Raw genomic sequence first — 42,825 nt, 5'->3', positions numbered from 1 at the left:
CAGGTGACATCCGTGGCTTGGCCCGTGGGCATGGCCGCCGAGGCGCATGATATTTTGTGTCTGCCGCGCAACCCGACCGTCACCGAGGCGCGCCGCGCAGGCGCCGCGTTGACCAAGGCTCGCGCGGGCAAGCCGTTGTTGCTGTGTGCTGATACCACCAAACGGGTGGCCGAATTGGGCTTTGGTCTGGCCATGCGCGATTACGAATTTTCGGATCACAAGACGGCGGACAAAGATGCGGCAACAGATGTCATTGTCATGTGTGCCGATGTGGACGCCGCTGTCGCGGCAGCCGCCCCCTTGATGGCTGTGGCCGAAGGCGCGTTTATGACGCGCGATCTGATTAATGAGCCGGCCAACGTGTTGACCACCACTGAATTTGCCGACCGACTGGTTGAAATGAAATCCTTGGGCCTTGAGGTCGAAGTACTGGACGAGGACGCGTTGGAAAAGCTGGGCATGCGCACATTGCTATGTGTCGGCCAAGGGTCGGACAGCCCGTCAAAAGTGGTCGTCATGCACTGGAATGGTGGCGAAAAAGATGCGGCCCCTCTGGCGCTCGTGGGCAAAGGCGTTGTCTTTGACACCGGCGGCATCAGCCTGAAACCTGGCGCTGGCATGGAAGACATGACCATGGATATGGGCGGCGCAGGCGTTGTCGCAGGCACCATGCGTGCCTTGGCGCTGCGCAAAGCAAAGGCCAATGTGGTCGGTCTTGTGGGGCTTGTTGAAAACATGCCGTCTGGCAATGCGGTGCGCCCCGGCGATGTGATCCGGTCGATGAAAGGTGACACGGTCGAGGTCATCAACACCGATGCTGAGGGGCGTTTGGTGTTGTGTGATGTCATGTGGTACGCGCAAGAGCGGTTTAAACCCGCCGGCATGATCGATTTAGCGACCTTGACGGGCGCGATTATCATTGGCTTGGGCCATGAAAATGCCGGCGTGTTTTCCAATGACGATGCGTTATGCAAATCTTTCCTCAAGGCGGCCGAGGTTGAAGGCGAGGGCGCGTGGCGCATGCCTTTGGGTCAAGCCTATGATGATCTGTTGAAGTCGCGCATTGCGGATATGAAAAACATAGGTGGTCGCGCGGCTGGGTCCGTGACGGCGGCGCAATTCCTCAAGCGGTTTGTCAAGGACGAGACGCCATGGATTCACCTTGATATTGCGGGTGTTGCCTTGACCAAATCGCCCACAGCGTTGGCACCTGCGGGGGCGACTGGCTGGGGGGTCGCGGCGTTGAACCGCCTTGTGGCGGACAACTTCGAGGCCGAATAACATGGGTGCCGCCTATTTCTATCACCTGACGCGCCGCCCTTTGGAAGAAACGCTGACCATGCTGCTGGGCAAGTCCTTGCAGGCCGGGTGGCGTGTGGCGGTGCGCGGTGTTGATGAAGGGCGGCTGGCCTGGCTGGATGAACGGTTGTGGACAGGCGAAAGCGATGCGTTTTTGCCCCACGGCGTGGCCGGTGGCGCGCATGACGCGGATCAGCCGGTGCTTTTGACCACGGGGGCGGCAGGCAACGGCGCGTCTTGTGTCATGAGCATCGATGGCGCACAGGTCAGTGCCGAAGAGGTCGCGGCACTGGACCGCGTATGCGTGTTGTTCGACGGTGATGACCCCGAAGCGCTGGACGTGGCGCGCGGGCAATGGAAGGCGCTGAAAGACGCCGGGGCAGCGGCGCAATACTGGTCCGAAGAAAGCGGCAAGTGGGAGAAAAAAGCAGAAACGCCAGCTGCTTAACGGCTTAAGCGCATCTTGCCATCTGCGATTTCAATCCGACCCCAATTTTGCAAATATCCCATACCAAGCAGGGACTGCCATAGCTCTCCGTCATTGACGACAGCGCGCACATTGGTGTCTGTGTGCGGCCCAATGCTGACCGTATCAAGGCGCACAGGGGCTGTGCGCACTTCTCCGTTTGCGGTAGCGGCGCGGCCCAGAAACACAAGGTCTTCGGGGGCAAGCCCGGCGGTTTTGGCGTCATTTGCATTCAGTACGATTTCACTGGCGCCAGTATCAACGATGAATTCGATTGGTGCCCCGTTGATGTCGAGGGTGAGGTAATAATGCCCATCCCGACTGCGCGGGATTTCGATTGTGCCGTCCCCGTCAAAGCGGGTTTGACTGGGGTTCAGGTCATCCTGAAGATCGTCCCACAGGCCGACCACTGCGATGGCGCCGATAAAAATCAGCGCCCAGATCGCGGCCATTTGCAGGGTCTGTGACAGTTTGAGCTTGGACGACAACAAAAACGCGCCCCCCAGCACAAGGGCAAGGGCGCCGAGATAGGCCAATTGGGCAATGTTGTCGCTGCTCATGGTGCGATTATAGGGCGCGTGTGGGTCATGTCAGCCGGAAAGCGATACAAAATCGTTTAAACCGTCTAGCACAAATTGCACGGACAGGGCCGCCAATAACATGCCAAGCAAGCGGGTCACGACTGTGATGCCAGTTTTGCCCAAAGCGCGTTCGAGCAGTCCCGAAGCAAGAAACAGAGCAAGGCAAACACCCAGCACAAGTGCCGTGATCGCCAGCACCAATGCCAGCCCTTCGACCCCCGGTTTTTGCCCGGTGAGCAGAATGACCGACGCGATGGCGCCGGGCCCTGAAATCAGTGGAATGGCCAGCGGAAAGACAGATGGGTCATCATAGTCGTCTTCGTCCGCCTGATCTTCGCGTCGTTTGGTGCGCCGTTCAAACAGCATATCAAGGGCTGTCAGGAACAACAGGATGCCGCCAGCGATCCGAAAGGCGGGCATGCCAATGCCGATAAAGCCAAGAATGGATTCGCCGAACAGGGCAAAGGCGATCAGGATGGTCATGCCGATAGCACAGGCGCGAAGTGCAATGTTGCGGCGTTGGCGTTCTGGCACCCCTTGTGTCAGCGCCACAAACAACGGTGCGAGGCCAATGGGGTCGATCACCACAAACATGGTGACAAAGGCTGTGATGAGAAATGCGGTGTCGATCATGAATTTGAACCCGTTGGGGCGCTGCCCCAAACCCCGAGGTATTTAAAACCCAAAGAAAGTTATGAGGTTTGGGCGGTTTCTAGTTTTTCAAGGTCTTTCATCCAGAGTGTTTCAGCGCGTTCAAGTGCAACCATAACTTCGGCGTATTTCTTTTGCCAGACTTCCATTTCACCGATCTTGGCATCCTCGTAAAGGTCCGGATCCGCGAGTTTTTTTGCCAGTTTATCCCGCATATCGTTCAACTTTTCCACGCGCGCTTCGGATTTGCGGGCTTCGGATTTGAGCGTCAGGATAGCGTCGCGTGACAGCTTTTTGGGTTTCGGCTTTTCCTGCACGGGCTTGGTCGGTTTGCCATCGGCCAGCAGCATTTTGCGGTACGCTTCGAGGTCTTCTTCGTAAGGTTTAACGGTGCCATTTGACACCAGCCAAAGCCGGTCCGCGACCAGTTCAAGCAAGTGCATATCGTGGCTGACAAGGATTACGGCGCCCGTATAGGCCGTGAGCGCTTCGACCAGCGCTTCGCGGGATTCAATGTCGAGGTGGTTGGTTGGCTCATCGAGGATCAGCATGTGTGGCGCATCAAGTGTGGCGAGCAGCAACGACAGGCGCGCTTTTTGACCACCTGAGAGTTTGCCCACCACTGTTTCGGCCTGATCCGCCATCAGCCCAAATCCCGACAGGCGCGCGCGCCAACGTGCAGGACCTTCTGTGGGCCGTTCACGGCGTAAGTGGTCTAGCGGGGTTTCGTCGATGAACAATTCGTCCACTTGGTGTTGCGCGAAATAGCCGATGCGCAGCTTGCTGGATTTGGTGAACTTACCGGACATCGCGGGCAGGCGGTCGGATAAGAACTTCGACAGCGTAGATTTACCCTGACCGTTCTTGCCCAGCAGCGCGATGCGGTCGTCTTGGTCGATGCGCAGGTTCAGTTTGGACAGAACAGTTGTGTCGCCGTAGCCCGTACTTGCCCCATCAAGGTGGATGATGGGGGGTGAGAGTTCTTCGGGATTGGGGAAGTCAAAGCGCTTTAAACCAGCCTCTTGCGGGGTGGTGATTGGCGTCATCTTTGACAGCGCTTTCAGGCGGGATTGGGCTTGGCGCGCTTTGTCGGCTTTATAGCGGAACCGATCCACATAAGATTGCAAGTGGGCACGACGGGCGTCTTGTTTTTTCGCCATGGCCGCTGCGTTAGCCAGCCGTTCGGCGCGTTGCCGCGCGAATTGATCGTAGGGGCCGGAATAATAGGTCAGCTTACGGTCTTCGAGGTGCAAAATTGCGCCAACAGCGCGGTTCAACAGACCACGGTCGTGGCTGATGATCACAACTGTATGTGGGTATTTTGCCAGATAACTTTCCAACCACAACGCACCTTCAAGATCGAGGTAGTTGGTCGGTTCATCAAGCAGCAACAGATCAGGTTGTGAAAACAACACAGCCGCAAGGGCGACGCGCATGCGCCAGCCTCCCGAAAAATCGGAACAAGGTTGAAGTTGTTCGGCGTCGTCAAATCCAAGACCCTTCAGGATCGTGGCGGCGCGGGCTTCGGCGCTCCAGGCGTCGATGTCGGCAAGACGGGTTTGAATTTCGGCAATGCGAATGGGGTCTTGGCTTTGGTCGGCCAAAAGCGCGGCGCGTTCAGTATCAGCGGCCAATACAGTATCAAGCAAAGATGTGGCCGAGGCTGGGACTTCTTGGGCCACTCCGCCGATGCGCGCGCCTGATGGTAGGGAAATGTTGCCACCTTCCAGTGACAATTCGCCCCGGATTAGGCGGAATAGGGTGGTTTTGCCCGTGCCATTGCGCCCGACAAGGCCAACTTTGTGGCCCTCGGGGATGACAGCACTGGTGGCCTCGAACAGGGGGCGACCGGCGACGGAATAGGATATATCGTTGATGCGTAACATGGCGGGACGACTGAAGCAGTCGCCGGGGCGAGTCAATGCGATGTAGGTGACTTATTGCTTGGCGTGGGCCATCACGGGTGCCACCTGGGAATTTGCCGACAATTTCGTGCAATTTTGCAGGGGAATTTTGGCAAAGCATGACGCGGGCGTAAAACAGGCATCAATTTAACCACATGCAAAAATCCACTTTTCCAACCTTTCGTCCCGTGTTAGGCGGCGCTCAATTCAATGCGGCGATCCCGCCGTGCAAACAGGAGTGATCCCATGGCGCTTGAGCGTACCTTTTCCATCATCAAACCCGATGCCACCCGCCGCAACTTGACCGGTGCCATCAACGCAAAATTCGAAGAAGCAGGCCTGCGCATCGTTGCGCAAAAACGCATTCAGCTGACCAAAGAGCAAGCCGGCGTGTTCTATGCCGTGCACTCTGAGCGTCCGTTCTATGACGAACTGTGCGAATTCATGGCGTCTGCCCCGATCGTCGCGCAGGTTTTGGAAGGCGAAGGCGCCGTTGCCAAAAATCGCGAAGTCATGGGCGCAACAAACCCGGCCGACGCGGCCGCTGGCACTATCCGTGCGGAATTTGCTGAATCCATGGGCGAAAATTCGGTCCACGGTTCAGACGCACCTGAAACGGCTGCGGTTGAAATCGCGTACTTCTTCTCTGGTCTTGAGCTGGTTGGTTAAGCCACCTTTTCAAACCCGGTAGTTTAGCGGCGCTTCCTTTGATGGGAGCGCCGTTTTTTACATAAAGAAAGTCAGGTAATGCTTTGCTTTAAAGTATTACTTTTTCTTTTCGATCACGCCGATGTCGTTCAATGCGCGCTCGAATGCAGAGCGGTCACTGTCAAAGCTCTCGGCCTTGATGGCGTCAAAACGAACGCGCAAGGCTTTCTTTTCTTCGCCTTTGCAATCGTTCCACGGACGGCCCTGCAATCCCATGACAAGAACATAATACCCGATAAAGTGGGGCTTGATGCCTGCGCGCAGCAGGCGGGCGTAGGCCTCGTCAGGGCCAAGGGTATGCAATGTCTCGGCGTCAGGAATGCCTGCTTGTGCACAGGCGGCATCCATCATCGGACCAAGATTGCGGATTGAGGAAACAGGGGTGCCCATGTCGCATGGTCTAGCGCGCCGAACGGGGGCTGTCATCCTCGAACACAGTTCAATTTAGATGCTTGCGTAGTCCGTGAACTGTGGCTGTGGTTTGGGTTGTTTTGGCGGTTGAGGCGCTTGGCTTGGGGTGGTGGGTTTACTAGGCATAACGTTCACCTTCCATTGTTGCTGCTGCGATCGCCGATGTTCCGGCGTAGCATCATCTCAGCACGCGTTTGTGCCAAGGGCAGGTCCAAAATATGGCAATTATGTGTCACGGCCTATGCAATATTGCGTGATTTGGCGGTACGGGCGGCCTGGCGCACATAAAATGGGCGGAAAATTAGGATGATTTACCGCGTCTGGCCAACCTTGGGGTTCCAGCGCGATTCCTGCAAAAGGCGCTATATCTGTGCCCGGCAGCGTCGGAATATGTGCACCGGCATAGACTTGTAAACCGGGTTCTGTGCTGTTGATCCGCAAGGCCAATCCGTCGCTGCCATGCAGGGTCGCCAGCCGTGTTGGGACGTTGCTTGCAGCGGTTTTGATACAGAAATTGTGATCGACAGACGGATCAAGTTGCTTGGGATGCCCGTGGTCGAACGGCGTATTGGCCACGGGCGCGGTTTGCCCTGTGGGAATGTTGTCGCCGTTCACCGGCAGGTAATGCGTCGCTGGGATTTGTAAACGGTGATCGCGCGTATCGCCAAGGCGCCAATAGGGATGGTGGGCGATGTTGATCGGCGTAGGGGCATCCGTGACAGCTGTGATGGATAGGGTCAGCGTCGCACCTTCGACCTTATAATGCACATTTATGGCGCGCGTCCCGGGCAAGCCACCGGTTTCGTGTGGCAGAAGGGCACACAGATGTACTTCGTTACTGGTTTGGTGCACGACCTGCCACATCTGTTGGTCCAGCCCATTAGGTCCGCTGTGTAGCGCGGTGATACTGTTTTCATTGCAAGGCATGTGGTGAATTACATCGTTAAGCGGCACACGTCCGCCAGCCACGCGGTTTGCGACAGGGCCGACAATTGCACCGGGATAGACGTCGCGCCATGTGGGGTGCCGCGTGGGGTCGGCGTGTAAAGTAAGTGACGCAGACCCTTGATAAGACAAGGTTTCCAACCGTGCGCCATGAGGCGACACTGTGGCGCGCAAGTCATTTGAAACAAGGGTGATTTGGTCTGTCATTGCGCAATGATGACAGGCACCGGCGCAATGCACCAGCCTTTGTGCTTGACGCTGCCCACGGCAGTCGCATTCATACAAAAAACCCGAAGGAGTGCCACGGATGATCGACGCCCACGTTTCGACCCATGATGCCGCAGCCGACACACGCAACGATCACATATTGATCTATCTCGACGGCAAGATTGTCCTGCGTGATCAAGCAGTTGTGTCTGTGTATGACAGTGGTTTCATGCTTGGAGACGGGATCTGGGAAGGATTGCGGCTTTATGATGGCCACATCTCATTTTTTGATGATCATTTGGACCGATTGTTCGAGGCCTCGGCCTATACCGAGATCGATATTGGCATGGACAGGGCCGCGCTGAAACAGGCGGTTTGGGACACGTTGCGCGCCAACGAGATGACGACAGATGTGCATATCCGGCTGATGGTGACGCGCGGGCGCAAGACCAAGCCGTTTCAACATCCCCATCTTAGTATGTTTGGATCGACGGTGGTGATTATTGCCGAACATTCCAAACCAGATAACAGCGTGATCACCCGCGGCATTCGTCTGCACACGGTGCCGCATCATCGCGGGATGCCCTTGACGCAGGATGCCAAGTTAAATTCGCATTCCAAGTTGAACTGTATCATTGCGTTAAACCACGCGATCCGCGCCGGTGCGGACGAGGCCTTGATGCTGGACCCGTTTGGTTTTGTGAACACCACCAACGCTTGCAACTTTTTCATCGTCAAAAAGGGCGCGGTTTGGACTTCGACCGGGGATTATTGCATGAACGGGATCACGCGCCAGAAAGTGATCGACCTGTGCCGTGCATCTGACATCCCGGTTTTTGAACGCAACTATTCACTGGTCGACACCTACAGCGCGGACGAGGCGTTTTTAACGGGCACATTCGGCGCGCAAACCCCGGTGTTTGAGATCGACGGGCGCGATATTGGCGGCCGAGTGGCAGGCCCCGTGTTTACGCAATTGCGCGCGGCCTACAAACGTTTGATCGACGCGGATCGCGGCTAGCCCAAACGCTCTAGCAGCTTGTCCACGCCTTTTTCGAGGGCAGCAAGCTTTTTGCGCCGCGTGATGCTGGCGGTATTTGGCTTGGCCGGGTCATCGGCGCCCAGTTGGCCGCTGTCCTTGGCACTGTTGATGGTGGTTTGCAGCAACCCCATGACGGAATGGGCCTTTTTCACATCCGTTTTGACCTGATCGATAAAAATGCGCGCAAGGCCCGTCACTTTTTTGTTCACACCCGCGTCCTGAGATTGAGAAGCGCGTTTCAAGTCAGTTTGCATTGCTTTGAAGTCTTGGATCAGGCTTTTGCGTAAAGCTTCGATGCGGGCGTCGCGGTCGGCATCGGCGGTTTCATTTTTCTGCGCTTTTGTTTGTTCGTCACTTGGATCGTCTTGTGCGTCTGATGCAGATTTAGGGGTTTGTTCAGGCGTCTGAACCGCCGCCGCCTTTTTGGTTTTTTCGTCTGCTGCGTCTGCCGTGTCATCGGCGTCGTCTGCGGGTTCTTCTTCGCCCTTAAGCATGATGCGAATGGGCGCGCCGCGTTCGGCAAAGTGCTTTTTTGCCATCTTTAGCAGGGGGCCCGGAACGGAATCGGGGTCGTCGACGTCGAGCACCATCACCTTGCCAGACATTGACGCAATGCCCTTGGCGCCTTTTGCGCCGCCGGCTTCTTTCTTGGCGGTGCGCCACAGAACATCGCAGTTTTTCTTGCGATCGGTGTGAAATACAAGCGCGTCCTTGCCCAATACCATCGCAAAGTTAACGTCTTTTTTACGGACTTCGGCAATCTGTTTCGAAAGCTCTTCGCCTTGTTGCTTAAGCTCGGTTGGGGTGGGTTTTTTGGCCATGGGCTGTTCCTTTGCGGCTTATTCGGCGGCGGCGCGACCTGCGCCCATGTAAAGTTTTTGAATATCAACAAATGCACCGTCGCTAAGCTGCGCGTGCACCGCAGCCCATGCATCGGGGTTGCTTGAAATCGTGTCATACCAACCGCGTGGGCAGGTGAATTGTTCCAACACCTCTTCGCGGGTGGACTGCATCCAACATAAGGCAAGCGTGTCATCAACCACAGCCACAAGGCGCAATTCGATCCCCGGCCCAATCGGGGAAGATGGCAGTTTGCGCAGCAGATCAAGCTTCATCATCTCAAGCACAACGTCATCAAGGTCGTGCGCGGCACACAGCAATTTTTCACGGACGGCAGGCCATCCAAAGGTCAGACGCACGGACAACGTATCGCCCACATCGCGTGCTGCTTTAGGGGCTTTGGGGCCGTAGCTTTGGGCGAACAAGTCGCGCACCACGTCTTCGATCTCGAGATATCGCGGCATGTCTGGCCCAGGCATTGCCGCGATCCATTGGCCATTTCCTGCGTCCAGATAGTTGAATTCAGGTTGTAAACGAAAGCTGTGTTCGCAAGCGCCACAGGTCGTGTCCTGAAAACGATCATCAAGAATGGCCTCGCGGAAATCGGGGCGGCGATCTGCGTTGACGCTGCCAACGGCTTTGACCGTTACGTCGGCCTCGCATTTGGGGCATTTTACGGTGATGGGGTGAAAAAGGGACATGTGCGGCGATCCTTATTCCGGCCCGTCAAGGGCTTCTAGCCATGCGGCGGCGGGGTGTGTGGGTTTAAGTTTGCCCGAATGGTACGCGGCATAAAGTTCAGAAAACCATTCACCGGGTGCGCGGAACTGATAGCCCGTCATCCCTTTGGACCGGGCGGCAAGCTGGTAGCTGGTCCATGATCCGTCATAGCTTTCTTGATAGACGATGCCCCCAATCGCAATGCGTTGTGCGCCGGAATTGCTGGACCACGGGTTACGAGATGTGCGCACCTGCGCAAGCCACGCAGAAAACGCGACCCGGCGGCCTTCCCAGTCTTCGGGACTTGCGCCGCCTTGCGGTTGCGGTACGCCGGGCGCGACTTCGCCGGGAGTCGTCCCGGTGGGCAGTTTTCGGTTCATCGCCTGTTGGATATAGCGCTTGTCATAATTGAAATGACCCGCAAGAACCGTGGCGATTGGGTCGACATTTGCTCCGTATTCGGTCCACCCTCCATAGTCGGGGCTGCTTTGATTGCGCCGCATGAACCCGTGTTGGTCGTCAACGGCATGGCCCACTTCGTGCAATGTGTTCCAACTGAAAAAGCTGACCGGGTCGTCATTGGCGGGCTGAAAATCAGGGGCCAATTGCCCCACTTGCCCTTCGACACCGAACCCATAAGCGCTGGACAACGCAGCGTCACCTTCGCGCATCACGACATCCTTGTCAGAGCCGTTGTAGTATGACCCACCGCCACTTTCGATGACGGTAAAGACGCGCATGCTGTCATTTTCGATCGTGGCGACATCGGGCAGGTCTGACATGATTTCGTAAAACCGCCGGATGTCCGGGCCGTCTTGGGTGCCGGCTGCGATGGGGTTGGCAGGATTTCCTGCGGCATCGATCCCTTGAAAGTTTTGCAATGTGCAGCCGAAACGGGCTTCGAAGGCGACGGACAGCACGGCGCGTTGTGCGTCGGGTTCCAATGCGTCAATCATGGCGTCAAGTTCGGCTTCGCCACCGGGACCATTCAGGATTGCGGTGACTTCGGCCGGGGTTGGCGGGACATTCGCGCGCATATTGGCCAACATGAGCGCGCTGGCGCCCAATGTTTCGACCTCTTTCAGCAGGGCAACGGCGGGGATCGGATCCAATGCTTCGGACAGGCGCGTTGCTTCGGCCAGTTTGCGCCGGATGGCGTCGATATTGGTTTGGATCGCGTAGGCGTGGTCGTGCTCTTCGAGCGTGACAAGGCGCGGTTCAACCTCGGGTTTGGCGCGCAGAATGACATACTCGCCGTGCGCATCAAGTTTTGGTCCAACATCACGCATACGCGCCACCAGCACTGTCAAATCGTTAGAACAGCCGGGCAGGGCGGCCAGATTAACAGCCCGAGAAGAGATCACGCCGATTTCGGTCGTGGCGTCGTTCAGCACCGTATCCAGATAGGCCGACTGCGGATGGCTGCGGTGCGTCGCGATGGATTGACGCGCGTCTTCCAGCGCGGCTTCGAGCAGTTGGTTCTGGCTGATAAGATTACCGGCGGCCGCAATTAAATCAAGGGCTTGGCGTAAGGCATTCGTTCGATCGGCGGGGCTGGCACTGCTGTCTTTAGCAGTGGTCAGCGCCGTTTCGGCGTCGGTGAATTCCTGCGTGGCAATATCGGAGTTGTTGCGTCCGGTGAGTGCCGTCAGGGCTGTTTGTGTCGCTTCAATCTGCTGCGCCGTTGGTCCATCCGCATCAGATGCATTTTCACCCAAAGCGCCGGTAATGTCGGCACGGGTCTGTGCAAAATCGGCTTCGGCAAGCGCCTCATCCGCACCGGCAGAGACGTTTTCCATCATTGTTTTGGCCCGTGCCGGATCATCAGCGGCTGCGATGGCTTCGGCGGCGTTATACTTGTCGCGCAACATGCCCAGAACGGTTTCGATGGCAGCGCGTTGAGGGTGGGTTTCGGCAGCTGTTAGCTGTTGTTGCGCATGCGCTTGGGCCGGGCCATAGGCCGTGTGGGCATCGGCCAGCGGCAACACGGCGTTGGCTTCCGTTGTTAGGGCGTTCATATGTTGAGTTGCGATGGCATATTGCGGTTCGGCCCCTAGGGCGACCGCGGCAGTATAGCGGGTTTCAAAGGCAGTTAGTTTTTCTTGGATGCCGGGGGACCGTTTGGCTGTCAAAGCATCCAAAGCGGCACGTGCATTGGACTGTGCCGTGTTGTAAGGCCCGGCCAAAGTCAGCGCGTCAATTCCACCTTGGATCGACCAATATAATTGGTTCGTGATGCTCCACGCGGCGCCATAAGCGCCACTTGCAAGACAGGCTTGATGATCTGCGATCAGACCGTTTGTTTCGGCCAGCGCATTTGCGACGGCTGGTTGACCGCCTTGAATTTGACCAATCCGTGCAGTCACCCAAACGGGGTAATTTGCATCGATTTTCATCGCATGTAGTCTGTCCTGCGTGGTTGCAGCGGCGACTTCTGTCCCTTCGTTGCCTTTGCTGTCTGCGGCACTGAAATCTTCGTTTGTGATATCGGTGGCAATGTCGGTTAAAAGACCAGTCAACCGCGTCATGCGCGCCACCAAAAGCGTTTGAACATTGGCGTTGCTGGTGTTGATCAAGGCAATAGCGCCATTGATGTTTGCAATATCGGGTTGAATATTGGCGGCATACAGGCCTGCGTTGATCTCTGCCTGACGGCCACGGGCTGTGGCCTCTTGCAGCTTGGCCTCGGCGGTGACGAAATCAAAGCTGGGCGCTTTGGCAAGGGTATCGGCCTCGGTCAGCAGCGTTTTGCAGGCATCGATTGCCGGCTGGATACAGTTGTCAACATTCAGCGGGGGCAGGGTGGTGTCCACCAGCGCGCGGGCCGTGGCATAATGGGTGGCAAAACCCGCCTGAGCCAGAATTTTTGGCTGCAACACCTGCAAAGCCGCAATGCCTTCATCAAGCTTGGCCCGTAAGATCGTGGCGTCGGGGGCGGTTTTGGTCGCTTCGATTTTTGCCGCATCTACCGGTACATCCGCAGCGGTCAGGTCGGCGGCGAACGTGTTGGTGGTATCAAGGCCCGCGACAGTCGCGCGCATCGTGACATAAACGGCCAACGCTGCTGGAAAATCACTTGCAGCACCGTCTAGTGCGCCGGTGTCATGTTGCGCATCAAGTGCGGTTTGGGCGTCGGATGCTGCTTTTGCCTCGTTGGCGCGGGCGGTGGCTTCGACGAGGCTGGCCTCAGCGCCGGTGATGTTCTTGGCAACGGCTTGCGTCGCAGCGAGGGTCATCAATGTTTCGGCCTGCGCGATGGCATCGGCGGTGTCTGGCAAAGCGGCGATGGTCGTGATCAATGTGCGCGCCGTGGCGCGGTTGCCGTCATAGACCACATAGGCATCTGCGATCACCTTTTGCGCGACCCACGCACCGGCCTGTGTGCGTTGCAGCAGTTGCACTGCGGTGGGGTATTTGGTTGCGGCGGCTTCGGTGACGGCTTGTGCGCGGTCTGCTTTGCGCGCCTGAAAGAACTCTTCGATGGCAACGCGTCCGGCATGGGGATCAAGGATCGCCAATTGCGCGTCGAATGCAGTCAGCGCGGTGGTGTAATCTGCCGCTGCGGTCAGAATATTAAAGATCGTGGCAAATTCTGAGGTGAGATGCTGCATCTTGGCTGCAGATCCCGCATAATCGTTGGTGTTGGTGTAATCGGCGGCGGTGAATTCAGCAGTGAACCGATTGATCGTGGCTTGCAACGCTGCGCGGTCCGTTGCCGGGGCGGGATTGATTTGGCCAATGTACCATGTGACGTCGCCGTGCCGGTTCAAATAGCGGGTGCGGCGTTCATTCAGTGCGCGGCGGCGTTCATGCAGGGCCGGAATTTGGTCAAGCTTGGCCACGCCATCGCTATATTTCGCCGCAGTTGCATCTGCTTGGGCGCTTGTAAATAGCGTATCAATGGCGGTTTTTAGATCATCAATGGCCGGATCTGTCGTGAGGACCGCTGGATCGGGGTTGTTGACCAACGTGGTCCGTTGCCCAAGCACCGCGTTAAAATGCGCAAGGTCATGGGCTTTGTCTTCGACGGCTGCGCATTCCGCAGCCAAGGGCGAAATAAGGGCAAATGCGGCGGCATAATCGGCGCTGCTTGCGGATGCCTCGGCCGAGGTTGCCTTGGCTTTGATCGTCACAATAAGGGAGGCGATGGTTGGATCACCCGATTGTGCGTGACGTTCAAGCGCGGTGATAGCCCGCGCATAACCGGCTTTGGCGGCGTCATATTTGTCTTGGTCGGCGTTAACTCCGGGTGCCGCCGTGCTGGGATCGCCCGCCGGCGCAGCGGGCTGAGTGGCAAGATAAGACTGATAGCTGGCGGCCATTTTTGCACGCACAGCCTCTAGCACTTTGGTGGCATCTGCCCAGCGTTGATCGGTTTCGGCAGTGACCATGACGGCATAGGCCTGTTCCATCTTGGCAATGTCCGGCCAATTTGCACCCTTCAATGTCGCCATCCGGTCTTCGAACTCTGAGCGCGCAGCGGCCAACGCATCCCAGATGTCGCGATTACGTTGCAGAATGGCGCTTTGTTCACTTACAACATCGCGCAACTGATCCAGTTTCGTCGAAAGGTTATCTAGGTCGGTTTGCTCGGCTGCATCGATGATACCGTCTTGCAAAGCTTCGGCACGCAGAACGTCGTATTGCGCGGTGATTTTTACAATTGTGGCTTGCGCCAACTTGATGTCTGCAATTCTCGGGTTCACGACGGTATTCCTTTCGTGTGCTCAACAAACACGAGCAAGACCTTCATTTTCGCACATCATGAAAGCTGGATGGGCGGTTTTAAACGACTTCAAAAATAGTCCGGCAGCGGGTAATCATCGGTGTAATATGGCAAAGCGTAGCCGAGACCTTTATACTTTGCAAAGCGGGGAAATCCTTACCTTTGGCCCCTTGACCCGCATTTGAAGGCCGCGCCATAGTTGAATTCTTTAATGTTAAGGCGTTTCATGTTTCGTTTTTCGTGTTGCATCCTGCCCGTTTTGGCCGCCTTGGCGCAACCCGCCCACGCCTGCACGAGACCTGTCTTAACTGCAGGTACGCCTGATGCCCCACAACAAACGAGGTCCACAATGTCAGCAGGCGCCACAGATCCGGCCCTTCAATTGCAAGGGAATTGGTCCTTGACGAAGGTGGCTAATGTCGCAGCCCCTAAGGGGGCAAGCATGATGTTCTTGGCCGACAGGGTTGAGATGTCTGTGGGATGTAACACGATTTCTGCCGTGCCTATTTTAGGGCCGGGTTTCGTGCGCTTTCGCGACGTCATCGCAACCAAAATGACCTGCGCACCTGACATCCAAGTGCTTGAAACGCAGGTGATGGATGCACTGTCACGGGTTGTCACAATGCAAGTCGGCACAGGCGACATTCTAAGTTTTTATGATGGGGTTAACGACCTGCAACTCGGTGCCGTCCGAGTTCAATGAGCTAATGCACCATCCCTCATGTGATCAAGGGTGGTTTGGTACGTATGGGTGCAGATTAGGCTCAAGTGTTCTTAAGTAATTCAATATGTTACTTGTTTATGTTAATGTCGTTGTCAAATTTGCATCGCTGTCTCTTTCGTAGGCCAAAATCCTCATGAGTGGCCGTTTGAGGGCGAAAAGTTCACGCTCTCAAGTCTACCTTTAAAACCTGGTTTCGCTTTTGCATTAATGCCCCATTCACTCATGAAGACTACAAGTATGCCTATCTTTTAGATAAGGCGGGTGAGTGGGCTTGATCGACCAATGGCACATTTTGAAAATTTGTAATTGTTCTAACGCTCACAGGCGTCATTATTGGATGGCCATTTGTTGATGTGCAATGACGCGCGGCACCACCTCAAATCATTGATCACCTGATGGATAGGACGTTGGTAAATCTTGTCGAGGCTCACACATATAAAGTCGTCATTGTGGATGACTCGATGTCGATGCGTCGCTGGCTGAGCAGTGTCATTTCACAGGATTCCAGACTTGAAATCGTTGGCGCAGCAGGCACCGCAGAAGAAGCACGGAGCGTTATCAACCAAACGAACCCGGATGTCCTGACACTCGACATTGAAATGCCAGGAATCAACGGTCTTGAATTTTTGGCGCATTTGATGCGTTTGCGTCCGATGCCCGTTGTAATGCTCGCGGGTGCGATCGAAGGCAAAAGTATCGGTGCCGAACGGGCGAGGTCACTTGGTGCGGCGGCATGTATGGCAAAACCTAGTTTTCCAACCGGGCCCATTATGCACGATTTGTGCCAAACATTGGTCGATGCGGCCACGGGACGATTGCCTGCCGCGCCCACATCAATTGAGAAAAGATCAGGGGTATCTGACAAATTGATTATGGTGGGCGCTTCCACCGGCGGAGTTCCGGCAATCGAGACTTTTCTCGAACAACTGCCAAAGGACTCACCGCCTGTCGTGATAGCGCAGCACATGCCGCACGGCTTTCTAAGAACATTCGTTAACAGAATGGATCAATCATGCGTCCACCAAGTGGGCTTTGCACGGGATGATATGCGACTTGAGATAGGAACCGTTAATATTTCACCATCGCAAGACATGCAGACCAGTGTTTTTTGGCGCAATGGGTCATGGCACATTAAACACGTCAAACGCCGCAATGGTCATTTGTACTGTCCATCTGTTGATGTGTTATTCACGTCCGGCGTTCCGTGGGCACCACAAATAGGTGCCGCAATTTTGACGGGTCTCGGTGATGACGGTGCGCGCGGCATGTTGGCCCTGCGGCGTAATGGTGCGTGTACAATCGGGCAATCAAAAGAAAGTTGTGTCGTATATGGCATGCCAGGGGCTGCGTTTTCGCTAAATGCCGTTCAGGTCGAAGCGCCGATCGACGAAATCGCATCGATATTATTAGCTAGATTGAATGTAAAAGACCTAAGTGGGGTCAAAACATGAAGCAGATACACATCACCCAAGGGGAATACGCAACCGGCGATGATCGCAGTACAGTCATCTCAACGTTGCTTGGTTCTTGCGTGTCTTGTTGCTTGTGGGATTTATCTGCCGGCGTTGGTGGAATGAACCATATTCTTCACGCTCGGGCGCAGGCCGATAACCCACTTCAAAACGGCTCCGGCATCAATACAATGGAAGTTTTGATCAACGCGCTGTTAAAGCTCGGGGCAAGGCGCAGTAATTTGAAAGCCAAGGCTTTCGGTGGGGCTCAGATGGTCTCTGGTTTGTCGGATATCGGCGAGCAGAATACTGCGTTCATAACGAACTTTCTGGCCCAAGAAAGCATTCCGTTGATCACTCAATCTTTTGGTGGACATCAAGCCCGTAATCTCAAGTTTTGGCCGACAAGTGGCCGAGTGATGCAGAAACTGACAGACGTAGATGTTCGCTGGATGGAAATCGAACCGTCGGCGCAGTCTGGACACGAAGTGGGGCTGTCTTGATGTGTCTGGTGCGGCAGCGAAGAATCTCGGAATTAAAAAAGGTCGACTGTCCCGGAACACGCCGAAAACGCATCGCTGTCCTTGACCAATAAAGCGCGTGTTTCTGCAAGTTTTAGCTTTTGAAGTGCCGTCGCCCGTGTTGGTACATTGCAAGCAAGAGCATCAGACAATTGAGCCAGATCCCAGAGAGACTGTTGCACACTATCAATTTTCTGCAGACGCGTTATCGCTCCATTTGAAGGAAAGGTTGCGATACCTTCTGTCACGTCCGACACCGTTTTTGCCACTTGTGCAACCTCCTCCGCGAGCTTTCGCAAGTGGTGCGCCATTTTTCCCAGGATTTCAGCGTCATCAAGGTCGGTTTCTAAATCGAGGTGCATTACAAAGGTCCTACAACGGTTTCAATGCATTTACGCAAATCTTGCGTTTCAAAGGGTTTCTTTAAATAGTTGTTCATCCCCAGCTTTCGCCCATAATCGATGATCTGTTGTTCTGCCCGTCCTGTAATGAGGATGAAGCCAATTCCTTTTGTTTTCGCGCCTCCTCGCAAATTGTGTAGCAATTTCAATCCATCCATATTTGGCATGTTGTAGTCAGAAATCACCAGATGCACAGGCGCTTTCGCAAGCAATTGTAGAGCACTCGCACCATCCTCTGCCATCGATACATGGCGAATTCCAAAACCATCGAGTGTTTGGCTGATAATGCCACGACTGGTCGACATATCATCGACCACCATTATACGGATTTGATCACGAAGTGCCATTCTGTCCTCTAATTTTTGTAGACGGGATCCCAGTTGCGGCGACACATTTTTCGTAGGCCGTTGGCCCGATTGATTTAAATCCACATTTCCCCGGTAGAGCGATCCTTTCTGAGTGCCCTAGAAAAAAAACACCTCGTTTAGCCAACGACGCGTTAAAACGCGGCCAGAGTTTTTCCTGAGTTTCTACATCAAAGTAGATCACTACATTTCGGCAAAAAATCGCATCAAACTGATGTCGCATTGGCCATGTAGCCAATAGGTTTAATTCGCGAAAAGTTACATATTTCCGAAGCTCATCGGATACTATTGAATGGTTGGGTTTTTCTTTGAAAAACCGCCTCCTATCTTTATCCGGAATGCCAGACAATAATCGCGAACCGTAAGCTCCCTCCGTTGCAAAGGAGATAACTTTTGGGTCAATATCAGTGGCTAGAATTCTGAAATCCGTCTGGGTCAGGTTTGGTTCGACCTGGAGTAACCGCATCGCAATCGAGTATGGTTCTTGACCATTTGAACAACCGGCTGACCAAATTCGGATGCGTTCTTTGGCTTGTATGCGCTGCTTTAACTCCGGCGCCAGCGCTTTTACAAGTAAATCGAAATGATGTGGCTCTCGGTGAAAGTGTGACACGTTCGTTGTCAAAGCCGAGACCAAAAAACGGCGTTCATCAATGCCTTGAGGTGTGTCCAGCATACGAGAATAAGCGTCGAAGTCAGGCAAATTGAGCGCGCGTAACCTATGGCGTAACCTTGACTGAACCATCATCATTTTTTCGGGTATTATTTTTAAGCCAAATTCACGATATGCCACCGCTGCGATGATGTTAAATTCCGGCATGCTCAACGTAACCTGTGCTTCTTCGCCGCGCATCAGGCTGCGTCACTTTGAACAAAGGTAACGACGTTAGACAGATCGAGCACGCGTATCATTCGCTCCTCGATCAAAGTAAGCGATTTGATGATGGCGCGCGCGCCGTGTGTGACCGCATCTGGAGGCGCTTGCAAATCGCTTTTGTTGATCGCAACAATATCAGAAACCGCGTCCACTAAGAGCCCGATCATTGCGTCACCTTGTTTAACTACAATGATGACATTGCGGTCAGTGTGTGCCCGTGAAGGAAACCCCAAACGTTCCGCCAAATCCATGACAGGAAGGACTGTACCACGTAGGTTTACGACGCCTCGCATGAAACTAGGCGCGTGTGGTATCGGCGTGGCCTTGGTCCATCCGCGAATTTCACGGACGCAGTTAATGTCGAGCGAATATTCTTGATCAGTCAGCTTGAAGGTCAAGAGTTCAATTGGATCTAAGTCAAGTATCGGGTCTTGGGACATTTTAGGCTTCCAATTTAAATGGGGCTGTTGATTGAGCTTCCACAGCGCTAGCAATGATATCTGAGGGGTCCAAGATGAGGGCGATTTGACCATGACCGAGGATTGTCGCAGCAGCGATACCAGGAGCTCGGTAGAACGTATCATCAAGGCCTTTGATCACCACTTGGCGCTGGTCTTGAATTTCATCCACGACTAATGCGCCAAGTTGTCCGTCTTCTTGTGAGATTAGCAAAGCGACGGAATCGAGGTAGCATTTCTTTTGCTCCCGGTACCCCAATTGTTGCCCAAGATCGTAAAGTGGAACGAATTCTCCGCGCATATGCACCACATCTAAACCCGGCTGAACGCTGGCCAAGTTGTAGACCGTGATTGTTAGTGTTTCAGCCACCGTATTGAGCGGAATTACGAGTGTCTCACCGGCCACCTCCACAACCATGCCGTCCAAGACTGCCAAGGTTAAAGGAAGGGAAATTGAAAAAGTTGTTCCAATTCCGGGCTTTGAGGTGATGGAAATGCGTCCTCCCAACGAATGGATGGAAGTGCGCACGACATCCATACCCACACCGCGCCCTGATAAATCAGACACTTCGCTGGCGGTAGAAAACCCAGGAAGGAATAATAGGTTGTCGATTTCGTTATCTGACAATGTGGAATCCGCACTGATCAGGCCTTTATCAAGGGCTATTTGTAAAACGCGGGGTCGGTCTATGCCGCCGCCATCGTCCGATACCTCAATGACCACGCGACCAGACCGATGTGCCGCAGATAAACGCACAATGCCTTCACCGTTTTTCCCTGCGTCCAATCGATCGCCCGTTCTTTCCAACCCATGGTCAACTGCGTTGCGGATCATGTGGGTGAGTGGGTCGGCCAATCGTTCAATTACTGTTTTGTCGACTTCGGTGTTTTCCCCTTCCGTGACCAGACGTACGTCTTTGTTAACGGCCGCAGAGGATTCACGTACAATGCGCGACATTCTTTGGAACAGGGATTTGACCGGTTGTGCACGGATCATCATCACGCCGTCTTGAATGTCGCGAGTGAGGCGCTGAAACTCTTCGAGCCCGTTCATTGCGTCGGAATGGGGAGACAAACCAGAGCCTTGTAAACTTTGAGCAAGCATTGCTTGATTGATCACCAATTCGCCAACAAGGTTTACCAACCGTTCGATGCGATCCAGATCGACGCGGACAACCGCCTTCGGAACAACTGGCGTAACTTTACCATTCGGTGATTGAGGTGCCTGCTTGAGTTGCGGTGACAAAGTTTGAGGCGTTGTTGACGGGCTCTGAAATGGCGGGGGAGCGTCAAGTACAGGCATTTCAAATGCTGGTAGTGAATCATCCTCAATCGAGAGATCGTCCCTACCTGATTTTGTAATTGTGAACGTGCACAGGCCTTCAACAAATTCGAACATCGAAGAGATTTCCGCCTCGTCGACTTGAGCGTAAAGTTCGATGTTCCAAGCCAAATAGGCCGTTTCAGGTGCCAGTCTGTCAAGCTCGGGAAGTTTGGATGTGTCGCATGTGATGACGCACTCGCCAAGCCCGGCCAAAGCCCCAAGAATTGGGTAAACGTCGTTCCCATTCTCAAACATCTCTGCATTTGGCGCAAAATAAATTTGAAATACAGGGTCTTGTGCGAGGTCACTAACGTCCTCTTCATCAAAATCAAGAGTAAGGCCAAGCGGCTTAAATTCGATCTCTGGGCGGTTTCCTTCGTCATCGTTTGTGCCGACATACTTATCAAGTTCGGCAATTAACTCGTCACCTTTTAGCTGCGGCACCTCTGTTTCGTCACGATAGCCGTGGACGAGGTCAGACACCTGATCGGTTGCACGAAAGAACAATTTGATCAATGTCGGATCAATCTCTAACGAGCCGCTGCGGACCGTATCCAAAGTACTTTCATATCGATGAGCAAACCGAACAAGGGATTCAAGTCCGAATGCACCCGCACCACCTTTAATCGAATGCACTGCGCGAAAGACCACGTGAATGGTCTCTTCGTCGAATGTGCCGTCGTCCATTTGTTGCAGACCATCCTGCATTGCTTCCAAAAGTTCTTCGCATTCCAAAAAAAAGGAAGCGCGAATTTCGGCCATGGGATCAGGTGTCGACATTTTCGTGTCCTAACCTGTGACCATCTGAAGGGCTTTGACCAGTTTCATTGGGTCAAAAGGTTTAACAATCCAGCCAGTCGCACCAGCTGCGCGCGCCCGCATTTTCAGTTCTGGCGCAGCTTCGGTTGTGAGGACCAAGATTGGGGTCGATCGATGTTCACTGCGGTCGCGCACGGCATCAATGAACCCAAATCCATCCATGCGCGGCATGTTAATATCAGTGATGATCACGTCCGGTTCGATCTGCGACAGGACCTCGGCGCCGTGGATCCCATCATCCGCTGTATGTACCGTGAAACCAACCGGTTCTAACGCGAAACGGATCATATCCCGCATCGTGCGGCTGTCATCAACGGCGAGCACCTGAAGGTTCATATCATGCCCCCCGATACGGCTTCGGGCGTTAGGCCCATCTTGGCAAGCTGATCCGAGGCGCGATCACTTATTGCAACAAATTCGAATGTTCCGCCGTCTCGGCGAAGTGTTCGTGACGCTGAGAGCAAAAGTTGAAGGCCAAGAGCCCCCAGATGCGTCACACCGCCTGCGTCAATACGAACCGATCTTTCAGAGCAGGCCCGCGTCAGATCAGTCGACAGCGTCTTGAGTGCGGCGCCGTCGAGCCGGGCTTGCAATGTGATGATGTCGTTCATTGGCGCGTCAATTGTTTTGCGCGGGATGAGTTTAACACAACATGACCCTCCGTTCTTCGGAAACGGTTTAGCGTACGGTCTGTTAAGACTGCGTTACCGCCACAAATTCTGGGTCAGAACTTTTTCTTCCTGTTTTGGACGTAAAAAACCCACGCCGCAAAGCAGCGTGGTTAAATTCAAAAACCATCTATGTGGATCAGCCGCGGCGGCGACCGCCTGTGCGCCCGCCGCGTCCGCGCCGTTCTTCGCCCGCTTTTGCAGGGGGGCGGTTGAATTTGATCCAATTGCCGCCGCCTTCATCATTGTTTGTCAGGAAGTTGGCGGCCCGGATAGCCTCCATTTCCTTGCCTGCGCGGGGCAGGATGGACCCAAGCCCAAACATTTCGACAAACGCCTCGTCTGTCATGCCTTCGGGCACCATGATGCCGGCTGCGGCCACGGCCGCGCGCTTTTCAGCGATTTTGGTGGCGCCTACAGGTAGCGCAATGGGGTTCATAATCGCCGATGTCATGCCGGCCCCCATCGCCATTGGCAAAAACGCGTTGTTGATGCCGTGCCGGTTGGGCAATCCAAACGAGATATTTGAGGCACCGCACGTCGTGTTCACGCCCAGTTCTTCGCGCAAACGGCGCACAAGGGTGAAGACCTGCAAACCTGCAGTCCCCATTGCGCCAATCGGCATAACCAGCGGATCGACCACGATGTCGTGCGCCGGAATGCCGAAATCGGCGGCGCGCTCAACGATCTTTTTCGCAACGGCAAAGCGCACATCAGGGTCTTCGGAAATACCCGTATCATCGTTTGAAATCGCCACAACCGGCACGTTGTATTTCTTGACCAAGGGCAAAACCAGTTCGAGGCGTTCTTCTTCGCCTGTGACTGAATTCAACAAAGGTCTCCCTTCGGCCGCAGCCAACCCGTTTTCCAAAGCGCCTGGAACAGAACTGTCGATACACAATGGGGCATCGACAATCGCCTGAACGCGCTCGACCAATTCTTTCATCAAGGTCGGTTCAACAAAGTTGTTGTCCGCATAACGCGGGTCTTCGGCCATTTTGCCGGAAAAGACAGCGCCGGAATTGATATCAAGAATATCGGCACCCGCCGCGACTTGGGCGCGCGCATCTGCCTCGACGCGGGAAAAATCGCCGCGCTCGAGTTCTTCGTTCAGGATCTTGCGCCCGGTGGGGTTAATGCGCTCGCCAATGACGCAGAACGGCTGGTCGAAGCCTATGATGGCGGTCTTGGTTTTGGATTCGACAATGGTGCGTACCATGGCAGGTAAGGTCCTTTTAAGCAGAAACAGGAACGGCAGAGGAACCGCCGTTTTGAATGGCCCAATGGGCGTTGGTCTTGATACCGCCCAAGGGAAAGAAATGCACTTGGGCAATGTTGAAGTCGGGATGGGCGGCCTTGTGTGCCGCAAGATCCGAAATCACATCGGTGGGTTCAAATGGCATCAGCAACTTGGTCACGTCCTTGGCGCGGCGTTGGAGTACGCGTAGGGATGGGCCGACGCCACAGGCAATCGCAAATTTGATCATGGTCTGAAGCTTTGCCGGCCCCGCGATACCGATGTGGATGGGCAGATCGATCCCGGCGTCTTTCAATGCATCAGCCCATGCAATGACGGGGGCCGCTTCAAACGCGAATTGTGTGGCGATTGCCATGCGGGCATCGGTGCGCGTTGAAAAACCTTGTTTCCAACGGAGCGCGTCTTCGACGTTCTTGTCTCCTCCATCGGGATCGATGTCTTTGTTGCCCTCAGGGTGGCCTGCGACGTGCAGATTTTTGAAACCCGCTTTGTCGAATGCCCCTGTTTCGAGCAATTGCATAGAGGAGTGAAAATCACCATGAGGCTGATCGACGCCGCCGGCCAGTAACAGGGCCTGATCTACGTTGGCTTCGCCTTGGTAACGGGCAATCCAATCATTGAGCGTCGCTGTGTCCTTGATTATGCGCGCCGGGAAGTGGGGCATCACAGGGAAACCTTCGGCATTGAGACGTTTGGCTGTGGCCACCATGTCCTCGATCGGGGTGCCTTCGATGTGAGCGATATAGACGCGAGTCCCAGCAGGAAGGATAGCGCGGAAATCTGCGACCTTTTCGGCGGTGCGTGGCATGATCTCGATGGAAAATCCTGCAAGAAAGGACTCAACCTCGGCTGACAGCTTGCCGGGAACCGGGCCGTCGTCTTTTTTGAAGTTCAGCAGTGCCATGGGATAAACTCCTGAGGGGGGGGCGTTGGGCTGATCATTGTTTGAAACCGGCCCAAGCATTTTCGTGGGCATTCGGCCTAGACCTTACTGTAGGCCTTCGGCCCGACTATCGTTGTGAGCTTTCAGCCCAACTATTACTGTGCGCCTTCGGCCCAACCTTCATTTTCGATCAGCGCCTTGATGCGGGCCGTATCGTATTCGGTTTCCAAACGCAGGGCTTCGGCCTCGGCCACAGCACCTTGTTCGCCATCAACCGGGTAGGGGGCAGCCTTGCGCCATTCGGCCAAATAGGCATCCGCATCCTTGGCGTTGACCTTCATGGCGGCGCGGTCGATGGCTTGTTCAAAGCGCTCGGCCAATTGCCGTTTGGCACCACGTCGCCCTTTGCCCACAATCACTTGGGCCGGGATGTCGCGCCAGTAGACGATTGTCACGTCAGGCATGTGATTCCTCCATTGCTGTTGATCCCTGATAGGGCACCGCAGACGCGCGCCGCGGTTTGTTTTCGACAAATGCGGCGGCTCTTGCGACTTACAACTATTACGTGCGTCCTGAGCGCAACAATCTGCGAAAAACGTTTCGCACGCTCTTCGCGCAAAAGCGCAATGGGGTAAATTGAAAAGAAATCATAATAACAATGAAATAGGACGGTCATAAACTATGGTTGTACGGCTGAATTCCAAAAAGATCGCTTATATGGCTGTCCCGAAGGCCGCATGTTCGTCAATAAAGGCCGCATTGGCGGTAATTGATCCGACGCAAGACACGACTGATCCAATGACGTTAGAACAAAAACAAGTACACAATATTTATCCGACGCAACGGTTTCGAATGCATCGCTGGGATCAAGTTCTGGATTATTTCCGCTTTACGGTTGTGCGCGATCCGCTGAAGCGGTTGCTTGGGGTCTATACCAACCGGGTTGTTGGGCTACGCAAACTGCACAATTGCCGCAAGATCAAACGAGGGCGGGTGAACCTGACGGCTGATCCCGACCCGGACTATTTTTCAAAACCTGTGTGGCTACATTGCGGTGTCATCCTCGGTCAAACACCAAGCCTTGCAGACGGCCGTCTTTACCGGCGCTGATCTTGGGCGCTTTAGCCGGGTGTATCGCACGTCGGACATTTCCAAGCTACGGGATGACCTAAGTGCACATGTCGACGCGCCCGTGACGATTCCACATTTTAATTCCAGTGACGCTCCTTTGACGTTGGATGACCTCGCGCCAGAAACCCACCGCATGCTGGCCGCACGGCTCGAAGAAGAATACCGCCATCTTGAGGGCTATTTCTCAAATCCTTTCATCACAAAACACGTCTCTATGTCCGCTTGATCACGCCAAGCCACTTGCGCCACACCGCGCGGCAACCTATCGTCGAGGTAACTCGATATGAAAGGCGCGAAAGATGGCGCCAAAGCGTCCCCAAGGTGCGGGCGCAACACATGAACGGGGCCCTGCACAGGGGTCTCAGCCCGTACCGCGTGCCCCTGGATCGCCCGAGCTTTATGCCGCGCTCGATCTGGGCACGAACAGTTGTCGTATGTTGATTGCCGAGCCGCGGGGCGCGGGCTTTCATGTTGTCGATAGCTTTTCTAAATCTGTGCAATTGGGGCTGGGGCTGGAACGCTCGGGCAAGCTATCGCGCGGGTCAATGACACGCACGGTGCAGGCGCTGCGCATTTGTCAGCAGAAGCTTAAGCGTCACAAAGTGCGCCGTATGCGCCTGGTTGCGACAGAGGCTTGCAGGCGGGCCGACAATGCCGTTGATTTCATCGACCGGGTTCACCGCGAAACAGGCCTGCGTCTGGATATCATCGAACCCGAAGAAGAAGCGCGTTTGGCCGTGATTTCCTGTGCCCCGCTGGTCAGCCCTAAGACGGAAAACCTGTTGGTGGTCGACATTGGTGGCGGGTCCACCGAACTGGTGTGGATTGATCTGGCAAAGGTCGCGAAAAAGGATCGACCACAAGCCATCATGCGTCTGCATTCCGGTTTTGTGCGCGCCATCAGCGATGTACCCGAAGCACGGGTGGTTGACTGGATTAGCGTGCCGCTTGGGGTTGCGACGTTGCGCGAACAATTCAATGACGTCGAAGATGACGCCGCGCGTTTCGCCCTAATGAGCTGGTTTTTTGAAGAGAACTTAGCAGATTTTTCACCCTATCATGCCACTGAACCGACTGAACGGTTTCAGATCGTTGGGACCTCAGGCACGGTGACAACCGTCGCGGCGTCGCATCTGGGGCTTAAGCGATATGATCGCACAAAGGTTGATGGGCTGCGCATGTCATCACAGCAGATCGACGCGGTGATCCGATCGTATTTAAGCATGGGGCCGGGGGGACGCCGTGCCGACCCTCGCATCGGATCGGACCGACATACGTTGATCATGTCCGGTGCTGCGATCTTACAAGCGCTCATGCGGTGCTGGCCGACGGACCGCTTGTCTGTGGCAGATCGTGGACTGCGCGAGGGCTTACTTTATGCACAGATGAGCGCAGATGGCGTGCTGGATGAACAATCGGTGCGCGCAAAGGGGGCGGTGTCTTCTCCGCGTCGCGGGTGAACTGTTCTGACCGAAGACAATGCTTGGGTCTAAGTCTGCCGCAATGATGATACACGCGCGGTGCACTTGAAGCGCGCGCGCAGGCACGTTATCGAGTGCGACTTGAACAAGAGGTGAGTAACGTGGCCAAGACCCCCACAGGTAAAAACACATCCGGACGCGGGCAACGTGACCTGAAGGTTAAGGTCAAAACCGCACGCGGTCGTACGTTGTCGTCAACGCGCTGGTTGCAACGACAGTTGAACGATCCCTATGTGAAACGGGCCCAATCCGAAGGTTATCGCGGGCGGGCGGCGTTCAAAATCTTAGAACTGGATGATAAATTCCGGTTTCTTGTACCGGGTGCACGGATCGTTGATCTGGGGGCTGCTCCGGGAGGATGGTGTCAGGTTGCGGTCAAGCGGTGCAATGTGCTGAACGAACGTTCGGGTAAGGCTGTGGGCACTATTTTGGGTGTGGACTTGCAAGAAATGGAACCCATTGCGGGCTGCGAATTGCACCAAATCGATTTTATGGAAGACGACGCTGACGTACGGGTCAAAGAACTGCTGGGCGGCAAGGCTGACGTGGTGATGTCGGACATGGCTGCGTCAAGTTCAGGGCACAAGCAAACCGACCACCTGCGCATCATCGCATTGTGCGAAGCGGCGGCTTATTTCGCTTTTGACGTGCTCGAAGATGGTGGAACCTTTGTTGCCAAGACATTGGCTGGCGGGGCTGAAGGGTCTTTGCAAAAGCTGCTGAAACAACGGTTTACCAAGGTCGCGAACGTCAAACCACCTGCATCACGCGCAGACAGTTCAGAAAAGTTCGTTGTTGCGACTGGGTTTCGTGCCGACATCGATTGAACGGTCAAACGATTTGATCGCGGCACGTTGAATCGCCTTTAGTTGCTGAGACGAGACAGGTGGGGGGCAAGATTTGCGCCGCGCTTCGGCCACGTCACCGGCGATCTGATTTTGGCGCAATATTTCGAAAACACGCGCGTGTTTGGGATTGTTTGGATTATGTAAAGGCATATGAGCAAATAACGTCGTACTGTTTAACAAATAAAGAAAAGCCGGTGGCAGCGGCGGTGTTACTGTTGTGAGTGCCTACTTTTCAATAAAAAAGCAAGAAGGTTAATACGATTGCGTATGGTCGCCGATGGCAGAACAACGCTTAGTCTCGTGCGCCTCGTGCTGACTTCAAAGCCCTAGGTTCTGTAGACGGAAACGCCTTGATTGTTTAGGGAACGCACGGCTTGGACAACAAACCAGTCAAGATCTGATGGAACGATTTGCGCGGGTTTCACCACAGCCTGATCTTGTCTGAGCGCCACAAGGTTTTGTTGGCGGATCAGTTCGAACAATCGCATATGGCGCGTAATATCTGAACAAAATCGTGACATGGCGACGACCACTGACACATGTTTTGGGCAAGTGTTGGAACGCGGCGCGGCGAATTTGGGGCAGGGGGTTAGATTGAAAGCCGCGCCGCGTGAGTACCGCGTTCGCGGTAGGGCGTGGTGTCGTAATGCGCGCGGTAGCATTTGGAAAAATGCGATGGGCTGGCAAAACCGCACGCCAAGGCCACGTTGATCACGCTCATATCCGTCTGCATCAATAGGTTACGCGCCTTTTGAAGCCGCAGTTCCATATAATATCGCTTGGGCGAGCGGTTCAGATAGCGGCGGAATAGCCGTTCCAACTGACGTGTGGACATGGCGACGTCTTTGGCCAAAATCGAAGGGCTGATTGGTTCTTCGATGTTTTGTTCCATGATCTGAATGACTTGGCTTAACTTTGGGTGACGCACGCCGATGCGGGTCGGAACCGACAGACGCTGCGTATCCTGATCCGTGCGGATGGAGGAATAGATCAACTGATCTGCAACCGAGTTTGCCAATTGTTCACCGTGGTGGTTCGCAATCAGCTTTAGCATCAAATCAATCGAAGACGTGCCCCCGGCCGTTGTCAGCCGCTTTTCATCAATCACAAAGACGGACTTGGTTAATTCGACCTCGGGGAAGTCTTCGGTGAAACTGTCCTGATTTTCCCAATGGATGGTGGCGCGTTTGCCGTCCAGCAACCCTGCTTTGGCAAGCGAATAGGCGGCCGTGCACAACCCCGCGACGCTTGGGCCTTTGCGTGCTTCGCGGCGCAGCCAGCTTAACAGGCGTTTTGTGGTTGCGGCCTGTACGTTGATTCCGCCACACAACATGATGATGTCATCGCGGCCAACTTCGTCCAGATCGCCGTCCAGCTTGAATCCCGTACCGGCCGAGCAATGGGCCACGTCACCGCCCTCGCCAATAATACGCCAACTGTACAGTTCGCGTTCTGCCATGCGATTGGCAATGCGCAGGCTTTCTAACGCAGCCGAGAAACACAAAAGCGTAAAGTTATCGAGTAAAACAAAGACAAACTGCCTTGGTTTTTCAACCGTTGAATGGGTCGGTGTAGCGTGGCGCGTGGTGGACATCGCGACGATCCTAAACAGGCAAAACCGCACCCAAGCACGGCTTGCATTTTCATGCGTGACAAGCACCTTGAGCATGGGGCAAAACCCACGTCAAGAGGGTGCATTTCGGATATGGTCACTTGGCATCGACTTTTGTATAGAATGAAGCCATGGCGATGGCGCCAACATAAATTTTTGCGGAGAAAAACGATGAGCAATTGGACAAAATCTGACTGGCGCGCAAAGCCCCGGATACAGATGCCCGATTATACTGACGCTGCGGCCCTGAACGCAGTTGAGGCACAGCTATCTGAGTATCCGCCCTTGGTTTTTGCAGGCGAAGCACGCACGTTGAAAAAGCACTTGGCCGATGCCTCGCGCGGGGATGCGTTTTTGCTGCAAGGTGGCGATTGCGCCGAGGCCTTTGATCAATTCAGCGCTGACGGCATTCGTGACACGTTCAAGGTGATGCTGCAAATGGCGATGGTGCTGACGTACGGCGCCAAAGTGCCTGTGGTTAAATTGGGCCGCATGGCTGGCCAGTTTGCCAAGCCGCGTTCGGCGCCAACAGAAACCATCGATGGCGTCGAGTTGCCCAGTTTCCGTGGTGACATCATTAACGAACTGGCCTTCACCCCCGAAGCGCGCATTCCTGATCCGAAAAAGATGTTGCAAGCCTACACGCAGGCTGCGGCCACGCTGAACTTGTTGCGCGCTTTTTCAACGGGTGGCTTTGCCGACATGAACCGAGTGCATTCCTGGACTCTGGGATTTGCAGAAGGCAGCGAAGCGCAGAAATACGTCGAGATCGCCAATCGCATCCAAGACAGCATTGATTTCATGGCCGCGGCGGGCATCAACCATGACACCACCCACGAATTCACAACCGTCGAATTCTACACCAGCCACGAATCGTTGTTGCTTGAGTACGAAGAGGCGCTGACGCGTCTTGATACCACTTCCGGCAAATGGCTGGCGGGGTCCGGTCACATGATCTGGATCGGGGATCGCACACGTCAACCTGACGGCGCGCATGTAAACTTTGCCAGCGGCGTTCAAAACCCGATTGGTCTGAAGTGTGGGCCATCGATGACGTCTGATGACCTTAAGGCCCTGATGGCCACGTTGAACCCCGAAAACGAAGCGGGCCGTTTGACGTTGATCGCGCGCTTTGGCGCCGGGTCCGTAGGCGAACATCTGCCGCGCTTGATCAACACAGTGCGCGAAGAAGGTGCGAACGTCACTTGGGTCTGCGATCCGATGCACGGCAACACCATCAAATCCACGTCGGGTTACAAAACGCGTCCGTTTGAATCGGTGCTGCGTGAGGTGCGTGAATTCTTTGGCGTACACAATGCCGAAGGCACTGTTCCCGGCGGCGTCCATTTTGAGATGACAGGCCAAGATGTGACTGAATGCACCGGCGGCGTGCGCGCGGTTACAGATGAAAACTTGTCTGATCGTTACCACACTGCGTGCGATCCACGCCTGAATGCCAGCCAATCTTTGGAACTGGCCTTCCTTGTGGCGGAAGAATTGTCCGAATTGCGCACGCAGCGCGCGGGTCTTCGCGCCGCGAGCTGATAAGGCTGTTATGAAAAAAAGCGCGCGTTCCGGAGACGGGACGCGCGCTTTTGTATTTATGATCGCTTAAACGCGTCAGTCTTCGGATTTGACCACGCGCAAATATGGCACATCAGCGCGTGGAGTGTGTGCTTCAAAGACCTTGGCAGGTTCCGCAACCCCATCTGCCCGGTTCGCTTTTTGGGCATCATAAGTTGTCGGCGTAGGTTTCGGAGCGGCCGGAACCGTAGATGGCGCGGTAATCGACCGGATCTTGGCACCGACGACATCAAAACGACGCGGCGTGTGGCCCACTTCGCCACGCGCGACAAGACACCCTAAAATCCGGCTGACATCGCCCAAGTCACTTTTCAGCGGCAACAGCAGCAGGCGCGCATCCATATGCGGCTTGGTGATGGTGGTTTCTGCCGTTAGGCGGACGTCGCATGTGGCAGGGCGCTGGCAAACGTCTTCCAATAGGTCGTTGATTTGACGGCGACAGGGCGGAGTAATCAGCGACGTCAGTGGCATACCGCGCACTTCCATCCCCATAAGATCGCTTAGGTGGCTGCCCGCGATACGAATGCGCGCCATGCCCGGAGCGATGCGTTCTAGAATAAAAGTGTTTTCAAGCGCGTTCTCAATTCCGCGCGGATCGATTTCGGATCGCTTTGGCATCAAGCGCGTACCGCGCAAGCTTTCCCAATAGGCCTCGACCTGGGCAATTGCTGAATATCCAACTTCTGCGCGAAATTCTGTCATGTTGATGATACTCTGGGGGCTACCGGTTGATTTGTCCATCATAGGTATCTCTCGTTCACTCTTCATTAAACAATTTGTCGATGTGGTGCGACTTCAGGACCTAATATGGGGCAATTTGTTCCTGTTTGGGCGCGAAATCGTAACAGTTGGTTAACCAATAGCCATTTGGCTGCGGGGCCACTTTGGCTTGCCTGAGGGGGGCAGAGCGCCTAAACGCAACGTCATGAGCAAACAGACAAAGACGGGCGCTTTGCGCTCAATGACCGGGTTCGCGGCCGCGACGGGATCAATGGATCCGTTTCGTTGGGCGTGGGATTTACGCAGTGTGAATGGGAAAGGTCTGGATGTGCGATTGCGCGTTCCAGATTGGATCGAAGGGCTGGAGGCCGCGTTGCGCCCAATGCTTCAGGCGCGCGCGCATCGTGGGAATGTCACCTTGTCGCTGCGGTTGTCGCGCGAAGATGCGACCGCGGCTGTCACACTGAACACCGCGCAAATGAAAGCCACAGTGCAATTGCTGCTCGAAATCGAGGCCGAGGCGATGGATCAGGGCCTGTCGCTTGGCCCGTCGCGCGCGACCGATATTGCCGTGATGCGTGGTGTTTTGGAACAAAGCGTGGCGCAAGACGACCCCGCGCCGTTGCGCGCTGCCTTGGTTGCAGAATTGCCAAGTATCATTGATGCCTTTGATGACATGCGACTGTCCGAAGGTGCTGCATTGCACAGTGTTCTTATGGATCAGCTAGATCAGGTCGCCCGCCTGACGGACGAGGCCGCCGATCTGGCCGAAGCCCGCAAGTCAGAGGTCGCAGCAACGCTGAAACGCAACCTTGCCCGTGTGCTGGACAACACTGATGGGGCTGATCCTGATCGGGTAGCGCAAGAATTGGCCCTGCTGGCCGTCAAAGCAGATGTGACCGAAGAAATTGACCGCTTACACAGCCATGTGGACGCCGCGCGTGCTTTGTTGGCCGACGCAGGCGCTGTGGGGCGCAAGCTAGATTTCCTCATGCAAGAATTTAATCGAGAGGCCAACACGCTGTGTTCTAAGGCGCAAAACACGGACCTCACCCGTGTCGGGCTTGCGCTCAAGGCGTTGATTGATCAAATGCGAGAGCAAGTGCAGAACGTGGAATAAGTAATGACATCAGATACTTCCAAGCGGCGCGGGCTGCTGATCATTCTTTCCTCTCCTTCGGGGGCAGGGAAAAGCACATTGGCCGGCCGCTTGCGCGCTTGGGACGCAGACCTGGCATTTTCCGTATCAGCCACAACGCGAAACCCACGCCCCGGCGAAGTGGACGGCGAACATTATCATTTTATGGCTGAGGATGATTTCAAGACGCAAGTCGCCGACAGCGAGATGCTGGAACACGCCCACGTCTTTGGTAATTTCTATGGCTCACCCAAAGGCCCTGTGCAGAACGCGATCGAAGATGGGCGCGACGTTTTGTTCGACATCGATTGGCAAGGTGCGCAGCAGATCACCAATTCGGCCCTCGGGCAGCACACGCTGTCGATCTTTATATTGCCGCCCTCGATCCCTGAACTGCGCCGCCGCCTAGAAACCCGCGCGCAGGACGATGCCGAAACGATCAAAGGGCGCATGTCGAAAAGCTGGGATGAAATCAGCCACTGGGGTGGATATGATTATGTGTTGGTCAACGACGATTTGGACCAAACTGAAGCGCGTCTAAAGACGATCATCCAAGCCACCCGTTTGCGCCGCTTGCAGCAACCTCATTTGACGGACCATGTGCGCGCCCTGCAATCCCAGTTTGAGGAAGCGAAATGACCCTTTATGCATTGGGCGATGATGCCCCGCAAATTGCGGATGACACATGGGTGGCACCAGATGCCAACCTGATCGGAAAAGTGATTTTAGAACGCGCTGCAAGCGTTTGGTTTGGCTGCACAATCCGCGCAGATCACGAGGTTATTTTAATTGGCGGGGGCAGCAATGTGCAGGAAAATTGTGTCATGCATATTGATGCGGGTTTCCCTTTGACCATCGGCAAAGGCTGCACCATTGGGCACAAGGTGATGCTGCACGGCTGCACCATCGGCGATAATACGTTGATCGGCATGGGCGCGACGGTGCTCAATGGCGCTAAAATCGGCAAAAATTGCTTGATCGGGGCAGGTGCGTTGATCACAGAAGGCAAGGAAATTCCTGACGGGTCGCTCGTTATGGGCATGCCCGGCAAAGTGGTGCGGCAACTGGACGACGCCGCGATCCAAGGGTTGCGCGCCTCTGCGCTGCATTACCAAGACAACATGCGCCGCTTTCGCGACCAGATGACAAAGGTTTAAGACATGAAAAATGACCGTGGTTCGATCGTGCGGCCTGTGCCGCTGCCTGAAAGCGCGTCGCGCCCTGTTGTGACACCTTTGTCGCCATCGGTGGTATATGCATCCGACACGCCCGACATGCTGGATGCGCAATACGAGGGCGGTTTGCACGGCTACACTTACAGCCGCGAGGGGCATCCGAACGCCGACGTCGTCGCCCGCACGATTGATGCGATGGAAAGCGCGCCACATATGGGCGTTGTTGTGTCCTCGGGCATGGCAGCAGTGTCGGCCGTGTTGTTGGGGCTGACGTCAGCCGGGGATCACGTGATTGGCGGCAATCAGCTTTATGGACGATCCTTGCGCATGATGTCCGAGGATTTGCCGCGTCTGGGTATTGAAACGTCGATGGTTGATCCCGGTGATGTCGATGCCGTGCGCGCGGCCATTCGTCCGAACACAAAGATGATTTTGGTCGAGGTCGTATCCAACCCGACGCTGCGCGTTGCTGATATCTTGGGTCTGTCGGCCTTTGCGCGTGAAACCGGCGTGCTTTTGGTGGTCGACAATACGTTCACCACGCCGCGCGCGTTCAAAGCGTTTGATCATGGCGCGGACATTGTCATCCATTCCGTGACCAAGCTGCTGGCGGGGCATTCTGATGTAATGCTGGGCTATGTTGCCGCCGCTGATGCGGCATTGAACGACCGTTTGCGTGTGTTTTCGGTGACCGCCGGTCTGTCGCCGAGCCCCTTTGATTGCTGGTTGGCGGAACGTGGGATGCTGTCGTTCGACCTTCGATTTGATCGCGCGCAATCGACGGCTGCGATTTTGGCAGATCACTTGGCGGAATTGGATGGCGTCAGCCGTGTTATTTACCCCGCACGCCACGATCACCCCGATCACAAGCGCGCCGAAGCGCTGTTGAAAGGTGCTTATTGCAACATGGTTAGCTTTGAGGTGAAGGACAGCCGTACCGCCGCCAATGCGCTGGCCCGCGCGGCTGAGGGTCTAAGTTTTGCGCCAACGTTGGGGGATGTGGGCACGACCTTGTCGCACCCTGCATCGTCGTCGCACCGCGCTTTGACGGCTGAAAAACGGGCCGAACTTGGTATGTCCGAAGGGTTCTTTCGTGTCTCGGTCGGTCTTGAGGACCCGGATGCGCTGTGTGCTGTCTTTGGCGATGCTGTGCAGGCCGCAACAGACGCGTAGTATGGGGGCAAGGGCATGGGCGATGATATCCTTGACGGCTTGCTGTCCGCGATTCCGCTGCCTGCCCTTGTTATCGATGCTTCAGAATACATTGTTGCGGCCAATCCTGACGCGTTGGCATTGATTGGTGGCCAAGCGCTTGGGCGTAATTATGTGACAATCCTGCGCCAACCTGCCTTGCTGGATGCGATCGAGGCGACGTTGAGCGACGGACAGGCTCGCACCACGCGGTATTTAAGCAATGATGGCGCGCAAGATACCACATTCAACGTCAGTTGCAGGGCCATTGAAAGCAGTCAGTTGCAAAGCGAAACTGCGGCCTTGCTGGTCTTTGAAGACGTCACGATGGTCGAACAGGCCAGTCAGATGCGTCGTGATTTTGTGGCTAATGTTAGTCATGAAATGCGCACGCCGTTGACGGCCCTCATGGGATTTATCGAAACCCTGCGCGGGCCTGCACGCGATGACAAAGCGGCCTTGGTCCGGTTTCTGGATATTATGCAGGACGAGGCTGCGCGCATGAACCGCCTTGTCGGGGATCTCATGTCGTTGAACCGTGTCGAAAGCGACGAACGGGTGCGTCCCACTGAAACTGTTGTGCTGAACGAGGTGCTCCATTCGACGTTTCGAACCTTGCGCCAAATGGCGCAAGATGCAGGTGTGGCGTTTGAGCCTGATTTTCCAGAACGGCCTGTGACAGTGCGCGGCGATGCAGATCAGTTGAAACAGGTTTTCACCAACCTCATTGAAAACGCGATCAAATATGGCGGCGCGGGGGGGCGGATTACCATCCGCCTTACGGTTTCTGAGCGTGAAACAGCGTTGCGCGCAGCTGGTGCGCGGGTGCAAATCATCGACTATGGTCCCGGTATTGATCCCGTCCATGTGCCGCGTTTGACGGAACGGTTTTACCGCGCTGATGATCATCGGAGTAAAGCGTTAGGTGGGACCGGTTTGGGCCTTGCGATCGTAAAACACATCGTCAATCGACATCGCGGACGATTGCGAGTGCAAAGTACGTTGGGGCAGGGGGCGACATTCACTGTCATCCTGCCTGTGGCCGCAAAAAGTTGACAAAATTTTAATTAATTTGGCCCGTGTCATGGAACTGTTACATAGCTGTTACACAAGCATCGTGACGGGCCTGTAGAAGGGCCACGAGATTCCCATGGGGGGATCTTTTGTAATGTTCAAACAGGAGACATTCATGTCCTTTGTGAAACTCGCCGCTTCGGCTTTGACGCTTTCGGCGGTTGCTGCGACAAGTGCCGCTGCACGTGACCAAGTTCAGATCGCTGGATCGTCCACCGTACTGCCTTATGCATCCATCGTGGCCGAAGCTTTCGGCGAAAACTTTGATTTCCCGACGCCCGTTGTGGAATCGGGTGGCTCGTCCTCGGGCCTCAAGCGCTTTTGTGAGGGCGTAGGCGAAAACACCATCGACATCGCCAATGCATCACGCGCCATCCGTGACAATGAAATCGCCGCCTGTGCCGATGCCGGTGTGACCGACATCATTGAAGTGCGTATCGGTTATGACGGCATCGTCTTTGCCAGCCAAATCAACGGCCCGGCCTTTGACGCATTCCAGCCTGCTGACATCTTTAACGCCTTGGGTGCCAAAGTTCTTGTGGATGGCGCTATCGTCGACAATCCGCACAGCCAATGGGCCGATTTCAATGGCGATCTGCCAACAACCGACATCGTTGCCTTTATTCCCGGCACCAAGCACGGCACGCGCGAAGTGTTCGAGGACAAAGTGCTGCTTGAAGGGTGCGAAGCCACGGGCGCGCATGATGCAATGATCGCGACCGGCATGTCCGAACATGACGCCGAAGATGCATGTATCGATGTGCGCCAAGACGGTGTATCTGTCGACATTGACGGCGACTACACCGAGACATTGGCCCGCATCGATTCAAACCCCGATGGCGTTGGTATCTTTGGTCTGTCGTTCTATGAGAACAACACCGATAGTCTAAAAGTCGCAACCATGGGCGGCGTAACCCCATCGACCGACACTATTTCGACGGGCGAATACCCCGTGTCGCGCCCCTTGTTCTTTTACATCAAGAAAGCACATATCGGCGTGATCCCGGGCCTTAAGGAATTTGCATCCTTCTTTGCCGCCGAAGAATTGGCCGGCCCCGATGGCCCATTGGCCGCCTATGGTCTTGTGTCCGACCCAGAGCTTGCTGCGACGCAAGCCGTCATTGCCGACGAAACCCCGATGGGCAGCGGCAACTAAGCCGCCCCGTTGATATGATATTGAGGGTGGCGGTCGACGCCATCCTCGACCCTTAAATCACGCCCCGCTGCTGGGGCATCTGCCATTTCACATGACTGGACCTGCCATGCCGTTCACCTGGCTTCTTTTGATCCTTTTAGGGCTGGCCGCCGCTGGTTACGTCCTTGGGCGACGTCGCGCGCTGGCCAGTGCAGGTGGCGATCGTCGCGCCTTGCATTCACTGCCCAGCTATTACGGATCGCACGTTGCAATTTGGGCGCTTGTTCCAGCCTTTGGTATTTTAGCGGTGTGGTTGCTGGTGCAGCCATATATGGTGAACGCGCACGTATCGGGGGCGTTGCCGGACAGTGTTGTGGCGCAAGGCAGTTCGCTTGATCTGGTGATGAGCGACGTGCGCCGGGTTGCCGATGGTTTGGACACAGCCGTGGCCCAAGGCGCCATGACAGGGGCGCAGGCCAACGCACTTGATGCGGCAAGCGACAATGTACGCGAGGTTCTGGGCGAAGTTGGTGTGGCCCTTGGCGCAGACGTTGGTCCCGAGGTCTTGAGCGCGGCGCAGTCGTATCGCGCGCTCAATGCGACAGGATCGACGCTGATGGCGTTGGTTGTATTGTTGATCGCTGTGGTTGGAGCTGCTTATGCTTATTTCAAGTCCCATGCAGATTTCCGCGCGCGCAACAGGGTTGAACGCGGTATTTTGGCGCTTTTGATTTTTGCAGCCTCGATTGCGATCCTGACCACCATCGGCATCGTGTTTGCACTGCTATTCAACACCATAGAGTTTTTCAAACTGTACCCGGCCAAGGACTTTTTCTTTGGCACAAATTGGGCGCCAAGCTTTTCGGGCCGGGGTGGGGCATCCGACCTTGGTGTGCTGCCGCTGTTGTGGGGGACGTTCTATATTTCGATCATCGCGCTTTTGGTCGCAGTTCCTATTGGGTTGTTCTCGGCCATTTACCTATCTGAATACGCAACCCCGCGCGTGCGTAGTATTGCCAAACCGCTGATTGAAATCCTCGCCGGTATTCCGACAATTGTTTACGGGCTGTTTGCATTGCTGACGGTTGGGCCATTGCTGGTCAGCCTGTTTGGCAAAGAAACCTTGGGCTGGATGTCAGGCGGCACAGCAGTGATGACGGCGGGCCTTGTGATGGGCATCATGTTGATCCCGTTTGTGTCTTCGCTGTCTGACGATATCATTAATGCGGTGCCACAATCGTTGCGCGACGGGTCTTATGGGCTGGGTGCGACGCAATCCGAGACCATCCGCCAAGTAATCTTGCCTGCCGCCTTGCCGGGCATTGTGGGCGCGATCCTTTTGGCTGCCAGCCGCGCCATCGGCGAAACCATGATCGTGGTTCTTGGGGCAGGGGCCGCGGCCCGCCTGTCGCTGAACCCGTTTGAAGCAATGACGACCATCACCGCCAAGATCGTAAGCCAATTGACGGGGGATGCTGACTTCGCCTCTCCCGAGGCGCTGGTTGCCTTTGCTTTGGGCATGACGCTGTTTGTTCTGACACTGTGTCTGAACGTCTTTGCCCTTTATATCGTGCGCAAATACCGGGAGCAGTACGACTGATGACGGATATTTCACAAACCCCCGCAACCGCGCCCACATCTGGGCTGATTGCCACAGACGCGCATACGCGCAAACGCAATGCTGTTGAAAAACGGTTTCGGTTTTATGGCATGGCGGCGATCGCTGTGGGGCTGCTGTTTCTGGTGTTCTTGTTTGCATCAATCTTGCGGTCTGGCCTGCCTGCATTCACGCAGACGGTGCTCGATATTGAATTCACGCTGACCCAAGAACAGTTCGATACCGCTGAATCCAAGATGCTAAAGACCGGCGAATATCAAAAGATATTCATCGCCGCCCTTGAAGGGCAATTGAAAGACAGCGGTCTAGACGTCGCCTTTGATAAAAAGGCCATAGACCGCCTTGTTGGTAAGCCGGGCGGCACGATCCGCAACTTCTTTCTTGAGAACCCTGATCGCGTTGGCACGCCTGTGTCCTTTGAACTGGCGGCATCGTCCCGCGTCGATGGTTATTTCAATGGCCGCGTGACACGCGATACGTTGGTCGACAGTCGGTTCTTGATGCTTGCGGATCTTGATTTGGTCGATGCGTTGCACGAGGTCGGGATCATCCACAGTGCGTTCAATTGGAACTTTATCACCGGCACCGATTCAGGCGTGGACAACCCCGGTGGCGCGGGCCTTGGGGCGTCTGTCATCGGGTCGTTCTTTATGATGTTTGTGGTGCTATTTTTGTCGCTGCCAATCGGCGTTGCGGCGTCCATCTATCTGGAAGAATTCGCGCCGAAAAACCGTTGGACAGACTTGATCGAGGTCAACATTTCGAACCTCGCGGCTGTGCCGTCGATTGTGTTTGGCATCTTGGGCCTTGCCGTGTTCATCCAATTTGCTGGCTTGCCGCAATCTGCACCGCTTGTTGGTGGCCTTGTGCTGACGCTGATGACGTTGCCGACGATTATCATCTCGACCCGCGCATCCCTTGCTGCCGTGCCGCCATCGATCCGTGACGCAGCATTGGGGGTAGGGGCCAGCAAAATGCAATCGGTGTTCCATCACGTGCTGCCCTTGGCGATGCCGGGCATCTTGACCGGGACGATCATTGGCCTGGCCCAAGCCCTTGGTGAAACGGCGCCCTTGCTGCTGATCGGCATGGTTGGCTTTGTGGCGCGCGAATACCCCGAAGGTGTGTTGGCCGGCTTTACGGACGCTAACTCGGCCATGCCTGCGCAAATCTATACGTGGGCCAGCCGAGCTGATCCGGGGTTCTATGAAAAAGCATGGGGTGGCATCATCATTTTGCTGCTATTCCTGATCACAATGAACGCGATCGCCGTGGTCCTGCGCCGCCGCTTTGAACGCCGCTGGTAAGGTTCGAGATCGATGCCAAGTCCGATGAATGACACGAGAACTCTGGAGAACGACGTGAGCACCAAAGACGTCAAGATCGCTGCGAGGGACGTACAAGTCCACTATGGCGACAACCACGCCATCAAAGACGTGAGCGTGGAAATCGAAGACAAGACCGTGACGGCCTTTATCGGTCCGTCAGGCTGCGGAAAGTCGACTTTCTTGCGTTGTATCAATAGGATGAACGACACAATTGATGTTTGCCGTGTCACAGGTGACATCCGCATCGACGGCCAAGACATCTATGACCCCAAGATCGATCCGGTACAGTTGCGTGCCAAAGTTGGCATGGTGTTTCAAAAACCAAACCCATTCCCAAAGTCGATTTATGACAATGTGGCCTATGGTCCGCGCATTCATGGTTTGGCCAAGAACAAGGCCGATCTTGATGATATCGTTGAAAAATCCTTGCGTCGAGGTGCCATCTGGGACGAGGTAAAAGATCGCCTGAACGCGCCCGGCACAGGCTTGTCTGGTGGGCAACAACAGCGCTTGTGCATCGCGCGTGCCGTTGCCACTGAACCAGAAGTGTTGCTGATGGATGAACCCTGCTCGGCGCTTGACCCCATCGCCACCGCTCAAGTCGAGCAATTGATTGACGAATTGCGCGAAAACTATTCCGTGGTGATTGTCACGCACTCGATGCAGCAAGCCGCGTGTGTCAGCCAAAAAACTGCGTTTTTCCACCTTGGTAACCTTGTGGAATACGGCGAAACGGGCACCATCTTTACCAACCCCATCGACCCACGCACCGAAAGCTATATCACTGGCCGGATCGGCTAAGGAGACACCTCATGCAAGACCAACACATCGCATCGGCCTTTGACCGCGACCTTGAGGCGATCCAAGCACAGATCATGAAAATGGGCGGACTGGTAGAAAACGCAATCAAAGAGGCTGCAATCAGCCTTGAAACCCGCGACGAAGAGCGTGCCGAAAAGGTGCGCCACGCAGACAAAGCCATCGACGCTCTCGAAGAACATATCAACGAAGAGGCGGCTCGCGTCATTGCATTGCGCGCGCCGATCGCTGTGGATTTGCGCCTTGTATTGTCTGTGATCAAGGTGAGCGCCAACCTGGAACGCATTGGAGACTATGCAAAAAACCTTGCCAAACGCACTGGCGTTTTGTCGCAAATGGCACCGGTCGATGACAGTGCGGCCACGCTGCGACGCATGGCCAAAGAGGTCGAGCGCATGCTTAAAGACGCGCTGGATGCTTATGTTAATCGCGACGCTGAACTGGCACAGGACGTGATCGACCGCGATGCGGACGTGGACCAGATGTACAATGCTTTATTTCGCGAACTCCTGACCTTTATGATGGAAGACCCGCGCAACATAACGGCCTGTATGCACTTGCATTTCATCGCAAAGAACATCGAACGTATGGGTGACCATGTGACGTCGATTGCGGAACAAGTTGTGTACCTTGTCACGGGCACGACGCCCGACGAAGAGCGCAACAAGGCCGATAAAACATCGGTTCAGGCTTAGAGGACACGCGCTTATGTCTGTCGATCAACCCCGTGTTTTGGTCGTCGAAGACGAACCTGCACAACGCGAAGTGCTGGCGTATAACCTTGAAGCAGAAGGCTTTATCGTCAGCCGTGCTGAAAACGGTGAAGAAGCTCTTTTGCTGGTCGACGAAGATGCGCCGGACATCATTGTGTTGGACTGGATGATGCCAAACTTGTCTGGCATTGAAGTCTGTCGTCGTCTCAAAATTAGGCCTGAAACCCGCGGTATTCCTGTGATTATGCTGTCTGCGCGTTCTGAAGAGGTCGACAAGGTGCGTGGGTTGGAAACGGGTGCTGACGATTATGTGGTCAAGCCGTATTCAGTGATCGAACTTATGGCGCGCGTGCGCAGCCAATTGCGCCGTGTGCGTCCATCCACCGTGGGCCAGCGGCTGGAATTTGATGACATAGTTTTAGATGCTGAAACCCACAAAGTGATGCGCGGGCAAATCGATGTGAAACTTGGGCCAACCGAGTTCAGGTTGCTAAGCACATTTATGGAAAAACCTGGCAGGGTCTGGAGCCGCGAGCAGTTGCTGGATCGCGTTTGGGGGCGCGACATTTATGTGGATACGCGCACTGTCGACGTTCACATCGGACGTTTGCGCAAAGCCTTAACGCGAAATGGTGGCGGCGATCCTGTGCGCACTGTGCGCGGTTCAGGATATGCATTGGGGTGACGACGATCTCGTTGAGGTTGGTTATCTAACTTACTGGTTTATAATGTTAAAACCGTGTGCGGATATTCAGATTAAATTTCTTTGCGGTTTTTGCGAGCAAGTTGACTCTGGGTTAGTAACGAACGTGAGAACCACATGCTAAAATTTAACATAATGTGGATTATGCACATTTTGCATATGGATCGGCGGGCGCTACCTTGAAGTGCGACTCCTATTAGAAACCAATGGGTTATCTAATGAGGAGAACGTGCCATGGGAGCCGTTTATAAGCAACTGAGTATCACAGAGCGACGCAGAATAGAACGCTGGAGACATGCAAAGGTC

Annotated in this window: 43 protein-coding genes; 23 read left to right on the top strand and 20 right to left on the bottom strand. The window is 54.9% G+C overall.

The features are described 5' to 3' along the window. Both ABJF76_RS08890 and ABJF76_RS08885 read left to right on the top strand, forming a co-directional pair. On the top strand, positions 1-1,281 hold a 1,281-nt coding region (locus tag ABJF76_RS08890; RefSeq protein WP_413822555.1), incomplete at its 5' end, for a leucyl aminopeptidase. A gap of 1 nt (position 1,282) precedes the next feature. Next, entirely contained in the window at positions 1,283-1,747 is a 465-nt protein-coding gene (locus ABJF76_RS08885) for a DNA polymerase III subunit chi (protein ID WP_413821670.1), read from the top strand. Here the strand turns inward: ABJF76_RS08885 and ABJF76_RS08880 are convergent. From ABJF76_RS08880 to ABJF76_RS08870, 3 genes are read right to left on the bottom strand one after another with little or no spacing between them, the layout of a single operon-like run. After that, positions 1,744-2,325 (bottom strand): TIGR02281 family clan AA aspartic protease, encoded by a 582-nt coding sequence (locus ABJF76_RS08880; RefSeq protein ID WP_413821671.1) that lies wholly within the window; start codon positions 2,323-2,325, stop codon positions 1,744-1,746. The genes ABJF76_RS08885 and ABJF76_RS08880 overlap by 4 nt on opposite strands. 30 nt (positions 2,326-2,355) lie before the next feature. Beyond that, a complete protein-coding gene (locus ABJF76_RS08875) occupies positions 2,356-2,979 on the bottom strand; it encodes a MarC family protein (RefSeq protein ID WP_413821672.1) in 624 nt (207 codons plus the stop codon). A gap of 59 nt (positions 2,980-3,038) precedes the next feature. Next, positions 3,039-4,883: an ABC-F family ATP-binding cassette domain-containing protein gene (locus tag ABJF76_RS08870; protein WP_413821673.1), complete on the bottom strand. Its 1,845-nt coding sequence runs from the start codon at positions 4,881-4,883 to the stop codon at positions 3,039-3,041. A gap of 264 nt (positions 4,884-5,147) precedes the next feature. Here ABJF76_RS08870 and ndk point away from each other — a divergent pair, with 264 nt between their 5' ends. Next, positions 5,148-5,570 carry a nucleoside-diphosphate kinase gene (ndk, locus tag ABJF76_RS08865; RefSeq protein ID WP_413821674.1) on the top strand — a complete coding sequence of 141 codons (423 nt, stop codon included), beginning with the start codon at positions 5,148-5,150 and terminating at the stop codon, positions 5,568-5,570. A 96-nt stretch (positions 5,571-5,666) separates the two neighbouring features. Here ndk and ABJF76_RS08860 read toward each other — a convergent pair whose 3' ends face one another. Together ABJF76_RS08860 and ABJF76_RS08855 are read right to left on the bottom strand one after the other, a co-directional pair. Further along, positions 5,667-5,999, bottom strand: coding sequence for a TfoX/Sxy family DNA transformation protein (locus ABJF76_RS08860; RefSeq protein WP_413821675.1), 333 nt, complete (start codon positions 5,997-5,999; stop codon positions 5,667-5,669). Positions 6,000-6,245: 246 nt separating this feature from the next. Further along, the gene (locus ABJF76_RS08855) at positions 6,246-7,172 is read right to left on the bottom strand and encodes an aldose epimerase family protein (RefSeq protein ID WP_413821676.1); all 927 of its coding nucleotides are present in this window, start codon (positions 7,170-7,172) and stop codon (positions 6,246-6,248) included. Between the two features lie 100 nt (positions 7,173-7,272). Between ABJF76_RS08855 and ABJF76_RS08850 the strand changes: the two genes are divergently transcribed. Beyond that, positions 7,273-8,193 carry an aminotransferase class IV gene (locus tag ABJF76_RS08850; RefSeq protein WP_413821677.1) on the top strand — a complete coding sequence of 307 codons (921 nt, stop codon included), beginning with the start codon at positions 7,273-7,275 and terminating at the stop codon, positions 8,191-8,193. Here ABJF76_RS08850 and ABJF76_RS08845 read toward each other — a convergent pair. The 3 genes from ABJF76_RS08845 to ABJF76_RS08835 are packed head-to-tail and all read right to left on the bottom strand — an operon-like array spanning position 8,190 to position 14,480. Beyond that, positions 8,190-9,035 carry a hypothetical protein gene (locus ABJF76_RS08845; protein ID WP_413821678.1) on the bottom strand — a complete coding sequence of 282 codons (846 nt, stop codon included), beginning with the start codon at positions 9,033-9,035 and terminating at the stop codon, positions 8,190-8,192. The genes ABJF76_RS08850 and ABJF76_RS08845 overlap by 4 nt on opposite strands. An 18-nt stretch (positions 9,036-9,053) precedes the next feature. After that, complete coding sequence (locus ABJF76_RS08840) at positions 9,054-9,755, bottom strand: CpXC domain-containing protein (protein ID WP_413821679.1); 702 nt, start codon at positions 9,753-9,755, stop codon at positions 9,054-9,056. A gap of 12 nt (positions 9,756-9,767) precedes the next feature. After that, a complete protein-coding gene (locus ABJF76_RS08835) occupies positions 9,768-14,480 on the bottom strand; it encodes a hypothetical protein (protein WP_413822554.1) in 4,713 nt (1,570 codons plus the stop codon). 231 nt (positions 14,481-14,711) lie between these two features. Here ABJF76_RS08835 and ABJF76_RS08830 point away from each other — a divergent pair, with 231 nt between their 5' ends. The 3 genes from ABJF76_RS08830 (at position 14,712) to ABJF76_RS08820 (ending at position 17,178) form a co-directional block, all read left to right on the top strand. Next, entirely contained in the window at positions 14,712-15,203 is a 492-nt protein-coding gene (locus tag ABJF76_RS08830; RefSeq protein WP_413822389.1) for an META domain-containing protein, read from the top strand. A gap of 416 nt (positions 15,204-15,619) precedes the next feature. Next, positions 15,620-16,675 (top strand): chemotaxis protein CheB, encoded by a 1,056-nt coding sequence (locus tag ABJF76_RS08825; protein ID WP_413821682.1) that lies wholly within the window; start codon positions 15,620-15,622, stop codon positions 16,673-16,675. After that, entirely contained in the window at positions 16,672-17,178 is a 507-nt protein-coding gene (locus ABJF76_RS08820; protein WP_413821683.1) for a chemotaxis protein CheD, read from the top strand. Before ABJF76_RS08825 ends, ABJF76_RS08820 begins: the two co-directional genes overlap by 4 nt. 32 nt (positions 17,179-17,210) lie before the next feature. Here ABJF76_RS08820 and ABJF76_RS08815 read toward each other — a convergent pair whose 3' ends face one another. The 10 genes from ABJF76_RS08815 to ABJF76_RS08770 form a co-directional block, all read right to left on the bottom strand. Beyond that, positions 17,211-17,558 carry a hypothetical protein gene (locus tag ABJF76_RS08815; protein WP_413821684.1) on the bottom strand — a complete coding sequence of 116 codons (348 nt, stop codon included), beginning with the start codon at positions 17,556-17,558 and terminating at the stop codon, positions 17,211-17,213. Continuing rightward, complete coding sequence (locus tag ABJF76_RS08810; RefSeq protein ID WP_413821685.1) at positions 17,558-17,944, bottom strand: response regulator; 387 nt, start codon at positions 17,942-17,944, stop codon at positions 17,558-17,560. Before ABJF76_RS08810 ends, ABJF76_RS08815 begins: the two co-directional genes overlap by 1 nt. Next, entirely contained in the window at positions 17,931-18,815 is an 885-nt protein-coding gene (locus ABJF76_RS08805; protein ID WP_413821686.1) for a CheR family methyltransferase, read from the bottom strand. Before ABJF76_RS08805 ends, ABJF76_RS08810 begins: the two co-directional genes overlap by 14 nt. Next, positions 18,815-19,279, bottom strand: coding sequence for a chemotaxis protein CheW (locus tag ABJF76_RS08800; RefSeq protein ID WP_413822388.1), 465 nt, complete (start codon positions 19,277-19,279; stop codon positions 18,815-18,817). Before ABJF76_RS08800 ends, ABJF76_RS08805 begins: the two co-directional genes overlap by 1 nt. Position 19,280: 1 nt before the next feature. After that, entirely contained in the window at positions 19,281-21,401 is a 2,121-nt protein-coding gene (locus ABJF76_RS08795; protein ID WP_413821688.1) for a chemotaxis protein CheA, read from the bottom strand. A 9-nt stretch (positions 21,402-21,410) separates the two neighbouring features. Beyond that, positions 21,411-21,776, bottom strand: a complete 366-nt coding sequence (locus ABJF76_RS08790; RefSeq protein WP_413821689.1) for a response regulator — start codon at positions 21,774-21,776, stop codon at positions 21,411-21,413. Then, positions 21,773-22,051, bottom strand: coding sequence for an STAS domain-containing protein (locus ABJF76_RS08785; protein ID WP_413821690.1), 279 nt, complete (start codon positions 22,049-22,051; stop codon positions 21,773-21,775). The genes ABJF76_RS08790 and ABJF76_RS08785 overlap by 4 nt, the downstream gene beginning before the upstream one ends. A 196-nt stretch (positions 22,052-22,247) precedes the next feature. Next, positions 22,248-23,327, bottom strand: coding sequence for a methyltetrahydrofolate cobalamin methyltransferase (locus tag ABJF76_RS08780; RefSeq protein ID WP_413821691.1), 1,080 nt, complete (start codon positions 23,325-23,327; stop codon positions 22,248-22,250). 16 nt (positions 23,328-23,343) lie between these two features. Further along, positions 23,344-24,270, bottom strand: coding sequence for a methylenetetrahydrofolate reductase (locus ABJF76_RS08775; protein WP_413821692.1), 927 nt, complete (start codon positions 24,268-24,270; stop codon positions 23,344-23,346). A gap of 134 nt (positions 24,271-24,404) precedes the next feature. After that, positions 24,405-24,713, bottom strand: a complete 309-nt coding sequence (locus ABJF76_RS08770; RefSeq protein WP_413821693.1) for a virulence factor — start codon at positions 24,711-24,713, stop codon at positions 24,405-24,407. A gap of 253 nt (positions 24,714-24,966) precedes the next feature. Between ABJF76_RS08770 and ABJF76_RS08765 the strand changes: the two genes are divergently transcribed. The 4 genes from ABJF76_RS08765 to ABJF76_RS08750 all read left to right on the top strand — a co-directional run bounded on the left by ABJF76_RS08765 (position 24,967) and on the right by ABJF76_RS08750 (position 27,688). Further along, on the top strand, positions 24,967-25,359 hold the full coding sequence (locus ABJF76_RS08765) for a sulfotransferase family 2 domain-containing protein (RefSeq protein WP_413821694.1): 393 nt from the start codon (positions 24,967-24,969) through the stop codon (positions 25,357-25,359). After that, the gene (locus ABJF76_RS08760) at positions 25,331-25,606 is read left to right on the top strand and encodes a hypothetical protein (RefSeq protein ID WP_413821695.1); all 276 of its coding nucleotides are present in this window, start codon (positions 25,331-25,333) and stop codon (positions 25,604-25,606) included. The genes ABJF76_RS08765 and ABJF76_RS08760 overlap by 29 nt, the downstream gene beginning before the upstream one ends. A gap of 73 nt (positions 25,607-25,679) precedes the next feature. Continuing rightward, positions 25,680-26,840: a Ppx/GppA phosphatase family protein gene (locus ABJF76_RS08755; RefSeq protein WP_413821696.1), complete on the top strand. Its 1,161-nt coding sequence runs from the start codon at positions 25,680-25,682 to the stop codon at positions 26,838-26,840. A gap of 122 nt (positions 26,841-26,962) precedes the next feature. After that, positions 26,963-27,688 carry an RlmE family RNA methyltransferase gene (locus ABJF76_RS08750; protein ID WP_413821697.1) on the top strand — a complete coding sequence of 242 codons (726 nt, stop codon included), beginning with the start codon at positions 26,963-26,965 and terminating at the stop codon, positions 27,686-27,688. A 610-nt stretch (positions 27,689-28,298) separates the two neighbouring features. Here the strand turns inward: ABJF76_RS08750 and ABJF76_RS08745 are convergent. Continuing rightward, positions 28,299-29,303, bottom strand: a complete 1,005-nt coding sequence (locus ABJF76_RS08745; RefSeq protein ID WP_413821698.1) for a GlxA family transcriptional regulator — start codon at positions 29,301-29,303, stop codon at positions 28,299-28,301. Between the two features lie 189 nt (positions 29,304-29,492). On the opposite strand from ABJF76_RS08745, the gene ABJF76_RS08740 reads away from it, so the two are divergent. Continuing rightward, positions 29,493-30,866 (top strand): class II 3-deoxy-7-phosphoheptulonate synthase, encoded by a 1,374-nt coding sequence (locus ABJF76_RS08740; RefSeq protein WP_413821699.1) that lies wholly within the window; start codon positions 29,493-29,495, stop codon positions 30,864-30,866. A 75-nt stretch (positions 30,867-30,941) separates the two neighbouring features. On the opposite strand, the gene ABJF76_RS08735 is transcribed toward ABJF76_RS08740, so the two are convergent. Then, the gene (locus ABJF76_RS08735) at positions 30,942-31,607 is read right to left on the bottom strand and encodes a PAS domain-containing protein (RefSeq protein WP_413821700.1); all 666 of its coding nucleotides are present in this window, start codon (positions 31,605-31,607) and stop codon (positions 30,942-30,944) included. Positions 31,608-31,830: 223 nt separating this feature from the next. Here ABJF76_RS08735 and ABJF76_RS08730 point away from each other — a divergent pair, with 223 nt between their 5' ends. From ABJF76_RS08730 to phoB, 11 genes are all read left to right on the top strand, one after another. Further along, the gene (locus ABJF76_RS08730; protein ID WP_413821701.1) at positions 31,831-32,745 is read left to right on the top strand and encodes a YicC/YloC family endoribonuclease; all 915 of its coding nucleotides are present in this window, start codon (positions 31,831-31,833) and stop codon (positions 32,743-32,745) included. A 3-nt stretch (positions 32,746-32,748) separates the two neighbouring features. Continuing rightward, positions 32,749-33,402 carry a guanylate kinase gene (gene gmk / locus ABJF76_RS08725; protein WP_413821702.1) on the top strand — a complete coding sequence of 218 codons (654 nt, stop codon included), beginning with the start codon at positions 32,749-32,751 and terminating at the stop codon, positions 33,400-33,402. Further along, complete coding sequence (locus tag ABJF76_RS08720) at positions 33,399-33,920, top strand: gamma carbonic anhydrase family protein (protein ID WP_413821703.1); 522 nt, start codon at positions 33,399-33,401, stop codon at positions 33,918-33,920. Before gmk ends, ABJF76_RS08720 begins: the two co-directional genes overlap by 4 nt. A gap of 3 nt (positions 33,921-33,923) precedes the next feature. Beyond that, positions 33,924-35,111 (top strand): trans-sulfuration enzyme family protein, encoded by a 1,188-nt coding sequence (locus ABJF76_RS08715; RefSeq protein WP_413821704.1) that lies wholly within the window; start codon positions 33,924-33,926, stop codon positions 35,109-35,111. A gap of 15 nt (positions 35,112-35,126) precedes the next feature. Beyond that, entirely contained in the window at positions 35,127-36,185 is a 1,059-nt protein-coding gene (locus tag ABJF76_RS08710) for a sensor histidine kinase (RefSeq protein WP_413821705.1), read from the top strand. 133 nt (positions 36,186-36,318) lie between these two features. Next, on the top strand, positions 36,319-37,359 hold the full coding sequence (locus ABJF76_RS08705; protein WP_413821706.1) for a PstS family phosphate ABC transporter substrate-binding protein: 1,041 nt from the start codon (positions 36,319-36,321) through the stop codon (positions 37,357-37,359). Positions 37,360-37,465: 106 nt separating this feature from the next. Next, on the top strand, positions 37,466-38,938 hold the full coding sequence (pstC, locus tag ABJF76_RS08700) for a phosphate ABC transporter permease subunit PstC (RefSeq protein WP_413821707.1): 1,473 nt from the start codon (positions 37,466-37,468) through the stop codon (positions 38,936-38,938). Continuing rightward, positions 38,938-40,263, top strand: coding sequence for a phosphate ABC transporter permease PstA (gene pstA / locus ABJF76_RS08695; RefSeq protein WP_413821708.1), 1,326 nt, complete (start codon positions 38,938-38,940; stop codon positions 40,261-40,263). Before pstC ends, pstA begins: the two co-directional genes overlap by 1 nt. 24 nt (positions 40,264-40,287) lie before the next feature. Further along, positions 40,288-41,085 (top strand): phosphate ABC transporter ATP-binding protein PstB, encoded by a 798-nt coding sequence (pstB, locus tag ABJF76_RS08690; protein WP_413822556.1) that lies wholly within the window; start codon positions 40,288-40,290, stop codon positions 41,083-41,085. A gap of 11 nt (positions 41,086-41,096) precedes the next feature. Beyond that, positions 41,097-41,798 carry a phosphate signaling complex protein PhoU gene (gene phoU / locus ABJF76_RS08685; RefSeq protein ID WP_413821709.1) on the top strand — a complete coding sequence of 234 codons (702 nt, stop codon included), beginning with the start codon at positions 41,097-41,099 and terminating at the stop codon, positions 41,796-41,798. A 13-nt stretch (positions 41,799-41,811) separates the two neighbouring features. Next, positions 41,812-42,501, top strand: a complete 690-nt coding sequence (phoB, locus tag ABJF76_RS08680) for a phosphate regulon transcriptional regulator PhoB (RefSeq protein ID WP_413821710.1) — start codon at positions 41,812-41,814, stop codon at positions 42,499-42,501. Positions 42,502-42,825: the final 324 nt, after the last annotated feature.

This window comes from Tateyamaria sp. (genome assembly GCF_039940735.1).
GTDB lineage: Bacteria > Pseudomonadota > Alphaproteobacteria > Rhodobacterales > Rhodobacteraceae > Tateyamaria.
The sequence above is the reverse complement of the archived record's forward strand: the minus strand, read 5'-3'. Positions and strand labels throughout refer to the sequence as shown.

Bases quoted from the DNA above. Each gene is read 5' to 3' on its own strand.
- ABJF76_RS08885 (WP_413821670.1), top strand. From the start codon at position 1,283: ATGGGTGCCGCCTATTTCTATCACCTGACGCGCCGCCCTTTGGAAGAA.
- ABJF76_RS08880 (WP_413821671.1), bottom strand. From the start codon at position 2,325: ATGAGCAGCGACAACATTGCCCAATTGGCCTATCTCGGCGCCCTTGCC.
- ABJF76_RS08875 (WP_413821672.1), bottom strand. From the start codon at position 2,979: ATGATCGACACCGCATTTCTCATCACAGCCTTTGTCACCATGTTTGTG.
- ABJF76_RS08870 (WP_413821673.1), bottom strand. From the start codon at position 4,883: ATGTTACGCATCAACGATATATCCTATTCCGTCGCCGGTCGCCCCCTG.
- ndk (WP_413821674.1), top strand. From the start codon at position 5,148: ATGGCGCTTGAGCGTACCTTTTCCATCATCAAACCCGATGCCACCCGC.
- ABJF76_RS08860 (WP_413821675.1), bottom strand. From the start codon at position 5,999: ATGGGCACCCCTGTTTCCTCAATCCGCAATCTTGGTCCGATGATGGAT.
- ABJF76_RS08855 (WP_413821676.1), bottom strand. From the start codon at position 7,172: ATGACAGACCAAATCACCCTTGTTTCAAATGACTTGCGCGCCACAGTG.
- ABJF76_RS08850 (WP_413821677.1), top strand. From the start codon at position 7,273: ATGATCGACGCCCACGTTTCGACCCATGATGCCGCAGCCGACACACGC.
- ABJF76_RS08845 (WP_413821678.1), bottom strand. From the start codon at position 9,035: ATGGCCAAAAAACCCACCCCAACCGAGCTTAAGCAACAAGGCGAAGAG.
- ABJF76_RS08840 (WP_413821679.1), bottom strand. From the start codon at position 9,755: ATGTCCCTTTTTCACCCCATCACCGTAAAATGCCCCAAATGCGAGGCC.
- ABJF76_RS08830 (WP_413822389.1), top strand. From the start codon at position 14,712: ATGTTAAGGCGTTTCATGTTTCGTTTTTCGTGTTGCATCCTGCCCGTT.
- ABJF76_RS08825 (WP_413821682.1), top strand. From the start codon at position 15,620: ATGGATAGGACGTTGGTAAATCTTGTCGAGGCTCACACATATAAAGTC.
- ABJF76_RS08820 (WP_413821683.1), top strand. From the start codon at position 16,672: ATGAAGCAGATACACATCACCCAAGGGGAATACGCAACCGGCGATGAT.
- ABJF76_RS08815 (WP_413821684.1), bottom strand. From the start codon at position 17,558: ATGCACCTCGATTTAGAAACCGACCTTGATGACGCTGAAATCCTGGGA.
- ABJF76_RS08810 (WP_413821685.1), bottom strand. From the start codon at position 17,944: ATGGCACTTCGTGATCAAATCCGTATAATGGTGGTCGATGATATGTCG.
- ABJF76_RS08805 (WP_413821686.1), bottom strand. From the start codon at position 18,815: ATGCGCGGCGAAGAAGCACAGGTTACGTTGAGCATGCCGGAATTTAAC.
- ABJF76_RS08800 (WP_413822388.1), bottom strand. From the start codon at position 19,279: ATGTCCCAAGACCCGATACTTGACTTAGATCCAATTGAACTCTTGACC.
- ABJF76_RS08795 (WP_413821688.1), bottom strand. From the start codon at position 21,401: ATGTCGACACCTGATCCCATGGCCGAAATTCGCGCTTCCTTTTTTTTG.
- ABJF76_RS08790 (WP_413821689.1), bottom strand. From the start codon at position 21,776: ATGAACCTTCAGGTGCTCGCCGTTGATGACAGCCGCACGATGCGGGAT.
- ABJF76_RS08785 (WP_413821690.1), bottom strand. From the start codon at position 22,051: ATGAACGACATCATCACATTGCAAGCCCGGCTCGACGGCGCCGCACTC.
- ABJF76_RS08780 (WP_413821691.1), bottom strand. From the start codon at position 23,327: ATGGTACGCACCATTGTCGAATCCAAAACCAAGACCGCCATCATAGGC.
- ABJF76_RS08775 (WP_413821692.1), bottom strand. From the start codon at position 24,270: ATGGCACTGCTGAACTTCAAAAAAGACGACGGCCCGGTTCCCGGCAAG.
- ABJF76_RS08770 (WP_413821693.1), bottom strand. From the start codon at position 24,713: ATGCCTGACGTGACAATCGTCTACTGGCGCGACATCCCGGCCCAAGTG.
- ABJF76_RS08765 (WP_413821694.1), top strand. From the start codon at position 24,967: ATGGCTGTCCCGAAGGCCGCATGTTCGTCAATAAAGGCCGCATTGGCG.
- ABJF76_RS08755 (WP_413821696.1), top strand. From the start codon at position 25,680: ATGGCGCCAAAGCGTCCCCAAGGTGCGGGCGCAACACATGAACGGGGC.
- ABJF76_RS08745 (WP_413821698.1), bottom strand. From the start codon at position 29,303: ATGTCCACCACGCGCCACGCTACACCGACCCATTCAACGGTTGAAAAA.
- ABJF76_RS08740 (WP_413821699.1), top strand. From the start codon at position 29,493: ATGAGCAATTGGACAAAATCTGACTGGCGCGCAAAGCCCCGGATACAG.
- ABJF76_RS08735 (WP_413821700.1), bottom strand. From the start codon at position 31,607: ATGACAGAATTTCGCGCAGAAGTTGGATATTCAGCAATTGCCCAGGTC.
- ABJF76_RS08730 (WP_413821701.1), top strand. From the start codon at position 31,831: ATGAGCAAACAGACAAAGACGGGCGCTTTGCGCTCAATGACCGGGTTC.
- gmk (WP_413821702.1), top strand. From the start codon at position 32,749: ATGACATCAGATACTTCCAAGCGGCGCGGGCTGCTGATCATTCTTTCC.
- ABJF76_RS08720 (WP_413821703.1), top strand. From the start codon at position 33,399: ATGACCCTTTATGCATTGGGCGATGATGCCCCGCAAATTGCGGATGAC.
- ABJF76_RS08715 (WP_413821704.1), top strand. From the start codon at position 33,924: ATGAAAAATGACCGTGGTTCGATCGTGCGGCCTGTGCCGCTGCCTGAA.
- ABJF76_RS08710 (WP_413821705.1), top strand. From the start codon at position 35,127: ATGGGCGATGATATCCTTGACGGCTTGCTGTCCGCGATTCCGCTGCCT.
- ABJF76_RS08705 (WP_413821706.1), top strand. From the start codon at position 36,319: ATGTCCTTTGTGAAACTCGCCGCTTCGGCTTTGACGCTTTCGGCGGTT.
- pstC (WP_413821707.1), top strand. From the start codon at position 37,466: ATGCCGTTCACCTGGCTTCTTTTGATCCTTTTAGGGCTGGCCGCCGCT.
- pstA (WP_413821708.1), top strand. From the start codon at position 38,938: ATGACGGATATTTCACAAACCCCCGCAACCGCGCCCACATCTGGGCTG.
- pstB (WP_413822556.1), top strand. From the start codon at position 40,288: ATGAATGACACGAGAACTCTGGAGAACGACGTGAGCACCAAAGACGTC.
- phoU (WP_413821709.1), top strand. From the start codon at position 41,097: ATGCAAGACCAACACATCGCATCGGCCTTTGACCGCGACCTTGAGGCG.
- phoB (WP_413821710.1), top strand. From the start codon at position 41,812: ATGTCTGTCGATCAACCCCGTGTTTTGGTCGTCGAAGACGAACCTGCA.